This window comes from Pigmentiphaga sp. GD03639 (assembly GCF_029845405.1).
In the GTDB taxonomy this organism is placed as follows: Bacteria; Pseudomonadota; Gammaproteobacteria; order Burkholderiales; family Burkholderiaceae_B; genus Pigmentiphaga; species Pigmentiphaga daeguensis.
In genome coordinates this window covers 1-55,117 of sequence record NZ_JAOCLR010000012.1, presented here as the reverse complement: position 1 = coordinate 55,117, position 55,117 = coordinate 1, and the positions used below count along the sequence as shown (strand labels likewise).

Annotated in this window: 53 protein-coding genes and 1 pseudogene (1 of these 54 cut by a window edge); 24 read left to right on the top strand and 30 right to left on the bottom strand. The window is 68.6% G+C overall.

Annotated elements, in window-relative coordinates:
* The 5 genes from N5K27_RS14765 to N5K27_RS14745 all read right to left on the bottom strand — a co-directional run.
* Positions 1-2,390, bottom strand: the 5' portion of a protein-coding gene (locus N5K27_RS14765; protein WP_279817303.1) for a penicillin acylase family protein. It extends 52 nt beyond the left edge of the window; 2,390 of the gene's 2,442 nt are visible here — the first part of the coding sequence; it begins with the start codon at positions 2,388-2,390; its stop codon lies off the left edge, out of view.
* Positions 2,391-2,569: 179 nt separating this feature from the next.
* Entirely contained in the window at positions 2,570-3,274 is a 705-nt protein-coding gene (locus N5K27_RS14760; RefSeq protein ID WP_132980094.1) for a 2OG-Fe(II) oxygenase, read from the bottom strand.
* Positions 3,275-3,315: 41 nt separating this feature from the next.
* Entirely contained in the window at positions 3,316-4,038 is a 723-nt protein-coding gene (locus N5K27_RS14755) for a 2OG-Fe(II) oxygenase (protein WP_132980095.1), read from the bottom strand.
* Complete coding sequence (locus N5K27_RS14750; RefSeq protein ID WP_279817299.1) at positions 4,035-4,616, bottom strand: methylated-DNA--[protein]-cysteine S-methyltransferase; 582 nt, start codon at positions 4,614-4,616, stop codon at positions 4,035-4,037. Before N5K27_RS14750 ends, N5K27_RS14755 begins: the two co-directional genes overlap by 4 nt.
* Before the next feature lie 161 nt (positions 4,617-4,777).
* Complete coding sequence (locus N5K27_RS14745; protein ID WP_279817297.1) at positions 4,778-6,214, bottom strand: catalase; 1,437 nt, start codon at positions 6,212-6,214, stop codon at positions 4,778-4,780.
* 187 nt (positions 6,215-6,401) lie between these two features.
* On the opposite strand from N5K27_RS14745, the gene N5K27_RS14740 reads away from it, so the two are divergent.
* The 3 genes from N5K27_RS14740 to N5K27_RS14730 all read left to right on the top strand — a co-directional run bounded on the left by N5K27_RS14740 (position 6,402) and on the right by N5K27_RS14730 (position 10,695).
* Positions 6,402-7,574, top strand: coding sequence for a BMP family ABC transporter substrate-binding protein (locus N5K27_RS14740; RefSeq protein WP_279817295.1), 1,173 nt, complete (start codon positions 6,402-6,404; stop codon positions 7,572-7,574).
* Positions 7,575-7,714: 140 nt separating this feature from the next.
* Positions 7,715-10,243, top strand: a complete 2,529-nt coding sequence (locus N5K27_RS14735; protein ID WP_279817294.1) for an FtsX-like permease family protein — start codon at positions 7,715-7,717, stop codon at positions 10,241-10,243.
* 20 nt (positions 10,244-10,263) lie between these two features.
* Positions 10,264-10,695, top strand: a complete 432-nt coding sequence (locus tag N5K27_RS14730; RefSeq protein WP_132980096.1) for a group II truncated hemoglobin — start codon at positions 10,264-10,266, stop codon at positions 10,693-10,695.
* A gap of 7 nt (positions 10,696-10,702) precedes the next feature.
* Here the strand turns inward: N5K27_RS14730 and N5K27_RS14725 are convergent, their stop codons facing one another.
* On the bottom strand, positions 10,703-11,614 hold the full coding sequence (locus N5K27_RS14725) for a LysR family transcriptional regulator (RefSeq protein ID WP_087841326.1): 912 nt from the start codon (positions 11,612-11,614) through the stop codon (positions 10,703-10,705).
* A 100-nt stretch (positions 11,615-11,714) separates the two neighbouring features.
* Here N5K27_RS14725 and N5K27_RS14720 point away from each other — a divergent pair, with 100 nt between their 5' ends.
* The 10 genes from N5K27_RS14720 (at position 11,715) to N5K27_RS14675 (ending at position 22,571) form a co-directional block, all read left to right on the top strand.
* Entirely contained in the window at positions 11,715-13,073 is a 1,359-nt protein-coding gene (locus tag N5K27_RS14720; RefSeq protein ID WP_087841325.1) for an FAD-dependent oxidoreductase, read from the top strand.
* A 46-nt stretch (positions 13,074-13,119) separates the two neighbouring features.
* A complete protein-coding gene (locus tag N5K27_RS14715; RefSeq protein WP_254914683.1) occupies positions 13,120-14,082 on the top strand; it encodes a tripartite tricarboxylate transporter substrate binding protein in 963 nt (320 codons plus the stop codon).
* Positions 14,083-14,152: 70 nt separating this feature from the next.
* Positions 14,153-15,634, top strand: a complete 1,482-nt coding sequence (rmuC, locus tag N5K27_RS14710) for a DNA recombination protein RmuC (RefSeq protein WP_087841324.1) — start codon at positions 14,153-14,155, stop codon at positions 15,632-15,634.
* 33 nt (positions 15,635-15,667) lie between these two features.
* Positions 15,668-16,057 (top strand): MAPEG family protein, encoded by a 390-nt coding sequence (locus tag N5K27_RS14705; RefSeq protein WP_087841323.1) that lies wholly within the window; start codon positions 15,668-15,670, stop codon positions 16,055-16,057.
* Between the two features lie 84 nt (positions 16,058-16,141).
* The gene (locus N5K27_RS14700) at positions 16,142-16,660 is read left to right on the top strand and encodes an SRPBCC family protein (RefSeq protein WP_279817290.1); all 519 of its coding nucleotides are present in this window, start codon (positions 16,142-16,144) and stop codon (positions 16,658-16,660) included.
* Positions 16,644-16,973, top strand: a complete 330-nt coding sequence (locus tag N5K27_RS14695) for a metalloregulator ArsR/SmtB family transcription factor (RefSeq protein ID WP_087841321.1) — start codon at positions 16,644-16,646, stop codon at positions 16,971-16,973. Before N5K27_RS14700 ends, N5K27_RS14695 begins: the two co-directional genes overlap by 17 nt.
* Positions 16,974-17,112: 139 nt before the next feature.
* Positions 17,113-17,574 (top strand): (2Fe-2S)-binding protein, encoded by a 462-nt coding sequence (locus tag N5K27_RS14690; RefSeq protein WP_087841320.1) that lies wholly within the window; start codon positions 17,113-17,115, stop codon positions 17,572-17,574.
* Positions 17,575-17,587: 13 nt separating this feature from the next.
* On the top strand, positions 17,588-19,831 hold the full coding sequence (locus N5K27_RS14685) for a xanthine dehydrogenase family protein molybdopterin-binding subunit (protein WP_132980098.1): 2,244 nt from the start codon (positions 17,588-17,590) through the stop codon (positions 19,829-19,831).
* Positions 19,832-19,874: 43 nt separating this feature from the next.
* Positions 19,875-20,840, top strand: a complete 966-nt coding sequence (locus N5K27_RS14680) for an AraC family transcriptional regulator (protein ID WP_087841511.1) — start codon at positions 19,875-19,877, stop codon at positions 20,838-20,840.
* A gap of 66 nt (positions 20,841-20,906) precedes the next feature.
* A complete protein-coding gene (locus N5K27_RS14675; protein ID WP_279817286.1) occupies positions 20,907-22,571 on the top strand; it encodes an isovaleryl-CoA dehydrogenase in 1,665 nt (554 codons plus the stop codon).
* A gap of 6 nt (positions 22,572-22,577) precedes the next feature.
* On the opposite strand, the gene N5K27_RS14670 is transcribed toward N5K27_RS14675, so the two are convergent.
* Both N5K27_RS14670 and gltS read right to left on the bottom strand, forming a co-directional pair.
* On the bottom strand, positions 22,578-24,056 hold the full coding sequence (locus tag N5K27_RS14670; protein ID WP_279817284.1) for a TAXI family TRAP transporter solute-binding subunit: 1,479 nt from the start codon (positions 24,054-24,056) through the stop codon (positions 22,578-22,580).
* Positions 24,057-24,070: 14 nt separating this feature from the next.
* Positions 24,071-25,285 (bottom strand): sodium/glutamate symporter, encoded by a 1,215-nt coding sequence (gene gltS / locus N5K27_RS14665; protein WP_254914681.1) that lies wholly within the window; start codon positions 25,283-25,285, stop codon positions 24,071-24,073.
* A gap of 116 nt (positions 25,286-25,401) precedes the next feature.
* On the opposite strand from gltS, the gene rpiA reads away from it, so the two are divergent.
* Together rpiA and phoU are read left to right on the top strand one after the other, a co-directional pair.
* Positions 25,402-26,088, top strand: a complete 687-nt coding sequence (gene rpiA, locus N5K27_RS14660) for a ribose-5-phosphate isomerase RpiA (RefSeq protein WP_279817281.1) — start codon at positions 25,402-25,404, stop codon at positions 26,086-26,088.
* A 130-nt stretch (positions 26,089-26,218) separates the two neighbouring features.
* Complete coding sequence (gene phoU / locus N5K27_RS14655; protein ID WP_124690040.1) at positions 26,219-26,920, top strand: phosphate signaling complex protein PhoU; 702 nt, start codon at positions 26,219-26,221, stop codon at positions 26,918-26,920.
* Positions 26,921-27,207: 287 nt separating this feature from the next.
* Here phoU and N5K27_RS14650 read toward each other — a convergent pair whose 3' ends face one another.
* Complete coding sequence (locus N5K27_RS14650; RefSeq protein ID WP_087841315.1) at positions 27,208-27,477, bottom strand: oxidative damage protection protein; 270 nt, start codon at positions 27,475-27,477, stop codon at positions 27,208-27,210.
* A gap of 59 nt (positions 27,478-27,536) precedes the next feature.
* A complete protein-coding gene (locus N5K27_RS14645; protein ID WP_132980100.1) occupies positions 27,537-28,253 on the bottom strand; it encodes a GntR family transcriptional regulator in 717 nt (238 codons plus the stop codon).
* Positions 28,254-28,413: 160 nt separating this feature from the next.
* On the opposite strand from N5K27_RS14645, the gene N5K27_RS14640 reads away from it, so the two are divergent.
* On the top strand, positions 28,414-29,571 hold the full coding sequence (locus N5K27_RS14640; protein WP_087841313.1) for a hypothetical protein: 1,158 nt from the start codon (positions 28,414-28,416) through the stop codon (positions 29,569-29,571).
* A gap of 36 nt (positions 29,572-29,607) precedes the next feature.
* Positions 29,608-30,600 carry a tripartite tricarboxylate transporter substrate binding protein gene (locus N5K27_RS14635; RefSeq protein ID WP_087841312.1) on the top strand — a complete coding sequence of 331 codons (993 nt, stop codon included), beginning with the start codon at positions 29,608-29,610 and terminating at the stop codon, positions 30,598-30,600.
* A gap of 76 nt (positions 30,601-30,676) precedes the next feature.
* Here the strand turns inward: N5K27_RS14635 and N5K27_RS14630 are convergent, their stop codons facing one another.
* Together N5K27_RS14630 and N5K27_RS14625 are read right to left on the bottom strand one after the other, a co-directional pair.
* Entirely contained in the window at positions 30,677-31,231 is a 555-nt protein-coding gene (locus N5K27_RS14630) for a hypothetical protein (RefSeq protein WP_087841311.1), read from the bottom strand.
* Positions 31,231-33,006: a hypothetical protein gene (locus N5K27_RS14625; RefSeq protein ID WP_132980102.1), complete on the bottom strand. Its 1,776-nt coding sequence runs from the start codon at positions 33,004-33,006 to the stop codon at positions 31,231-31,233. Before N5K27_RS14625 ends, N5K27_RS14630 begins: the two co-directional genes overlap by 1 nt.
* 103 nt (positions 33,007-33,109) lie before the next feature.
* Between N5K27_RS14625 and N5K27_RS14620 the strand changes: the two genes are divergently transcribed.
* Positions 33,110-33,424, top strand: a complete 315-nt coding sequence (locus tag N5K27_RS14620; protein ID WP_087841309.1) for a DUF962 domain-containing protein — start codon at positions 33,110-33,112, stop codon at positions 33,422-33,424.
* Positions 33,425-33,452: 28 nt separating this feature from the next.
* Here N5K27_RS14620 and N5K27_RS14615 read toward each other — a convergent pair whose 3' ends face one another.
* From N5K27_RS14615 to N5K27_RS14595, 5 genes are read right to left on the bottom strand one after another with little or no spacing between them, the layout of a single operon-like run.
* Complete coding sequence (locus N5K27_RS14615) at positions 33,453-34,811, bottom strand: amidase family protein (protein WP_087841308.1); 1,359 nt, start codon at positions 34,809-34,811, stop codon at positions 33,453-33,455.
* Positions 34,804-35,742: an alpha/beta fold hydrolase gene (locus N5K27_RS14610; RefSeq protein WP_132980105.1), complete on the bottom strand. Its 939-nt coding sequence runs from the start codon at positions 35,740-35,742 to the stop codon at positions 34,804-34,806. Before N5K27_RS14610 ends, N5K27_RS14615 begins: the two co-directional genes overlap by 8 nt.
* A 19-nt stretch (positions 35,743-35,761) precedes the next feature.
* Entirely contained in the window at positions 35,762-37,066 is a 1,305-nt protein-coding gene (locus tag N5K27_RS14605) for a TRAP transporter large permease (RefSeq protein ID WP_087841306.1), read from the bottom strand.
* Positions 37,067-37,079: 13 nt separating this feature from the next.
* A complete protein-coding gene (locus N5K27_RS14600) occupies positions 37,080-37,571 on the bottom strand; it encodes a TRAP transporter small permease (protein ID WP_217896334.1) in 492 nt (163 codons plus the stop codon).
* Positions 37,572-37,590: 19 nt separating this feature from the next.
* Complete coding sequence (locus N5K27_RS14595) at positions 37,591-38,625, bottom strand: TRAP transporter substrate-binding protein (protein WP_207958666.1); 1,035 nt, start codon at positions 38,623-38,625, stop codon at positions 37,591-37,593.
* A 176-nt stretch (positions 38,626-38,801) separates the two neighbouring features.
* On the opposite strand from N5K27_RS14595, the gene N5K27_RS14590 reads away from it, so the two are divergent.
* Entirely contained in the window at positions 38,802-39,611 is an 810-nt protein-coding gene (locus N5K27_RS14590; protein ID WP_207958667.1) for an IclR family transcriptional regulator, read from the top strand.
* Positions 39,608-40,417: an aspartate dehydrogenase gene (locus N5K27_RS14585; RefSeq protein WP_087841304.1), complete on the top strand. Its 810-nt coding sequence runs from the start codon at positions 39,608-39,610 to the stop codon at positions 40,415-40,417. The genes N5K27_RS14590 and N5K27_RS14585 overlap by 4 nt, the downstream gene beginning before the upstream one ends.
* Before the next feature lie 55 nt (positions 40,418-40,472).
* Here the strand turns inward: N5K27_RS14585 and N5K27_RS14580 are convergent, their stop codons facing one another.
* From N5K27_RS14580 to N5K27_RS14560, 5 genes are read right to left on the bottom strand one after another with little or no spacing between them, the layout of a single operon-like run.
* A complete protein-coding gene (locus N5K27_RS14580; RefSeq protein ID WP_087841303.1) occupies positions 40,473-40,865 on the bottom strand; it encodes a RidA family protein in 393 nt (130 codons plus the stop codon).
* 31 nt (positions 40,866-40,896) lie between these two features.
* Entirely contained in the window at positions 40,897-41,436 is a 540-nt protein-coding gene (locus tag N5K27_RS14575) for a hypothetical protein (RefSeq protein ID WP_279817269.1), read from the bottom strand.
* Between the two features lie 13 nt (positions 41,437-41,449).
* Positions 41,450-42,697 (bottom strand): aconitase family protein, encoded by a 1,248-nt coding sequence (locus N5K27_RS14570; RefSeq protein ID WP_165963231.1) that lies wholly within the window; start codon positions 42,695-42,697, stop codon positions 41,450-41,452.
* 32 nt (positions 42,698-42,729) lie between these two features.
* A complete protein-coding gene (locus tag N5K27_RS14565) occupies positions 42,730-43,344 on the bottom strand; it encodes an RraA family protein (RefSeq protein WP_165963232.1) in 615 nt (204 codons plus the stop codon).
* A gap of 14 nt (positions 43,345-43,358) precedes the next feature.
* Complete coding sequence (locus N5K27_RS14560) at positions 43,359-44,339, bottom strand: tripartite tricarboxylate transporter substrate binding protein (protein ID WP_279817266.1); 981 nt, start codon at positions 44,337-44,339, stop codon at positions 43,359-43,361.
* Positions 44,340-44,536: 197 nt separating this feature from the next.
* Between N5K27_RS14560 and N5K27_RS14555 the strand changes: the two genes are divergently transcribed.
* Complete coding sequence (locus N5K27_RS14555) at positions 44,537-45,244, top strand: GntR family transcriptional regulator (RefSeq protein ID WP_176400844.1); 708 nt, start codon at positions 44,537-44,539, stop codon at positions 45,242-45,244.
* On the opposite strand, the gene N5K27_RS14550 is transcribed toward N5K27_RS14555, so the two are convergent.
* Entirely contained in the window at positions 45,236-45,454 is a 219-nt protein-coding gene (locus tag N5K27_RS14550) for a DUF3820 family protein (protein WP_087841297.1), read from the bottom strand. The two genes, N5K27_RS14555 and N5K27_RS14550, sit on opposite strands and share 9 nt — an antisense overlap.
* 151 nt (positions 45,455-45,605) lie before the next feature.
* Here N5K27_RS14550 and N5K27_RS14545 point away from each other — a divergent pair, with 151 nt between their 5' ends.
* Positions 45,606-47,306 carry an amidohydrolase gene (locus N5K27_RS14545; RefSeq protein WP_279817263.1) on the top strand — a complete coding sequence of 567 codons (1,701 nt, stop codon included), beginning with the start codon at positions 45,606-45,608 and terminating at the stop codon, positions 47,304-47,306.
* Between the two features lie 10 nt (positions 47,307-47,316).
* Here the strand turns inward: N5K27_RS14545 and N5K27_RS14540 are convergent, their stop codons facing one another.
* Positions 47,317-48,486, bottom strand: a complete 1,170-nt coding sequence (locus N5K27_RS14540; RefSeq protein WP_087841296.1) for a zinc-dependent alcohol dehydrogenase — start codon at positions 48,484-48,486, stop codon at positions 47,317-47,319.
* Positions 48,487-48,575: 89 nt separating this feature from the next.
* Here N5K27_RS14540 and N5K27_RS14535 point away from each other — a divergent pair, with 89 nt between their 5' ends.
* Positions 48,576-49,580, top strand: a complete 1,005-nt coding sequence (locus tag N5K27_RS14535) for a GlxA family transcriptional regulator (protein WP_087841295.1) — start codon at positions 48,576-48,578, stop codon at positions 49,578-49,580.
* On the opposite strand, the gene N5K27_RS14530 is transcribed toward N5K27_RS14535, so the two are convergent.
* Genes N5K27_RS14530 through N5K27_RS14520 form a run of 3 tightly spaced genes read right to left on the bottom strand, consistent with a single transcriptional unit; the run spans position 49,577 to position 51,952 of the window.
* Positions 49,577-50,752: a 4-hydroxybenzoate 3-monooxygenase gene (locus tag N5K27_RS14530; protein ID WP_087841294.1), complete on the bottom strand. Its 1,176-nt coding sequence runs from the start codon at positions 50,750-50,752 to the stop codon at positions 49,577-49,579. The genes N5K27_RS14535 and N5K27_RS14530 overlap by 4 nt on opposite strands.
* Positions 50,749-51,588, bottom strand: a complete 840-nt coding sequence (locus tag N5K27_RS14525; protein ID WP_087841293.1) for a class III extradiol dioxygenase family protein — start codon at positions 51,586-51,588, stop codon at positions 50,749-50,751. The genes N5K27_RS14530 and N5K27_RS14525 overlap by 4 nt, the downstream gene beginning before the upstream one ends.
* 1 nt (position 51,589) lies before the next feature.
* Complete coding sequence (locus N5K27_RS14520) at positions 51,590-51,952, bottom strand: protocatechuate 3,4-dioxygenase (RefSeq protein WP_279817260.1); 363 nt, start codon at positions 51,950-51,952, stop codon at positions 51,590-51,592.
* Between the two features lie 143 nt (positions 51,953-52,095).
* On the opposite strand from N5K27_RS14520, the gene N5K27_RS14515 reads away from it, so the two are divergent.
* Entirely contained in the window at positions 52,096-52,635 is a 540-nt protein-coding gene (locus N5K27_RS14515; protein WP_087841291.1) for a MarR family transcriptional regulator, read from the top strand.
* A 23-nt stretch (positions 52,636-52,658) separates the two neighbouring features.
* On the opposite strand, the gene N5K27_RS14510 is transcribed toward N5K27_RS14515, so the two are convergent.
* The 3 genes and pseudogenes from N5K27_RS14510 to N5K27_RS14500 all read right to left on the bottom strand — a co-directional run.
* Positions 52,659-53,663, bottom strand: coding sequence for a tripartite tricarboxylate transporter substrate binding protein (locus N5K27_RS14510; RefSeq protein WP_087841290.1), 1,005 nt, complete (start codon positions 53,661-53,663; stop codon positions 52,659-52,661).
* Positions 53,664-53,717: 54 nt separating this feature from the next.
* On the bottom strand, positions 53,718-54,773 hold the full coding sequence (locus N5K27_RS14505; protein ID WP_176400843.1) for an aromatic ring-hydroxylating dioxygenase subunit alpha: 1,056 nt from the start codon (positions 54,771-54,773) through the stop codon (positions 53,718-53,720).
* Between the two features lie 139 nt (positions 54,774-54,912).
* Positions 54,913-55,117: pseudogene (locus tag N5K27_RS14500) on the bottom strand (S-(hydroxymethyl)glutathione dehydrogenase); the annotation flags it as partial.

The following is a 55,117-nucleotide window of genomic DNA, read 5'->3' as shown; positions in this document are numbered from 1 at the left end:
GGCAGGAAGGGCGTGGCCTTGCCATCCGTCCATGCCGAGTGGCCGGCCAGGAAAAAGGGCGACAGCGGATGGCCCGAGGCGCCGCCCGGCATTTCCATCAGTCCGTGTTCCTCATGTCCCGGCGACACCACGAAACGCTCGGACGCGCCGAACGACGGGCCCTGGATGCGCGGCATGTGGATGTCGCCCGGCATGGGGCGGGCAGGCGCCGACAGCCAGGGCCTGACGGCCGCCGGCAGCACCCGGGCCAGGGGATGCTCCATGGCGAGGCGGTTGCGGTCGCCCCAGCGGATCTCGTCCAGGGGGCGGCCGTCGGCGCTGACCGAGGCGATGGCCGTGTCGATGCGTTCGAGCATGAAGGCGTGCCAATCCGCGGCATAGGCCGGTTTCCAGGCACGGGCACGCACCAGGCTTTCCATGGTGGCCAGCACGCGCGACGAGGCGCGGCGCATCGACAGTCCACCGTCGATGGCGGCCAGTCGCTCGTCCAACGCGCCGAACCACGCGTCGTACAACGCGTCGTGGTAGGCGCGCAGCAGCGCGTAGGCGGCACTGCCGGTGTCGGCGCGTCCGCTCCAGGATTGCACGATGCGCCGGAAGGCGGCCCGCCGCGGATGGCTGGCGACGGCGGCGTCGTCCAACTCGGCCAGGGCCTGCTCGCGCAGGAATGCGATCCACGAGGCCCGGTCGTCCAGCTGGATGGCGAGCAGGTCGCGCTCGCTGAAGCGTTCGCCGACGAACAGCGCATCGCGTATCTGAGTTCCGCGGGCACCGACATCGGCGCCGCCGTCCCCGATCCTGCGTTGCGTGGCTTCGTTCGCGAGCTGGGTGCTGTTGGCCGTCCAGAGCCGCCCGTAGGCCGGGGCGACGATCGCGGGATAGTCCGCCGGAGCGAGGCGGGCGAGTGCTGCCGCGGCATGGTCCGCCTCGACCGGAAAGCCCAGCGGATCGAGCGTGGCGGTGGGCAAGGGACCGGCCAGCGTCCAGCCTATGTCGCCGCGGCGATCCGCCACCACCAGATTCTGCGTGGGAATCCCGGCCGTCTGCGCGACGTGCATCGCCTGTTCGACGTCGTGCGCCTCTTCCATGTCGGCCAGCCCCACGTTGGCGGCATCCGGCAGGTAGGCGATCCAGCGTATCGCGTAGACCTTGCCGTTGGCCTGCCGCAGCGGACCCCATGGGGTCTCGCGCACGGGCAGCATGACGGGCCCGGCCCCTTTCACGTCGATGCGCTCCATCGTTTCCGGCGCGGTTTCCCACGTGCCGGCCGGGCCCCGGTAGCGCGACGGATCGGCCGCATCGGGCTCCAGCCGCACCAGGTCGATGAAATGGCCGTAGCTGTTGGTGAAACCCCAGGCGACGTCGCCGTTGCTGCCCGCCACCACGATGGGGGCGCCGGGCAGGCTGACGCCGCTGATACGCCGTGGGCCCGAGGCCGAGGGAAACTCCAGCGTCAGCCGATACCAGACGTTGGGCAGGCGCAGGCCCAGGTGCATGTCGTTGGCCACCAGCGCGCGGCCGCCGGCGCCATGGCGCGCGTCCACGGCCCAGCCGTTGCTGCCCAGCGCCGACGAAGTGGTACCGGCATCCACCATCAGTTCGGCGGGAATCGCCCCGCGCGTGCGTGGCGCGCGGGGCGCGTCGATCCAGTCGGGATGCGCATCCACCAGCGCGGTGTCCGGCGCGGCCGGCTGCGCGGGGAAAGGGGGGCGGTCCAGCGGCGCGTCCCAGTGGCTGCGCGTGGGCAGCAGCGCCGCGAGCAGCGGAGCGGGCAGGAGGTCGCGCAGCGCCTCGCGCGAGCGCACCCGCAGCAGTTCGCCGCCTTGCAGGTCCAGGTACATCGCATAGATGGCCAGCAGCGTGTCCACGGGCCGCCAGGGTTGTGGCGGCGCGCCCAGCAAAAAGTATTCGAACGGCCGTGCGCCGAGCGCGGCCAGGCCGGCATTGACGCCATCCGCGTAGCGTTCCAGCAAGGCGCGGTGGGCGGGCGGGAGCGCGGCGTAGGCCCGCTCCGCGCGGGCGCGGAAACGGTGCACGCGCACGCGCCGGTCCAGCGGCACGGCGGCCTCGCCCACCAGCGCGGCCAGTTCGCCGGCGGCCGAGCGCCGTACCAGGTCCATCTGGAAATAGCGGTCCTGCGCATGGGCGAAGCCGGTGGCGTAGGCGGCGTCGGCGCGGTTGGCCGCACGGATGGTGACGCTGCCCTGGGCATCGCGCGCGATCGTGGCGGGCTGGGCCGTGCCGGATGCGCCGAGTTCTCCGTCGACCCGGGGCAGGCTGGCGCGCAGGGTGAGCCAGGCGGCCGCGATGGTGGCGATGCCCAGGACGAGCACCGCCGCCACCGTGAGCAGGGCAAGATGGGCGGGGCGTTGGGGGCTACTGAATTTCATGGTGCGCGGATTGCCGTCCAATGTGTTTGCCGGGCACATTGTGCCCGTTCTGTTTCAAACGCACGACATTCCGGGCTGTCGATGAAAAATTCTTGGTTGTCCGCGGACATGGACAGTGGCGCGTTCATGAACGGGTCTTCTTCCAGGCCGAGGTGGGCCTGTGCCGTTCATCCGCAGCGTCAGGCTGCATCGTGGAACAGCAGTTCCAAGCCGATGCGTTCGCCCTTGCGGACACGGCTGATGGCGTGTTTGAGGTTGACCCGGTAATAGCCCTGGCTTCCCTTGACGGGGCGTTCCGCCGTGGCTATGACGGCCACGTCTCCAAGCTTGAGCGGCAACACCGCCGGCCGCGACTGCATGCGCGGGCGTTGCTCGGTCATCACGAATTCGCCTCCCTGGAAATCGACGCCCGGCTCGGACAGCACGGCGACGATCTGCATGGGGAAGACCTGCTCGCCGTCATTGCGCTGGTGCAGCGATACATGGCCTTCGCCGCCGAGCCGGCTCAGATGGGACTGCGCCCGCGTCTGGCCTGCCTCCCGGTTGCGCCGCAAGAAGTCCCCCAGTTCCGCCGGATAGCGAAGAGCGACGCCCAGGGTTTCGTTCCAGCGATTGGCGATGGCGACAAGGCGGCGATAAAGCGCCGTGCGCCACAGTTCCAGAGGTGCCGGCATACCGGCGTCGAAGTAGAACAACTCACCGCGCCCAAGATTACCGGCTTCCAAAGCCACTCGGCGGGCGCCTGCCGCCGTGGCCTGTTGGGCCAGATCGCGCGCCACGTCCACACCCAACAGACCGGGCAGCACGACATAGCCCTCGGCATCGAGCTGCAGGCCGATGTCCGTCCAGTTCAGGCGATCGAGGGGCGCGTCAAGCGAGGTCATGAGAACTCCTCCCATCCTTTAAGGTTCGAGCGTTTCCATGGTCACTTCGCGTCGTGGAAGATCAGGCCCACGGTATGGCGGTGACCGCTTCGGATGCGACTGACGCCATGCCGCATGGCCACCTTGCGGGTGCCGCGCCGACCCATTGCCGGTCGCTGGTTGACAGTGAACACCACCGCGTCGCCCTTGCGCAGCGCGACGACATCCGCGCGGTGGCCCTTGTTCGACAGCTCTGTCATGATGAACTCGCCGCCGGTGAAGTCCCTGCCGGGTTCCGACAGCAGGATGGCAACCTGCAAAGGAAAGACGTGATCGCCGTAGAGATCCCGGTGCAGGCAGTTGTAGTCGCCCTCGCCGTACTGGAGGATCAGCGGCGTCGGCCGGGTCTGGCCGGCCTCATGGCACCGGCGCAGATAGGCGTCCAGGTCATGAGGGTACTGCGCGCCGATCTTCAGCTGTCGATTCCAACGATTGGCGATCGGCGCCAGCCGGGGATACAGCGCGTGGCGCAACTGGTCGAGCAGCGGTGGCAAGGGGTAGGCGAAGTATTTGTACTCGCCTCGCCCGAAGCCGTGGCGAGCCATGACGATCCGCGCGCGATAGCCTTCTTCTCGCGCATAGAGCGCTGCGAGGCCATCGCATTGCCCCGCCGTCAGCAGGTTGGGCAGCACGGCATGTCCCTGTGCATCGAGCGACTGTTCGATGCCCGGCCAGTCGTACGTCTCGGGCGCCATGGCAAGTCCCTGGCTTGCCACGGCGTTCATGCCGCGAACCCTGCAGCCACCTTGCCGGCTTCCTTGGCCAGCAGCGTGCGCTTGCGCTCGACGCCCCAGCGATAGCCGGAGATCGAGCCATCCCTGCGCACCACGCGATGACAGGGAATGGCGATGGCCAGGACGTTGGCCGCGCAGGCACCCGCTACGGCACGGACGGCTTCCGGTACGCCGAGATCACGCGCGACGTCGCTGTAGCTGCGGATCTTGCCTGCCGGGATGCCGCACAATACCTGCCAGACCTTCTGCTGGAACGCGGTGCCGCCGATGTCGAGATTGATAACGCCCTGGGACGCGTCTTGGTCGATGAAGCCAATGATTTGTCCCAGCTCGTGTCGCAGAGAAGGCTGATCAGGCTGCAACTCGATATTCGGAAAGGCAGCCGTGAGCTGGTCGCTCAATGCCCGCGCCTCCTCGCCAAGGAAGATGGCGCAGATGCCGCGCCGGCTTCGGGCGACAAGCACTTCGCACAGCGCTGCTTGACCGACGGCGAAGCGAATAGGGCCTTCCACCTGGCTGCCAGGGGCGCGAAAGTCGTACTTGAACATAGAAACGGAACGGGGCTTCATGGCAATGTTCCTCGGTGGTGACAAGGTGGGATCAGTCTAGGCGTCCATTCCCTTCTTGAAACTCCGCTCTTTGCGGTTGAATTCTTTTTCCCGCCTCGCCATTCAAGAAGTCGCATCTTGCCGTCGATCCCCCTTAGCACCGTGGTGCCGGTGAAGGGCCTCTAGGCGGCCAGTCCCAACCCCTTCGCCACGCCTTCCCCATACCGCGGATCCGCCTTGGCGAAGTGCGCGATCTGGCGTTCCTGGATCTCGCGCGGCACCGTCTTCATCGCGTTGACGATGTTCTCGATCAACAGGGCCTGCTGGCCGGCGCTCATGAGGCGGAACAGGTCGCCGGCCTGCGTGTAGTCGTCATTGCCGGCGCGATGGTCGTAGCGGTCGGCATCGCCCGAGAGCGGCAGCGGCGGTTCGCGGTGCGCCGCATCCTGGCGGGGCGCGTCGGCCACGCTGTTGGGCTCGTAGTTGGCGGCGCCGCCGAAGTTGCCATCGAAGCGCATGGCGCCGTCGCGCTGGTAGGTCCGCACCGGCGCATGGGGCCGGTTGACCGGCAGCGCCTGGTAGTTCGTGCCGACGCGGTACAGGTGCGCGTCATGGTAGGCGAACAGGCGGGCCTGCAGCATCCTGTCGGGGCTGAAGCCCAGTCCACGCACGATCGCCGACGGCGAGAACGCGGCCTGCTCGACCTCGGCGAAATAGTTCTCCGGATTGCGGTTCAGCGTGATGACGCCCACGTCGATGAGCGGGAAGTCCGCGTGGGGCCAGACCTTGGTCAGGTCGAAGGGATCGTAGGGCGTGGCGCGCGCCTGATCCTCGGTCATGACCTGGATGCAGAAGCGCCACTTGGGGTAGTCGCCCCGCTCGATCGCCTCGAACAGGTCGCGCTGGGCGTAGTCGGGATCCTCGCCGGCAAGCCGGGCGGCGTCGCGCGGATGCAGGTTGCGTATGCCCTGCAGGCTGAGTACGTGGTACTTGACCCAGACGCGCCGGCCCTGGGCATCGAGCATGCTGAACGTGTGGCTGCCGAATCCGTGCATGGCGCGATAGCCGTCGGGCGTGCCGCGGTCGGAGAACAGCGTGGTGACCTGGTGCAGCGATTCGGGCGACAGCGACCAGAAGTCCCACATCGCGGTGGGGTTCTTCATGTTGGTGCGCGGGTCTCGCTTCTGGGTGTGGATGAAGTCGGGGAACTTGATGCCGTCGCGGATGAAGAAGACCGGCGTGTTGTTGCCCACCAGGTCCCAGTTGCCTTCGTTGGTGTAGAACTTGATGGCGAAGCCGCGCGGGTCGCGCTCGGTGTCGGCCGAGCCCTTCTCGCCGCCCACGGTGGAGAAGCGGATGAAGACGTCGGTCTTGCGGCCTACTTGCGCGAACAGGTCGGCGCAGGTGTAGCGGGTGATGTCGTTGGTCACCTCGAAGACGCCGTAGGCGCCCGAGCCCTTGGCATGCACCACGCGCTCGGGGATGCGTTCGCGGTTGAAGTGCTGCAGCTTCTCGACCAGGTGGAAATCCTCGATCAGGACGGGGCCGCGCGGGCCGGCGGTCTTCGAGTTCTGGTTGTCGGCGACAGGCGCGCCCGTTGCGGTGGTGAGAGTCGTCATGCCTAGCTCCGAATTGTCGAGGCCCCACGATAGGCCGCCCTGGGTTATTGGTAAATTGAATTGAATAAATCATCGCAATAGGCCGATTCAATGAATGATAAAATGGCGCGTTCGTTCGTGTCCGCCCCGGCGCAGCTTCCCGCCGGCCGGATCTTTTTCCGGGAAGCCGTGTTCGAGGAGAACCAGCGTGAAAAACCTCGTTTCGGTGCCGCTTGCGCACCGTGAACAACCTTGTCCCCACGAAATGGAAACCATGGCCGGCCTTGCCAGCGCGGGGCGCCGCCGCGTCCTGGGCTGGCTGGCGGCGGGCGCGCCCATCGCCGGCGCGGCCCTGGGCATGCCGCGCCTGGCCCGGGCGGCCGATCCGCTGTCCGTGGGGTTCGTGTACATGTCGCCCATCACCGATGCGGGCTGGACGCGCCAGCACGAGGATGGCCGCCTGGCCATGGTCGCCGCGCTGGGGTCGCGGGTGGCCACCCGGGTCGTCGAGAACGTGCCCGAGAACGCCGACGCCGAGCGGGTGATACGCGATCTCGCGCGCCAGGGCTGCAAGCTCGTCTTCACCACGTCCTTCGGCTACATGGACGCGGTGATGCGGGTTGCCCGCGAGTTCCCGGGCGTGGTGTTCGACCAGGCCTCGGGCTACCGCCTCGCGCGCAACCTGGGCGCCTACAACATCCGCTTCTACGAGGGCCGCTATCTGGCCGGACTGGTGGCGGGGGCGATGACGCGCAGCCACGTCCTGGGCTATGTCGCGGCCCTGCCTATCCCGGAGGTGATCCAGGGCATCAACGCCTTCACGCTGGCAGCACGCAGCGTCAACCCCAAGGTCCAGGTGCGGGTGGTCTGGACGCAGAACTGGTTCGATCCCCCGCGCGAGCGCGACGCGGCCCAGGCTGTGCTGCGCCAGGGCGCCGACGTGCTGACCAACCACTCGGGGTCGTCCGCGGTGGCGCAGGCAGCCGAGGCGGCGGGGGCGTGGATGCTGGGCTATACGTCCGACATGAGCCGCTATGCGCCGACGCGCCAGCTCGGCGCCGTCGTGCATCGCTGGGGCGACCATTACATCCAGGCCGCGCGCGAAGTGCTGGACGGCACCTGGACCTCGCGGGCCATCATGGGCGGCCTCAAGGACGGGATGATCGCGCTCGAGGCGCTGTCGCCCAAGGTGCCCCAGGCGGTGCGCGCGTCGGTGGACGAGGCGCGCGGCAAGATCGCGGCGGGCGCGCTCCATCCCTTCGGCGGCCGGCTGGTGGACAACCAGGGCAAGGTGCGCCAGCAATCCGGCGTGCCGAGCCAGAAGGACGTCGACCACATGGACTGGTTCGTCGAGGGCGTGGTGGGCAAGGCAGTGGCCTGACGGCGCTCCGGTAAAGTAGCGGGGCCGCGTGAACCGCGGGCGGCCGGCGTGGTCCTATCGGGGCTGCCCGGCACGCCACGCGTAGCGCGGCATGCATCGCCCGGGCGTTCGCCTTCGATCCACTTCCTTTCCCGCCGGCCATGACCACCGACATCCGTTCGTTCTCACCGCTGTCCCTCCTGGCCCAGGCCTGGCGCATGACCGTGCGCGACTGGCGCGCCGGGGAACTCAGGCTGCTGGCGATGGCGCTGGTCATTGCCGTGGCCTCGGTTTCCAGCGTGGGCTTCCTGGCCGACCGCATCCGCCAGGCGCTGGAACGGGATGCCGCCCAATTGCTGGGCGGCGACGTGGTGCTGATTTCCGATAACCCGATCGACCAGGGGCCGCGCGAAGAGGCGCGCCGGCTGGGGCTGACGGTGACCCAGAACCTGCAGTTTCCCTCCATGGCCAGCGTCGGGACGGGCGATGCCGCGCGTTCGCAACTGGCGGCCTTGAAGGCGGTGCGGCCGGGCTATCCGCTGCGCGGCAGCCTGCGCGTGGCCGAAGGCCCCACCGCGCCCGACCAACCGACGCGCGAGATCCCCGCGCCCGGGACCGCCTGGGTGGACCCGCAACTGCTGTCGCTGCTGGAGGTGCGCGTGGGAGACGACCTGCAACTGGGCGACCGGCATTTCCGCATCGCACGCGTGATCACGGTGGAACCCGATCGCGGCATGAATTTCATCAACGTCGCGCCGCGGGTCATGATCCGCGAGGACGACCTGGCGTCCACCGGCTTGGTGACCTTCGGCAGCCGTATCACCTACCGCCTGCTCGCCGCCGGACAACCGGCGGCGGCACGCGAGTACGCGGCCTGGCTGCAGGCCCATCCGCAGCGCGGGCAGCGCGTGGAGACGCTGGATTCGGGCCGGCCCGAGATGCGGCGGACCATCGACCGGGCGCAGCAGTTCCTGTCTCTGGTGGCCCTGCTGGCGGCCCTGATCGCGGCGGTGGCCGTGGCGCTGGCCGCACGGCGCTTCACGCTGCGCCATTTCGACAGCGTGGCGGTGATGCGCTGCCTGGGCGCGACGCAGACCACGCTGACCTGGCTGTTCGCCGCCGAGTTCCTGATCATCGCCCTGGGGGCGGCCGCCGTCGGCAGCGCGCTCGGCTATGCCGCGCACGAAGGCCTGATCGCCGCGCTGGGCGGCCTGATCACGGCCGATCTGCCGCGTGCCGGGCCGCTGCCCGCGATACAGGGTTTTCTTGCCGGCGTCTGGCTGCTGATGGGCTTCGCGTTGCCGCCGCTGGCCCAGTTGCGCCATGTCGCGCCCGCCCGGGTATTGCGCCGCGACACCGGCGTCGCGCCGGCGCGCACCGCGCTCGGCTACGGCATGGGCGCGGTGGGCTTCGCGCTGCTGCTGCTATGGTTCGCGCGCGACCTGAAGCTGGGCCTGATGGTAGCCGGGGGATTCCTGGGCGGCTTCCTGCTGTTTTCCGGCATCTCGTGGCTGGGGCTGCGTTGGCTGGAGCCGCTGCGGCAATGGCAGCGCGGGCCGGTGGCCCTGCGTTTCGCGCTGGCGGGCGTGGTCCGCCGCCGTGGCGCCACGGTGGCGCAGATATGCGCCCTGGCGGTGGGGCTGATGGCGATCCTGCTGCTGTCCATCACCCGCGGCGACCTGGTCGAGGGCTGGCGCAGCGCCGCGCCGCCCGACGCGCCCAACCGTTTCCTGATCAACATCCAGCCGGACCAGCGCGAGGTGGTCACGCAGCGCCTGGCGCAGGCGGGACTGGGCCACGTGCAGCTGTACCCCATGATCCGTGGGCGCCTGGTCGAGATCAACGGCCGCGCGGTGGGGCCGGCCGACTATCAGGACGATCGCGCGCAGCGGCTGGTGGACCGGGAGTTCAACCTGTCCTACATGGACCAGTTGCCGGGCCACAACCGCGACGTGGCCGGCCGCTGGCTGGACCCGGACGCCGCCGAGGTGTCGATGGAGCAGGGCATCGCGAAGACCCTGGGCGTGAACCTGGGCGACACGCTCCGGTTCGACATCGCCGGCAACGCGGTCGACGTGAAGGTGACCGGCCTGCGGGCGGTGGACTGGGATTCCATGCAGGTGAACTTCTTCGCCATCCTGTCGCCGGCGGCGCTGCGCGACATGCCGCAGAGCTGGATCACCGCGCTGCACCTGCCGCCCGAGCAGGCCGACCTGTCCAACGCGCTGATCCGCGAGTTTCCCAACCTGACCATCTTCGATACAAGCGCCATCCTGCGACAGGTGCAGGACGTGCTGGAGCAGGTGGTGGCGGCGGTGCAGTTCCTGTTCCTGTTCACGCTGGCCGCCGGCTGCCTGGTCCTGTATGCGGCGCTGGCCTCCACCCGCGACGAGCGGGTGCGCGAGGCCGGGCTGCTGCGCGCGCTGGGGGCCACGCGCCGGCAGCTGTCGCTGGCGCAGTGGCTGGAGCTGGCCGCCATAGGCGGCGCGGCGGGCGTGCTGGCCGCGGCCGGCGCGTCGGTGATCGCGTGGTTGCTGGCCCGCCATGTGTTCAACTTCGCGCTGACGCCGAACCCGTGGGTTTGGGTGGCCGGGCTGCTGGTGGGCGTGGCGTGCGCCTGGGCGGGGGGATGGATGGGGCTGCGCGGCGTGCTGCGCCAGCCGCCGCTGGCGACCCTCAGGGAAGCCTAGCGCTTTTCGATGATACCGAGATGAACGACAAGACGATATTGATACGCGAGCCCGAGGAACCGGCTCCGGCCGGTCAGACCGTGTTCGACGTGATCGGCGGCGAAGCGCGCGTGCGCGAGCTGGTCGACCGGTTCTACGACCTGATGGACCTGGACGCGGACCTGGCGGAGCTGCGCGCCGCGCACGGCCCGTCGCTGGACCAGGCCAGGGAGAAGTTGTTCTGGTTCCTGTGCGGCTGGATGGGCGGCCCCGATTACTACATTCGCCGCTTCGGCCATCCCCGCCTGCGGGCACGCCATCTGCCGTTCTCGATCGGCACCACGGAGCGCGACCAGTGGGTGGTCTGCATGGGCCGGGCGATGCAGCAGGTCGGCGTCGAGCCGGCGCTGGCCGACAAGCTGCTGGCCTCGTTCTACAACACGGCGGACTGGATGCGGAACCGGCCGGAGTAGGCCGGACTCATGCGCCGTCGCCGGATCTCTCCCAGGGGGGCGTGCCGCCCAGGTGGTCGCGCAGCCAGGCCAGCAGCAGTTCCATGCGCGGCAAGGCGCGCTTGCGGGCCGGGATCAGGGCCTTGAGCCATACGTCCTGTAAGGGGTGGTCCTCCAGCAGCGCCACCAGGCTGCCGTCCGCGAGCGCGCGCCGCGCAACATAGGTGGGCAGGACGGCGATGCCGTTGCCGGCGCGGGCCGAGGCATAGAGCACATAGTTGTCGTTGGCGCCCAGGCGCGCGGGCACGTCGACGCTGATGGGCCCGCTCGCGCTGTTGAAGTGCCAGCTGTGGCCGGTGGGATTGAACACCAGGCAGTCGTGGTCGGCCAGGTCGCGCGGATGGCGCGGGGCGGGCCGGCGCGCCAGGTAGCCGGGCGCGGCGCAGACGACCTGGCGCAGCGGGCACAGCGGCTCGTCCACCACGCCCTCATAGCTGTCGGCGCGGCCGCTGACCGAGATGTCGAAGCCTTCCTCGGCGGGATTGGCCGACCGGTCCAGCAGCGCGACCTCCAGGGTCAGCCGTTCATGGCGCCGCTGGAAGGCCGCGAGGATGTCGGCCAGGTATAGCACCGTGAGCGAGGTCGGGGCCCGCAGCCGGATGTGGCCGTCCAGCGCATCCTGGTCGCGCTTGAGTTCCGAGGCGATGTCATCGAAATCGCTGACCAGCGCGCGCGCCCGCGCGTGGAACTTGTGGCCGGCCTCGGTCAGCGTCACGCGGCGGCTGGAGCGTTCGAACAGGCGCGCGCCCAAGGTCCATTCGAGATGGCCGACGCGCTTGGCCACGACCGAGGGCACGGTATCGAGCTGGCGCGCGGCCTCCGAGAAATTGCCGCCGCGCACCGTGGCAAGAAAGGCGCGCAGGTTGGCCAGGGTATCCATTTTCTATTCCAAAACGCGAAAACTGGTGCTTCGAATTAGACCAGATAATCCGTTTTGAAATAGATAACATGTCCGCTTCCCTGAATGACAAGGTGGAGCAATGACAACGGCACATCCGGCCAGCGTGACCGAACCCGCGCGGCAGACCCCCATCCTGGGCGAATTCGACGTGGTGGTGCTGGGCGGCGGCCCCGCCGGCATGACGGCCGCCGCCGCGGCGGCGCGCCACGGCTGCCGTACCTTGCTGATCGAGCGCTACGGATTCCTGGGCGGCATGGGCACGGCGGCCGGCGTGACCAATTTCTGCGGCCTGCACGCCAATGTATTCGGCGACAACCGGCGCGTGGTGCACGGCCTGGCGGACGAACTGCTGGCCACGCTGGAGAAGCTGGGCGGTTTGTGCGAGCCGCATCGCATGTTCCAGGACAAGATCATGGCGCAGGCCTACGACAACGCGGCCTACAAACTGGCCGCCGACGATCTGGTCGTCGCCAGCGGCAGCCAGCTTCTGTTCCACGCGCAGGCGGCCGGGGTGCTGATGCGCTCGCCGGCCGAGATTGCCGCGCTGCTGGTCGAGACCAAGTCCGGCCGTGCCGCGGTGGTCGGCAGGATCTACATCGATTGCTCGGGCGACGGCGACATGGCGGCCGCGGCGGGCGTGCCCTATGAAAAGGGCGATGGCCACGGCGGCATGCTGTATCCGTCGACCATGTTCCGCGTCAACAACGTCGATCCGGCCCGTGCCGGCAGGGCCTGGGAACACTTCGGCCGCCTGATGGAGGAGGCCGCCCGCGACGGCCGCCGGTTCGCCCGCAAGACGCCCATCGTGCGGCCGCAGAAGAATCCGGTCGAATGGCGCGCCAACGTGACCCAGCTCAGCAACCCGGACGGGACCGCGATCGACGGCACCGATGCCTGGCAACTGAGCGAGGGCGAGTTGCAGGGACGGCGCCAGGCCCGCGACTTCTTCGAGTTCCTGCGCGAGTACGCGCCGGGTTTCGATGCCTCGTACATCCTGGAGATCGCGCCGCAGGTCGGCATACGCGAGACGCGCCGCATCGTCGGCGAATACCAGTTGACCGAGGGCGACGTGCTGGGCTGCGCGAGCTTCGAGGACACCATAGGCGTGAACGGCTGGCCGGTCGAGGCCCACGTCGCCGGCGACATCGTATTCAAGTTCGTCGACGTGCCCAACGTCAGGGGCTTCAACCACCTGCCGTACCGCATGCTGCTGCCGCTGGGCGTGGACAACCTCCTGGTCGCGGGGCGCTGCGCCTCGATGACCCACATGGGCCAGTCGGCCGCGCGCGTGACCGGCCCGTGCTTCGCCATGGGCCAGGCGGCCGGCACGGCGGCGGCCCTGTCGCTGCGCGCCGGCGTGGCGCCGCGCCGACTCGACGTGGCCGCCCTGCAGCAAGTGCTGGAGCGGGACGGCGCCTACCTGGGCCGGGACATGTAGGCCTGGCGGCAGTAGGTAATTTTCTTCATCACAAGGAGACAATATCGTGATCAGACGCCTGGCTGCGGCCATGTTTTTCGCCCCTTTGCTGGCCGTTCCCGCCCATGCGCAATGGCCCGAGAGGCCGGTGCGCATCATCGCTCCCTTCGCTCCGGCTTCCACGCCGGATACCCTGGCCAGAGTGCTGTCCGAACGCCTGTCCAAGCGGCTCAAGCAGACTTTCGTCGTCGAGAACAAGGCCGGCGCCGGTGGCATGATAGGCACCGACCACGTCGCCAAGGCGGCGCCCGACGGCCTGACGCTGGGCGTAAGCATCACCGGTCCGCTGGTGAACAACAAGCTGCTCTACAAGAAGATGCCGTATGACCCGGACCGCGACCTGACGCCCATCACCATCGCCGTGATGCAGCCCAGCGTGATCGTCGCACGTGCCGGACTGCCTGCTGCCAACCTGGAGCAACTGGTCGCGCTGCTCAGGCAGTCGCCCGGCAAGTTCAACTACGCCTCCATCGGCAATGGCTCGCTGTCGCACCTGACGATGGAACTGGTCGCCTCGCGCAGCGGCACCAGCATCGTCCATGTGCCGTACGGCGGTTCGAGCCAGGCTGTGACCGCCTTGCTCGCCGGCGATGTCGACATGGCGTGCCTGCCCGCCGCCGCGGTGCAGTCCTTCGTGAAGGCCGGCAAGCTGCGCGCCATCGCCGTCACCACCGGCGCCCGCACCCGCTTCATGCCCGAGGTCCCGACCCTGGCCGAACAGGGCATGAAGGGCGTGGACACCGGTGCCTGGATGGGGATCGTCGCGCCGGCCGGCCTGGATCCGGCCTTGAAGTCCCGCATCCACGACGAGGTCGTCCGGGCGCTGGAGGAACCCGAGGCGCGCAAGGCGTTCGACAGCCAGATGATGGAAGTCGTGGCGGGTACGCCCGAGGCGTTTTCCGCCTACCTGAAGGAAGAGGCGGATCGCTGGTTTCCCATCATCCGCAAGAACGGGATCGAGCTGGATTGAGCGCGCACGGCCCCCCGGCTTGGGGCCCGCGGCGCCTGAGCCTAAAATCCCTGGTTTTGGGGGCCGAGTCTTGACCGAATACCTGTTGTGGGGCAGCGCCGTCGCTGCCGTGCTCGCGGCATTGTTCGCACTGTTGGCGCTGCTGCGCAAGCCGGGGGCGGATCCGCGCCTGGACCAGATCCTGACCGAGCAGGAGCGCCTGGAGCGCACGCTGCGGGCCGACATCACCGAGAGCCAGCGTGGCCTGCGGTCGGAACTGGCCGAGTCCACGCGCGGGCTGCGCACCGAACTGGGCCAGACGCTGGCCCAGGGCATGCAGGCGCTGGGCGGCCAGCAGGCGCAGCAGGCCCAGGTGCTGAACCAGCAGCTCGACGCTTTCGCCCAGAACCTGACCACGCTGACGGCGCAATTGCAGGAACGCTTCGAGGCGCTGCGCATTTCGCTGACCCGCGACGCCGCGGCCAACCGCGACGAGAGCGCGCAGGCCCTGCAGCGCTTCGCCGATCGTTTCTCCGAACAATTGCGCGTGCTGACCGAGGCCAACGAGCGCCGCATGGTCGAGGTCCGCACGACCGTGGAGCAGCGCCTCAAGGACATGCAGGCCGACAACTCCGTGAAGCTCGAGGAGATGCGCCGCACCGTGGACGAGAAACTGCACGCCACGCTGGAACAGCGGCTGGGCGAGTCCTTCAAGCTGGTCTCCGACCGGCTGGAGGCCGTGCACAAGGGGCTGGGCGAAATGCAATCGCTGGCGGCCGGCGTGGGCGACCTCAAGCGCGTGCTGACCAACGTGAAGACGCGCGGGACCTGGGGCGAAGTGCAGCTCGGCATGCTGATCGAGCAGACCATGACGCCGGCGCAGTATGCCCGCAACATCAAGCCGGTGCCCGGCAGCGACGAACTGGTGGAGTTCGCCATCCGCCTGCCGGGACGCGGTGACGATGCCGTACCGGTGTGGCTGCCGATCGACGCCAAGTTCCCCAAGGAGGAATACGAGCGGCTGGTGGACGCGCAGGAGCGCGCCGACCTCGATGCCGTGCGCGCCGCCGGGCAGGCCTTCGAGCGCGGCGTGGAGCTGGAGGGCCGCCGCATCGGCTCCAAGTACATCGCGCCGCCGCACACCACCGATTTCGCCATCATGTTCCTGCCCACCGAGGGGCTGTACGCCGAGGTCCTGCGGCGGGCCGGCCTGATGGACAAGCTGCATGCGCTGCGCATCAACGTGGCCGGCCCCAGCACCCTGGCCGCGCTGCTGAACAGCCTGCAGATGGGGTTCCGGACGCTGGCCATCGAGCAGCGTTCGTCCGAGGTCTGGAAGGTACTGGGCGCGGTCAAGTCGGAATTCGGCAAGTTCGGCGACGCGTTGGCCAGCGTGAAGAAGACGCTGGAAACCGCCAGCAACAAGATCGGACAGACCGAGGTGCGCACCCGCGCCATGCTGCGCAACCTGAAAACCGTCGAAGCCCTGCCGGAAGGCGAGACACGCCAGTTGCTGGGGACCGAGGACGACAACCTCGCGGCCGACGAGGCCGACGGGGAAGCGGACAACTAAGACACGCGGGGCCAGGCCCCCGGGGAGGCTGGCATGACCATCGCATTCTGGTGTGTGTTCGTCGCGGTACTGATGCCCTACGTCTGCTTCGGTATCGCCCGGAACAGGGCGCGGCCGTTGCGCGACAACCGCGATCCGCGCGATTTCCCGAACCGCATACAAGGCATCGCCAAGCGCGCCTGGAGCGCGCACCTGAACGCATTCGAGACCCTGCCGGGTTTCGCCGCGGCGGTGATCATCGCGCACCTGGCCGGTACCCCGCAGCACCTGGCGGATGGCTGGGCGCTGGCCTGGGTCGCGGCGCGGCTGCTGTTCATCGGTTGGTACCTGGGCGACAAGCCGGGCCTGCGCTCGGCCGCGCACGTCGCCAGCATGATGTGCGTGCTGGGGCTGTTCGTGTCCGCGGCCGTGGCGGCGGCATGAGGCCGTAAAAATGTGCAACAGAATGGTTGCACGTATCCCGGGCCTCGATATACTGCAACCGAAACGTTGCAGAAGGGGTCTCCCATGAAGACGTACGACCGCATCGAAAAGCAGGTCGTGTTGCGCGCGCCGGTCGAGCGCGTGTGGCACGCCCTGACCAATATCCAGGAGTTCGCGCAGTGGTTCGGTGTCAAGCTGGACCACCCCTTCGCCCCCGGCCGCGCCATCACCGGCAGCTTCGAGGGCGGCTTCGACCAGGACGAGATCGAGCGCTACCAGGCCTCGCTGGGCCTGCAGCGGGCGGCGATACGGCAGCCGCTGCCGCATGAGGTGTTCTGCACCGTCGAGCGCATGGAAGCGCCGCGTCTCTTCAGCTTCCGCTGGGTGCCGTTCGGCATCGACGCGGACTGCGATCCCGGGCAGGAGCCGACGACCCTGGTCGAGTTCCAGTTGGAACCCATCCCCGAGGGCACGCGGTTGACCATTACCGAGTCGGGCTTCGAGCGCGTGCCGGCACACCGGCGCGAACGGGCCTTCATGATGAACGATGGTGGCTGGAGTGCCCAGGCCGACAACATCCGGCGCCATGTCGAAGGTGCGTGAGCATGAACTGGCGCGGGTGTTCGCCGCGCTGGGCGATGCGACCCGGCTGGCCCTGGTCGCCCATCTGCTGGCCGGCGGAGCCCTGTCGGCCACCGCGCTGGCCGAGGGCAGGGACATTTCGCGGCAGGCCATCGTCAAGCATCTCCAGGTGCTGGAGGCGGCGGATCTCGTCGTACGCGAGCGCCATGGCCGCGAGGTGCTGTACGCCCTGGATCCGCGCCGCGTGGACGAGGCCAGGGCGTTCCTGGACGCGATCTCGGCCGGGTGGGACCGCGCCATCGGCCGCTTGAGGAAACTCGTCGAGTCGCCGTGACGCCGCTGGCCTGGCCCGGCGTTTGCAGGATCAGGCAAAACACACGCAGGAATCGGTATTGTCCCCGGGCTATCGCCTTACGTAACCTCTGTTCCGGGCCGGATAGGGATCCGGCATCTTTTCCGCAGGGGACGTGGCAATGGCGATTCAGCTCGAGATCAATGGCAAACAGACTGCGCTGGACGCGCCCGGCGAGATGCCGCTGCTATGGGCCCTGCGCGATCTGGCAAACCTGACCGGCACGAAATACGGGTGCGGGATGGCGCTGTGCGGCGCCTGTACGGTGCATGTGGGCGGCGAGCCGGTGCGTGCCTGCGTGACGCCGGTGTCGTCCATCGAAGGCAAGCCCGTCACGACCATCGAAGGCGTGGGGAGCGACGCCGTGGGCCGTGCGGTGCAGGCCGCGTGGCAGGAACTGGACGTCGCGCAATGCGGGTACTGCCAGTCGGGCCAGATCATGTCGGCCGCCGCGCTGCTGCGCACGAACCCGCGTCCCACGGACGAGGACATCGACGGAGCGATGAGCGGCAATGCCTGCCGCTGCGCGACCTATGTCCGTATCCGGGCCGCAATCCATCGCGCCGCCCAGGCGCTGGCTTGAGGGGGAAGGCATCATGGCATTCACCCTCGACAACCATGCGGACCGCCATCAAGCCTCCCTGGTCAACGTCAGCCGCCGCCGGTTCGTGCAAGGCGCGGGCGTGCTCGTGCTGGGCTGGCAGCTGCCCGGCGTCCTGGCGGCGCAACCGGCGGACAAGGCGGACCCCTTCGTTCCCAATGCCTTTCTGTCCATCGATACCCAGGGCCGCGTGACGGTGTACGCCAAGCACGTGGAGATGGGGCAGGGGGCCTATACGGGCCTGGCGACCCTGGTGGCCGATGAGCTGGACGCGGACTGGGCGCAGGTACGGGTCGAAGGCGCGCCCGCCGACACGGCGCGCTACAAGAACCTGGCCATGGGCATACAAGGTACCGGCGGCAGCACGGCCATGGCCAACTCCTTCAAGCAGATGCGCGAGGCGGGCGCCGCCGCGCGCGCGATGCTGGTCGGGGCGGCGGCGCAGGCGTGGAAGGTCGACCCGGCCACGATCACGGTGCGCGAAGGCGTCGTCCGCCACGCCGCGTCGGGCCGGCAGGCCGGGTTCGGCGAACTGGCCGCGGCCGCCGCGGCGCAGCCTGTGCCCGCCAGGCCCAGGCTGAAGTCGCCCAAGGATTTCCGCCTGATCGGCAAGGCGTCGCTGCGGCGAACGGATTCGGCCGACAAGGTGCACGGCCGTGCCCGTTTCACGCAGGACGTCAAGCTGCCTGGCATGCTGGTCGCCATCGCGGCCCACGCGCCGCGTTTCGGTGCGACCGTGGCCGGCTACGACGCCAGCGCCGCCCTGGCCGTCCCCGGCGTGGTGGCGGCGATTCCTTTCGAGGGTTCGGCGCATCGCTCGGCCGGCGTCGCGGTGCTGGCGCGCAATACCTGGGCCGCACGCACCGGGCGCGATGCCCTGAAGGTGCGGTGGGATGAAAGCCGCGCCTACACCGAGGGCAGCGACGAACTCCTGGCCCGGTATCGCCAGGCCGCGTCGCGCCCGGGCTTGCCCGCCGCCACGCGCGGCAACGTCGAGACCGCGTTCGCCAAGGCCGCCAAGGTGATCGAGGCGGACTACGAGTTCCCGTTCCTGGCCCATGCCAGCATGGAGCCGCTGAACTGCGTCGTGCAACTGGGCGACGGCCGGTGCGAGATCTGGAACGGCGAGCAGTTCCAGACCATGGACCAGAAGGCCGTGGCCGACTATCTCGGCATCGCGCCCGAGCACGTCACGATCAATCAGCTGTATGCCGGCGGCAGCTTCGGCCGGCGTGCCAGCCCGCACGCCGACTACGTGGTCGAGGCCGTCGCCATCGCGCAGGGTGCGCGCAAGGCGGGATTCGACGTTCCGGTCAAGATGGTGTGGACGCGCGAGGATGACATGCGAGGCGGCTACTACCGGCCCGCCTACCTGCACCGCGCCAGGCTCGCGCTGGACGAGCGGGGCAGGCTGCAGGGATGGCAGGTGCGGGTGGTCGGGCAATCGCTGATCAAGGGTTCCGTGTTCGAGGAATTCATGGTCAAGAACGGCATCGACGCGACCTCGGTCGAGGGCCTGTCCGACCTGCCTTACGGCATCCCCAACCTGAGCGTGGAGCTGCATACTCCCGACGACGTGCGGGTACCCGTGCAGTGGTACCGGTCGGTCGGGCATACGCACACCGCGTTCACCGCCGAGACGCTGGTCGACGAGGCGGCGCATGCCGCGCGCCGCGATCCGGTGGCTTTGCGGCGCGAGCTGCTCAAGGGCCATCCGCGCCACCTGGCGGCGCTGGAGACGGCGGTGCGCGCCGCGCAATGGGACCGTCCGCTGGCGGCGGGGAAAAGCGGCGTGCGCCGGGGCCGGGGCGTGGCGGTGCACGAGTCCTTCAACAGCGTGGTCGCGCAGGTGGTCGAGGTGAGCGTGGATGCCGGGGGCGAACTGAAGGTGGATCGCGTCGTGTGTGCCGTGGCGTGCGGGCTGGCGATCAATCCGGACGTGGTCAAGGCGCAGATGGAGGGCGGCATAGGCTTCGCGCTGTCGACGGCCCTGCATGGCGCCATCACGCTCGACAAGGGAGCCGTGGTGCAGAGCAACTTCCACGATTATCCCGTGCTGCGCATCAACGAGATGCCGCGTGTCGAGGTGCACATCGTGCCGTCCCAGGACGACCCCACCGGCGTGGGCGAGCCCGGCGTACCGCCGCTGGCGCCGGCCCTGGCCAATGCGATCTTCGAGGCGACCGGGGAACGCGTGCGTACCCTGCCGATCCGCACGCCTTTGCGCAAGGCGGTCTGAGCATGGCAATATCGTCGCTCCGCGCCTGCTTCCCGCGATGACCATGTCCCAGCCGGCTCTTCCCCTCGATACCGTTGCATCGGACGAAGCCCCAGGGCGGCTGGCCGCCGCGCGGCGCGAGCTGGCCAGCTGCATCGCGCGGCACGCGCCGGTCGACGGGACGCATCCCAGCGCGTATCCGGGGCTGTCGTTCGTGCGCTTCTCCGGTCCCTCGGGATCGAACTGCGGCTTCTATCGTCCTTCGCTCACGATCGCCGCGCAGGGCGCCAAGCGCGTCGAACTGGGCGAAGCCGTCTACGAGTACGACGAGCGCCACTTCCTGCTGTCCTCGTTCGACCTGCCGGTGCAGGCCCGCATCACCTGCGCGTCGCGGGCCGAACCGTATCTGTGCGTGGCGCTGGACATCGACCCGCAGCGCCTGGGCGAACTGGTGGGCGAGCACGGCCTGCCATCTGCTCCCGAGGCTCCCGGCATGCGTGGGCTGGCGGTCGGGACGACGCCGCTGGCCCTGATCGAGCCCATGCTGCGCCTGGTGCGCCTGCTGGATACGCCCGAGCACCTGCCGGTGCTCGGGCCGCTGGCCGAGCGCGAGATCCTGTACCGGGTGCTGACCGGCGAACTGGGGCGGCGGCTGCGCCAGGCGGCCCTGTCGGCCGGGGCTTCCAGCCAGATCGCCCGCGCCATTGCCTGGATCAAGGAAAACTACACCGAGCCGCTGCGCATCGAGGCGCTCGCCCAGGCGGTGAACATGAGCCCGTCCTCGCTGCATCATCATTTCAAGGCCGTCACGGCCATGAGCCCGCTGCAGTTCCAGAAGCAGCTGCGCCTGCGCGAGGCCCGCATGCTGATGCTGTCCGAGTTGCTGGACGCCGGCAGCGCGGCGCGCCGGGTCGGCTATGAAAGTGCTTCCCAGTTCAGCCGCGAATACAGCCGCCTGTTCGGCTCGCCGCCCCTGCGCGACGTGGCCAGGCTGCGCGACGGCGATCCGGCCGAGACCGTGGCGGCCTGAGTCCGCGGCGGTCGGCGCTACACTGCGGGCATGGCGGCCAAGCCGCCGCGACGGCGGGGAGCGATCATGACGGACAGCGACCGGGACGACGCGTTCAACGTGGTGGAGCCGCGCAGCGGCTACAACCTGTACGACACCGACCCCGCGCTGCGGGAAGCGGTCCGGCGCGAAGGGGCCGGCCATGCCGAGGCATCCCTGCGCGAGCAGGGCCGCTGGCTGGGCAGCCGCGAGGCCATGGACGCCGGGCGCGACGCCAACGAGCACCCGCCGCGCTTCGTGCCCCTGGATCCGGTCGGGCGCCGCATCGACGAGGTGCGCTTCCATCCCGCCTGGCATGTCCTGATGACAGACATCGTCGCGCGCGGCCTGCATTCCGCGCCATGGGCGGCGCCCGCGCCGGGCGCCATGGTCGAGCGCGCGGCAGGCTACCTCATGCAGGGCCAGGTCGAGGCAGGCACGCTCTGCCCGACCACCATGACCTTCGGCGCGATTCCCGTGCTGGCGGGCGAACCGGCCGGAGAGGTCGACTTCGCCCGCGACTGGCTGCCGCGCCTTCATGCCCGCCACTACGACGCGTCGGATGCCCCGGTGGCCGGTAAGCGCGGCGTGCTGATCGGCATGGGGATGACCGAGAAGCAGGGCGGTTCGGACGTGCGGACCAATACGACACGGGCCGTGCCATGCGGAGCTTCCGGCCGGGGGCGGGGCTATCTGCTCGAGGGCCACAAGTGGTTCTATTCGGTGCCCCAGTCCGACGCCCACCTGGTGCTGGCCCAGGCCGATGAAGGGCTGTCGTGCTTCTTCGTGCCGCGCTACGCGCCCGACGGCCGCCGCAACGGCGTGCGCATCCAGCGCCTGAAGGACAAGCTGGGCAATCGCAGCAACGCCAGCGCCGAGGTCGAATTCCACGGCGCATGGGGCGCCATGCTGGGCGAGCCGGGGCGTGGCGTGGCCACCATCGTGCAGATGGCGACCTACACGCGGCTGGACTGCGTGCTGGGCAGTGCCGCGCTGCTGCGGCAGGCCACGGTCCAGGCGCTGCACTTCTGTTCGCGGCGCCGGGCGTTCGGCCGGCCGCTGCGCGACCAGCCCCTGATGCGCCACGTCCTGGCCGATCTCGCCCTGGAAAGCGAGGCCGCGACCGCGCTGGGCCTGCGGCTGGCGCGCGCCTTCGAGTCCGATGCGCCGCTGGAGCGGGCCATACGGCGCATCGTCACGCCGGCGGCCAAGTACTGGGTCTGCAAACGCGCCGTGTCGGCCATTGCCGAATGCATGGAGGCATGCGGCGGCAATGGCTACGTCGAAGACGGCCCGATGCCCCGGCTCTACCGCGAGGCGCCCGTCAACGCGATCTGGGAGGGGTCGGGCAACGTCATGTGCCTGGACGTGCTGCGCGCGATCCGGCGCGATCCGCAGGCGTTCGAGGCGCTGGGCGAACACCTGCGCGAGCGGGGCGGCGGCAGTCCGGAGTTCCGCTCGGCCTGGCAGACCTGGATGGACCTGTGCGCGGGCGACGGCCAGGCCGAGTTCAAGGCGCGCCGCATCGCCGGCCTGCTGACCGGGCTGATGCAGGCGGCGCTGCTGCTGGAGGCGCCGGGCGGCCTGGTGGGAGAAGCCTTCGTGGCGGCCCGGCTGGCGCAGGCCAGCTGGCTGTACGGCGACAGCGACACCGGCCACGGCGACGCCGTGTGCGCGGAGCTGCTGGCCCGCGCGTGGCCGCCGGGGGGTTGACGCGATCTAGCGCGGCGCCGGGGCCGCCTGGAAATAGCGGTCGGCGGCCTCGTGCATGGGGATGGTCACGCCTTCGCGGGCGGTCGCGCGCGTGATCTGTCCGCCGGCCGGGCTGCCAGCCGCCACGAAGTCGGCCTGTTCGAACACCGCCTGCAATACGCTGCGCACTTCGTCCGCGGGCGTGTCGGCGCCGGTGACCAGCAACGCGGTGACGCCCACCGTGGCGATGGGCGCGCCCTGGCCCGGATAGGTGCCGGGCGCGAGCACGAGGCGCACGAAGGCGGGATCGTCCCGCGCGAGCTGCGCGATCGCGGGCGGGGACAATGGCAGGATGCGCACCCGGTGGTCGGCGGCCAGGCGCTGCAGTTGCCGCGCGGGCGCATGGATCACGCTGGCGATCGCGTCGACGCGCCTGTCGAGCAGGGCTTGCACCGCCTGGTCGAAGTCGGCGCTGGCGACGAGTTCCACGCTGTTTTCCGGCACTCCGTGCGCGGCCAGTACCTGCAGCGTCGAGGCGCGGCTGCCGGACGCGGCCAGGCCGGCATCGAGCCGTCGTCCACGCAGATCGGCGATGGACTGGACCGGGCCGTCGGCCAGCACGGCGATGTGGAAGGCTTCCGGGTACAGGCTGGCGATGGCGCGCAGGCTGGGGTTGTGGGCCGTGCCGCCGAAGGCGTCCTGTCCCAGGTAGGCCTGCCTGGCGATGTCGCCCTGCGCGAGCGCGATGTTGGCCGCGCCTCGCTGGAGCAACTGGAGGTTCTCGATGCTGCCCTGGGTGGACGAGCCGCTGGCGCTGAAACCTTGCGCCGTCAGGCGCGCCGCGATGGTGCGGGCGATCAGGTCGTACTCGCCGGCTTGCGGTCCGCCCGCGACCACGAAGGCGCGGCGCAGCCGGTCCAGGCGACGCGTGATCTGCCGGTCGGCCGCCGCCAGTTCCTCGGTGATGATGGCGCGGGCGCGCGGGCTGTTGGGGGGCAGCGTGTTGAACAGGTTCTGGATGCGTTCGATGGTGGCACGGGCCGGCGAACCGGCGGCGGCCTGGCTGGCCGTGGCCTGCGGTGGCGGCACGAAATCCACCGGCTGCCATCCGTCGGGCCCTTCGCGGAACGTGACCGAACCGCGCACCAGCAGGATGTCGCCGGCGCGGTTGCCGTCGCGCGCGATACCTTCGACGCCGCGTTCGGTCGCGCCCAGCAGCGTGGCCAGCGCGGCCGGATTGAGCGATTGCCAGTCGCCGAAGGCATAGTCGCGGGCCAGGCGGAAGCGTCCGTTGAAATAGACGATGCGGCGGGCCGCGCCATCGGGCGCATCGGCCAGCGGGCCGCTGCCCAGGCGCCGCAGGGATTCCACGTCCAGCACCGGTTTGGCGAAGACCGCCTGCAGGCGGTTCTCCACGGCGGCCCGGACCTCGGACTGGTCGGGCCCGCGGCTGCAGCCCGACAGCAGCAGGGCGGCCAGGACGAGAAGAAGCAATCGTCGGATCATGGTTGCGCTCGCTGTCAGAAGCCGAAAAGAGGCAGGCCGAGATAACCCTGGATGACCAGCGCGTTGGTGATGTCGATCAGGAATGCGCCGACGATGGGCAGGATCAGGAAGGCCTGGGGCGAGGGGCCGTACTTGTTCGTGACCGCCTGCATGTTGGCGATGGCGGTGGGCGTGGCGCCCAGGCCGATGCCGCAGGCGCCGGCGGCCAGCACCGCCGCGTCGTAGTTGGCGCCCATGATGCGGAAGGTGACCAGACTGGTATAGGCCGCGACGAAGGCCGTCTGCACCGCCAGGATCGCCAGGATGGGCAGCGCCAGCGACACGAGCTCCCACAGCCGCAGCGAGATCAGCGCCATGGTCAGGAACAGCGACAGCGCCACGCCGCCGAACAGTTGCACCGCGTCGTCGTCGACTTCGCGGATGCGGGCCAGCCCCAGTACGTTACGCAGCACGACGCCGGTGAACAGGGTCCAGACGAAGGGAGGCAGGGTCAGCAGCCTGCCTTTCATGAGCTCCCCCAGCGTGCTGCCGACCACCACGCACGCCACGATCAGCAGCAGGGTCTCGAGAAAGAGCGGCAGGGTCAGCGGCCGGGGCGCCTGGGAAGGCGCGTCGGCGCCGGCCTGGCCGGATGGCGCCGAGCTGCCGTCGCCCGGCGTCAGGCCGTGGCGCGTGATGAGGCGCTGGGCCACGGGTCCGCCTATGATGCCGCCCAGCACCAGGCCGAACGTCGCGCAGGCCATGGCCAGCTCCATGGCGCCCTGCAGGTTGTCGACGTCGGAGAACTGGGTGGCATAGGCCGCGCCGGTCCCGTGGCCGCCCAGCATCGTGATCGAGCCGGCCAGCAGCCCGTTCAGGGGATGAAGGTCCATGCTGAAGGCGCCGGCCAGGCCGATGGCGTTCTGCAGCACGAGCATGATGGCGATGGCGATCAGGAACAGGACCACCCCCCGGCCGCCGCGCACCAGCGTCCTGACGTCGGCGCCCAGGCCCACCGTGGCGAAGAAGGCCAGCATGAAGGGCGTCTGCAGCGCCATGTCGAACGACAGCTCGGTGCTGGCGGCGACCTTGGCGATCGTGATGGCGATGGCCGCCAGCATCCCGCCCACCACCGGCTCGGGGATGTTGTAGCGTTGCAGCGGGGGGATGCGGCCGATCAGCCAGCGCCCGATCAACAGCACCACGATGGCGACCAGGAGTGTGGTGGTGACGTCTATTTCTATCAGCATAATGCCCCTTCACTGCGCGCGTGCCCGCGCGTCGGCCGGAACGCCGGTGGCGTTCGCGCGTCCAAGTGCTAAAGTGTCTGCTGGCAACCCTTAGCACCGTCTTTGCACCACCTATTATGCTTTCTCAACAGGAACTGAAACAGCAGGCGGCCGACGCGGCGCTTGCCTTCGTCGCCGAAGTGGCGGCGCCCGACGTGGTCATCGGAGTCGGCACGGGGTCGACGGCCGACCTGTTCATCGACGGACTGGCCGCCTACAAGGGGCGCATCCGCGGCACGGTCGCCAGTTCCGATCGCAGCGCGGCGCGCCTGGCCGGCCACGGGCTGCCGGTATTCGACCTGAACGACGTGGCGTTCATGCCCATCTACGTCGACGGCGCGGACGAGATCGACGACCACCTGCACATGATCAAGGGCGGCGGCGGCGCGCTGACCCGCGAGAAGATCGTCGCCTCGGTGGCCGAGCGCTTCATCTGCATCGCCGACGAGTCCAAGCTGGTCGGGCAACTGGGGGCCTTTCCGCTTCCGGTCGAGGTGATACCTATGGCCCGCGAGGCGGTAGCCCGGGCGCTGCGCCTGCTGGGCGGGCAGCCCCGGCTGCGCGAAGGGTTCGTCACCGACAACGGCAACGTCATCCTGGACGTGCACGGCATGCAGATCGCCGAGGCCCAGGGCATGGAAAAGGTGATCAACGACCTGCCTGGCGTGGTGACCTGCGGCCTGTTCGCGCTGCGCGGCGCGGACGTGGCCCTGCTGGCCACGCAGTCCGGCGTGCGCCGGCTGGACAAGCCGCGCCACGCCTAGCCTACATTGACCGCGTGGCCGACTTCGGAGACATATTCCTGTCACATGACGTTCATAAACTGCGCGGTGCATTGCCCATGCGGCCGGGGCACAAACGGCCAGGCCCATTGTTCTTCCGCTGGGAGCCGGCATGACTGAACATACCCACAAACAATACGACGCCGAACTCGAGGAGGTCCGGTCGCGCTTCCTGCAGATGGGAGGCCTGGTCGAATCCCAGATCACCGGCGCCATCGATGGCCTGGCCAACGGCGATCTCGCCGCGCTGGAGCGCGTGATCGTGCGCGATACCGAGGTCAACCGCTTCGAGGTGGACCTGGACGAGGCGTGCAGCCACATCCTGGCCCGCCGCCAGCCCACCGCGGGCGACCTGCGCATGATCATCACGGTCATCAAGATGATCACCGACATGGAGCGCGCCGGCGACGAGGCCGAGAAGATCGCCCGCATGGCCAAGCTCATCCACGAGGCCGGCCGCGTCAACATGCCCGCCGTCGAGCTCTGGCACATGGCCAACACCGTCGTCACGATGCTGCGCAAGGCCCTGGACGCCTTCGCCCGCCTGGACGCCCAGGCCGCGGCCCAGGTCGTCCGCCAGGACAAGTCGGTGGACTCGGAGTGGCAGGGGGTGATCCGCCAGTTGATCACCTACATGATCGAAGACCCGCGCAAGATCTCGCGTTCCATCGAACTGCTGTTCATCGCCAAGGCGCTCGAGCGCATCGGCGACCACGCCAAGAACATGTGCGAGCTCGTGGTCTACATGGTCAAGGGCCGCGACGTGCGCCACACGGGCGTGGACAACGTCGAGCGGGAAGCCGCGGCGGGGTAGTGGACCCCCCCTACGCCCTTCGGGCGCCCCCCAGGGGGCGATTCGGGTGGACCGGCGGAGCCGGATCCACCGCATCCTGGGGTAACAACGGGCTGGCGGGGACTGGCGATACTGCCTGGCAGCTGGTTCGGTTGAAAATGAAAACGGCCTTGCGTACAAGCAAGGCCGTCTTTCTTCCGTGAGCGTCCCCAGACCCAGGGCGCAGCGGATCCGGCTTTGCCGGTCCGCCAGCGCCGCCCCCTGGGGGGCGCCCGAAGGGCGTAGGGGGGGGCCTAGTACGGGGGGGCTTAATTCGGCGGGACGTAGCCTTGTGCTTCGACGTTGCCGTCTTCGAATAGATAGCGCTGCATCTGCTGTTGCAGGTACTTGCGGGCGCGGGCGTCGGCGAGGTTCAGGCGGTTTTCGTTGACGAGGCGGGTCTGGGTCTGGACCCATTCCTGCCAGGCCTGCTTGGAAATGTTCTGCCAGATCTTGGTGCCGAGTTCGCCCGGGTAGGGAGGGAAGTCCAGACCTTCGGCTTCTTTCTTGAGCTTGACGCAATAAATCATGCGAGCCATGTGACCACCTGTTCCGCGATAGTTTGCAATGGCCCTATTGTAGCGGCCGCGCCATGTCCTTACCTGGCCGGACGGCGCAGGGCATCGATGCGGAGCTGGTAGATGCGGCGCTTGTTGTCGCGGCTGCGGCGCACGTGTTCGCGCATCAGGTTTTCGGCGCGTGCGCCTTCGCCCAGTTCGATGGCCGCGACGATGTCGTCGTGGTCCTGCTGGGCGCGATGGATGTAGGCGTATTCGGGTTGCGGCATGGTGTCGTCCAGGCCCAGGCCCAGCACGGCCGCGCCCACCAGCGGGATCTGCGAGACGTGCGCCAGCGCGCTGGCCAGCGGCGGGTTGCCCGCGGCCTGGATCAGCACGGCATGGAATTTCTCGTTCATGGCGGACCAGCGAGGCGTTTCCACGCGATAGCCGTTGCCGGCCGCATCCTCGAGCAGGCTCCAGCCTTCCTCCACGCAATCGCGCAGGGCCTGCGTCACCTCCGGCCGCGCGCCTTGCTCGGCCACCAGCCGCGCCGCCATGCCTTCCAGCGTGCCGCGTACGTCCAGGGCGTTGGCAAGGTCGTCCAGGTCCACCGCCTTGACCCGGAAGCCACGGGTCGGTAGCCGCTCCAGCAGGCCTTCCTTGACCAGTTCCTCGAACGCGAGGCGGATGGGCGTGCGCGAGACGCCCAGGTCCGCCGCGAGCTGCAGTTCGACCAGCCGTTCGCCGGGCGGATAGGTGCCGGACATGATGCGTCGGCGCAGTTCGCCTGCGACGGTGTGTATTTGAGTGGCCATCTGCCGGGGACGAGCGTCGTAGTCCTTGGTGCGGGGGATAGTAACCGCTATGTCGGGATCATACTGATTTGCATGCAAAATTAGATTGATATTGAATAAAAAAGAAAATTACCCAATAATTTGCATGCAATTTAATTATAGATCTAAGAAAGAGGAAGCCATGATCCCATCTTCCGCCTTCGTGGGCCTGCCGCCTGCGCTGGCCGACTCCGTCGTGCAGACCAAGCACTTCTTCCAGGCGCTGGACAACTTCGCCAAGGTGTTCGCCATCCGGCCGGGCGAGCGCGTGTTGATGCTGACCGATCAATTGCTCGATACCCGGGTGGTCGATGCGGTGGTGGGGCTGGCCAAGGCGCGCGGCGCGCAGGTGCGCGTCTATACCGAACCCAATTCGCGCGTGACCGAGGTGCCGGAGCCCGTGAAAGGCCTGCTCGAGCAGGCGGACTTCGTGGTGTCCACCTGGTTCTGTTCGATCGAGGACCCGTTCTGCATCGCGATGCGCAAGCAGGGGCAGCGCTGGGTGAAGATCACCTACTTCCGCAATCTCGACCTGCTGCACACGCCGCAGGCGCGCTTTCCGAGCGAGATCGTGGGGGCGCTGTGCCGGGCCACGGCCGGCCGCTATCCCAAGGGAGAGGATTTCGACCTGCATTTCACCGACGCGCGCGGGACCGATTTCCGCATCGGCTTCACGCCGGAAACGCGCGACACGATGCTGTCGTCCAATCGTTGGCGCGGCGTGACGACGGCCGAGGAGCCCGGCTGCTACGTGCACTACCTGCCGACCCACGGTCCCAACCTCTGGGACCGGACGGCGGTGCGCAACGACCACGCCGTCAAGACACCGATGTCGGGCGTGATCTACCCGCAGTGGGCAGTGGGCTTCGCCCGGCCTTTCGAAGAACGGATCGCCGTGCGTTTCGAAGGCGAATACGTCAGCGCGGTCGAGGGCAATTCAGAGGAGGCGAAGATCCTGCGCGACATGCTGGTGGGCGGCCGCATGATCGAAGGCGGCGGCTGCGGCTTCAATCCCAAGGCGCCGCGCCACACCATCTATCCCGCCGGTTCGAACGCCCCGGGGGCGCTGCATTTCGGCATCGACCTGGCCAAGCCGAACGACTACATCCGCCGCGTGCTGCCCGACTGGGAAGAGCCGCCCGTGCACATGGACCTGGTGTGCCTGGACGCCACCGTCACGGCAGGGCGCAACACCCTGATCGACCAGGGTTTCCTGTGCGCGCTGCGCGATCCCGAGGTGGTCGCGATTGCCGCCCGCTACGGCGACCCGGTCGAGCTGCTGGAAGCCGGGGTGGATTGACCGGGACAGGTTCACAGACAAGACAAGGAGACAAGCATGCATGTGAAAAAGAACGGGAAGCCGGCCCGCATCCTCGGCACCCTGGCCCTGCTGGCCGCGATGGCGTCGGGTGCCGCCGCGGCCGGCGCCGCCGAGTGGCCCCAGCGTCCGCTGACCATGATCGTCCCTTTCGTCGCGGGCGGCGGCGGCGACACGCTGGCCAGGCTGTATGCGCGTGAAATGGAAAAGCAATTGCGCCAGCCCATCATCATCGACAACCGGGCTGGGGCTGGGGGCAACATCGGCACCGCCGCCGGCGCCCGCGCCGCCCCGGACGGACAGACGGTGGTGTTCGGCACGAACGGCACGATGGCGACCAACCACTGGTTGTACAAGGCGGTGGGCTACGCGCCGGACGATTTCGAGCCGGTCGCGCGTTTTTCGGTCATCTCGATGGTGATGTTCGTCAGTCCCGACTCGCCGTTCAATTCCGCGCAGGAACTGATCGGCTATGCGAAGAAGCACCCGGGCGAACTGACCTGCGCCTCGGCCGGCAACGGCACGGCGTCGCACATGGCCTGTGGCCTGCTCCAGCAGATGGCGAAGATCGACCTTACGCACGTGCCCTACAAGGGCGGCGCGCCGGCCTCGACCGACGTACGGTCGGGCCGCGTGTCCTTCATGATCGACGTCGCGCCCTATCTCGTGCCGCTGGCCAAGAGCAAGCAGATCAAGGTGCTGGCCGTTTCCACGCCGCAGCGCATTCCCACGCTGCCGGACGCGCCCACGCTGTCCGAAAGCGGGGTGCCGGGGTATGAGCTGTTTGCCTGGGACGGTCTGTTCGTGCCCAAGGGAACGCCGCCCGAGCGGCTGGATCGCCTGCACCAGGCGGTGAACGCCGTGCTGAGCGATCCGGCGTTCGAGCGTTCCATGGAAGAGCGTGGTTCGATCAATTCGCCGATGAGCCGCCGCGAGTTCGCCGATTTCGTCCACAAGGAGTATCGGCGCCAGGGCGAGATCGCGAAGATGATAGGCGTGCAGGTGGATTGAGCGTTGCGCGGCCGGCCGGGCATGGCGCCCGGCCGGTGCGCGGGATGGCGGCGCGGACGCGCCGCCCGGGACCGGGCTATTGCGCGGTACCGCCGGAGCGGGTTTCCTGCGCCGGCAGCACGACGAAGTCGCCCTGGTCGGGCGCGGACTGCTTGCGGTTCCGGGTGGCCGCCTGGCCGGCGTCCAGGCGCACCGAGAAGGCACTGTGCCGTCCGTTGGCCGTGACGTAGACGTTCAGGTAGTGCACCCCGGTGCCCAACACCGTGACGGGCACCTCGACGACGGCGCGCCGCTGGGCATCCAGCGGGACGACCGTGGGCGACGCCGCATCCACGCGCAGCGCGCCTTCGACGCCGTACTTCAGTTCCACCTGGGTCACCCCCGGCGATCCGCGCAGCGACAGACCAACGGAAGCGGGGCCCGTGGCCAGCGGCGCCGACGGCGCCCGGACCGAGACGGCGACGAGGTCGCCGGGCTTGCCTGGACGCGCCACGAAGGCGTTGGCGCCGGTGGCCGGAGCCGTCGCCGCGGGCGCTTGCCGGGCTTCATGGGCGCAGGCGGGAAGAATGGGAAGAGCGGCCGCCAGCAGGATGGCCAGGCGGGCGGCGGCGATGTTCAGAGGCGGGCGCATTACAGGGCTCCTGCGGAAGTACGTTCGAGACTCACCTGGTAGCAGACACGGGTGTTGGCGGGGACCGGGGCGGGGCCGGGGTCGGGGGCGGCGCTGTCCTCGTCGTCGTCGCCACCGTTGGTCAGCGCGGTATCCACCAGGAAGGCGGTGTAGGTGCCGGCTTCGAGCGTGCTTTCGACCGCGTCGTCGTCCTCCTGGATCTTCACACCCTGGCGGGACAGCCACAAGTGGGCCTTGGTTACCAAAGCCGGGGGCGAGACGAGGGTCGCGCTCAGCCGGTAGGTGCCCGCGCTGGGCACTTCGAGCCGCAGGAAGCGACCCTGGTCCAGCTTGTTGTATTCCCCGCCCAGCAGGTTGGATACGCATACCTGCTGCGTGGCCGCGGGGGCGCCGGCGGCGGGCGCATCGAAGCGGACATAGGGTTTGGCGACTTCCGGCGGCACGGTCGGAATCGTGTAGGACGCGGGGCCGCCCCAATCGTCCAGCTCGTCCAGCGTGGGCGTGCCGACCGAGGTCAGCAGCGCGTTCACCTTGCCGATCACGGTGCTGTCGGTGAGGTGTTTGGCCAGGGCGGTGCCGAACGGGAAGATGCTGGTGAAGGCCGGCGTGCGCTTCTGCTCGTTGCGGAGGATGGAGATCGTGGTCTCGAAGCCGCCGGGCTGCTGCGCGAGCTGGTAGATGAAGTACTGCATTGCCGATTCGTTGTACCAGGCGGCATCGTCGGGCGGAGCCGGCGGTGCGCTGACGTCGAGGTAGAAGCTGTCCTGCTGCTTCTTGCCCGAGGTGTCGACGTAGAAGGGATCGTTGCGCACGATGCCGGCCAGCCCGTTGCCCCAGCCTTCGCCCCAGGCCACGCGCATGTCGAGCTTGTCGCCGGCGCCGTGCGAGCCGCCCACGGAGTCCGAGCGCGAGATCCGGCCTTCGAAGTAGTGGCCCCATTCATGGACCAGCACGCCGGTGTCGTACTCGTCGGTGTCGACGTCTTCCTTGCCCAGGATGTAGAGGCCGGGAGCGGGGCCTTCGGAATTGAAGTGGCTGGTGCCGATGTCGCCGTTCTTCGGCTCGCCCTCGGCAGGCCCGTTGTTCTCGCTCCAGTAGATGTTCAGGTGGGGGAAGTTGATATCCGGCGCGATGGCCAGGAAGCGCTGCATGGCGCCGTAGGCCTGGTCCAGCACGGAGAAGGGCGCGGCCGCGCGGGCGCCGGCGTAGCTGCCCGCGGTGTTGCTGCCGCTCCAGCCCGACGCCGCGTGCAGGTCGAGGACCATGCTTTCCTGGGGCACGGACAGCGCCTTGCTTTCCATGGCATAGATGGGCGCGTTGGTGGGAACCGCCGTGTAGCCCGGCTTGGTGTTGTCGCGTATCGCCACGCTCCAGGCGCCTTCCTTGCTTTCGCGCAACAGGCGCGCCTGCACCCGGATCTTGACCTCGCGGCCCGGAGGCAGCACGAGGGAATACCTGCCCTGGGCGTCGGTCACGGTGCTGCCCAGGATCTCGGCTCCGCTGAAGGCTTCCACCACGGCGCCGCGCACCGGCAGCGCACGGGTCTTGGCGTAGTCCAGTCCCTGGGACTTGACCGCCGGCACGAAGTCGTAGGTGACCATGCCGGATACCTTGCCGGCCTCGGGAGCCGGCTTGGCGCCGCTGCCGCCACCGCAGGCGGCCAGCATGGCCGACAACAGCATCACGGCCACTGCCGCCCGGCCCCGGCGCATGCCATGATTGCCGGACCGGACCGAGGGCATGGTCGCTTGCCCCTTTTCGGCGAGTATTCTCATCGGTGTGATTCCCCCACGGGATGGATGTTTGGTTACACGATGATACACGGGGGATCGCAAGAAAGGCGCTACCCAGTCATGGGTATTTGCGGGAGGACGGGACATGCGCGAAGCCGCGCGGCGTTATCGCAATTTCGATGAGTTCTACGGGTTTTACCTGGGGGAACACGCGCATCCCGTATCCCGGCGCCTGCACGTCGCGGGTACGGGCCTGGCCCTGCTGCTGGTATTGCTGGCGGCCGGGCTGCGCCAGCCCTGGCTGCTCGTGGCCGCGCTGGCCTGCGGGTACGGCCTGGCCTGGACCGGGCATTTCTTCTTCGAGAAGAACCGCCCCGCCACGTTCACCCATCCCTGGTGGTCGCTGCGGGGCGATTTCCGGCTGCTGGCCGAGACGTTGGCCGGCCGCCGGAAGTGGTGAGGCGAGCCCCTTTGGGCGTGAACAGGTCCTAGGCCGCCAATTCGCGCTCGACGGCAAGGCCGAGCGCCAGCAGGGCTTCGTCGCGGCCGGTCGCCATCGCCAGGCTCATGCCGGCGGGCAGGCCGGCGCCGTCGGTGCCGCAGGGCAGGGCGAGCGTGGGCATGTCCAGATAGCTGCCTATCATGGTGTTGCGCAGCACGCGCGCATTGCATTGCGCGAACCAGGCCGGATCGGCCGCCAGCGCCGCGATGGGCGGGGCCGCCATGGGCACGGTGGGAAACAGCAGCGCCTCGCCGGGAGCGAGGGCCGTGGCCAAGGCCGACACCAGCAGCGGCCGGTTGTCGCGCAGGGCCTGCCGGCTTGGCGCCGGGATGGCCTGGCCCAGCCGCAGCCGCTGCACGATGCGGGCGTCGACCCGCGCGAGCGCCGCCGGATCGTCCAGCAGTTCGCGGTGTACGGCGGCCGCCTCGATGCCCACCAGCGTGCCGAACGTGGCGAACAGGTAATGGGTCAGGTCCAGCGCGGGGACCGACCGGCGTTCGACGGTGAAGCCGCGCCGGGACAGGCGCTCGGCCGCGGCCTCGAACGCGGCGGCCACGCCCGGTTCGAGCTCGCTCATGACGATGCCCGAGGGAATCACCAGCCGCGCGGCGGGGCGGTCGGCGCTCGTCCGCAGGACCGGCGCGCGGCCCAGCAGGGCATCGTCGATCAGGCAGGCATCGGCCACGGTCCGCACCAGGGGGCCGATGCTGTCGAGCGAAGGCGCCAGCGGAAAGACGTCGCGTTGATCGTAGCGGGCCGAACTGGGCTTCCAGCCGACCAGCCCGTTCAGGGCCGCCGGTACCCGGATCGAACCCGAGGTGTCGGTGCCCATGGCGCAGGGGACGACCTGGCGGGCAACGGCCACGGCCGATCCCGACGAGGAGCCGCCCGGGATGCGCGGGACCGAAGCGTCGTGCGGGTTGGGCGGCGTACCGAAATGCAGGTTGATGCCCAGTCCCGAGAAAGCGAATTCGCTCAGGTTGGTCTTGCCCACGCTGACCATGCCGGCGGCCGAGAGCGCGCGCACGGCGGGCGCATCGGCCGTGGCGGGCGCCGCCCGCCGGCGCGTGTCCGACGCGCAGGTGGTGACGGTGCCCGCCATGTCGAACAGGTCCTTCCAGGCCAGGGGCACGCCGTCCAGCGGCCCCAGGGGCCGGCCTTCGCGCCAGCGCGCCTGGCTGGCGCGGGCCTCTTCCATGGCGCGCTCTTCCAGCAGCGTGATGAAGACCGCGTCCATGCCGGGGCCGCGTGCCTGGTCCAGCGCCTGGCGCGCGACGTCCACCGGATCCAGGCTGCCCTGGGCGTAGCCCTGGGCCAGCGCGGCGATTCCCCGTGCGTCAGTCATGATGCTCCTTCGTGTTCCGGACATGTCCGGCCAGCCAGTTGGCGATGACGGCGGCCGCTTCGATCTCGTGGCCGGCGTACCAATGGTTGCCGCCCAGCACCGCGGACGAGAACGATAGCGCGGATGTCGCGTGGCTGCGCAGCAGTTCGATCGCGCCCCGGACTCCGGCGGTCCCGACGATCTCGCCTTCGGAACCGTACAGCGACAGGATCGGCGCCGTTATCGTCGAAAGATCCCGGAAGGCCTGCGGCGAGCGGCGATCGTGGAAGTCGAAGGTATCGGCGGGCCGGCCTTCCTCGAAGCGGTCCAGCAGGGTCTGCGCGGAAATGCGCTGCCGCAGCAGGCCCAGGACGCAGTCCTCTCCCATCAGCGTGCGGCCCTGGCCGGCGTCCACCCATTGCCGCGCCTGGGCCAGGAAGGCCGCGGCCTTTTCCTCGCCATGCAGGGCGAAGAAGGCGCCGCGCAGGTCGGCGGCCGAGGCCAGCACCAGCCCGCGCACGCGCGCGTCGCCGGTCGCCGCGGCATAGCGCAGGATTTTCGAGGCGCCCAGCGAATGGCCCATCAGGACGATGGGGCCGGCGTGCGACCTGGCCGCGAAGTCCATCCACGCGGCCAGGTCGGGAATGCAGTCGTCGAAATACTCGAACGCCGAGCCGGTCAGCCTGTAGACCGGTTCGGCGCCGACCCGCGACATGGCGATGTTCCCGTGGCCGCTGCATCCGATGGACAGCAGGTGGACGCCGGCCAGGTCGGGGCTTTGCAGGAAATCGAAGGTGAAACTGGTGTCGAAGTTGCCGCTCAGGCCGTGCAGGCTGATCAGCACGGGGGCGTCCGCCGCGGGGGCGGGCGCGAGGAATCCGGTCAGTTCGACCTGCTGGGTGGTGCGCACGCGCACCAGTCGGCCGCTGCGCGGCTCAGTCTTCATGGTCATGGGTACGTCTACTACGCGTTCAGCGCGCCATGTCGGGAAGGAACAGCACCAGGCTGGGGAAGGCGATCAGGAGGCCTATGCGCAGCAGGTCCACGATGATGAAGGGCGTGACACCCTTGTAGATGGTCCAGATGTCGGTGCGCTTGGACAGGCCCTTGATCACGAACACGTTCAGCCCGAAGGGCGGGGTGATGAGGCCCAGCTCCACGCACATGGTCACGATCACGCCGAACCAGATCGGATCGAAGCCCAGCTGCATCACGATGGGATAGACCAGGGGCACGATCAGGATGACCACTGCCAGGGCATCGATCAGGCAGCCCAGCACCAGCATGATGCCGATGATCACGAGCAGCGTGCCATAGCGGCCCAGGTTGGCGTCGATGAGCAGTTGCGCCGCCTTCTGCGGCGTCTCGGTCACGGCCAGGAAGTAGCCGAACAGCACGGCGCCCGCCATGATCAGCAGGATGGCCGCGCCCATGCGGACGCTTTCCGCCAGTGACGAGAACAGCGTCTTCCAGGACAGGCGCCGGCCCAGCGCGACGATGGCGATGGCGCCGGCGGCGCCCACGGCACCGGCCTCGGTGGGCGTGAACAGGCCGCCATAGATGCCGCCGATGACGAACAGGATGAGCAGCATGATGGGACCGAGCCGCGTCAGGCTGGACAGGCGTTCGCGCATCGCGGCCTGCTGGCCTGCCGGCGCATCCTGCGGGCGCACGGCCAGCCACACCTTGACCACCAGCATGTACATGGCGATGGCGATGATGCCCGGTATGACGCCGGCCATGAACAACAGGCCCACGCTTTGCTGGGTCAGCAAGCCGTAGACGGCCAGCGCGATCGAGGGCGGGATCAGCACGCCCAGCGTGCCGCCGGCCGCGATCACGCCGGTGGCCAGGCGTTCCGAATAGCCGTGCTTTTTCATCTCGGGCAGGGCGACCCGCGTCATGGTGGCGGCGGTGGCGGCCGACGAGCCGCAGATGGCGGCGAAGCCGCCGCACGAGGCCACGGTGGCCACGGCCAGGCCGCCGCGGAAGTTGCCCAGCCAGAGCTGCGCGGCGCGGAACAGTTCCCCGCTCATGCCCGAGGCCACGGCCACCGTGCCCATCAGGATGAACAGCGGCACCAGCCCCATGGTGTAGTCGGAGAAGGTGGAAATGACGGAGTGCGACAGCAGTTTGAAGGCGGGCTCGAAGCCGGTCATCAGGCCGAAGCCCAGGATGCCGGAGGCGCCCATGGCCAGGCCGATGGGGACGCGCAGCAGGCAGAGCAGCAGCAGGGAGCCGAAGCCGATGAGGATGGCGAGATTGGGGCCGATCATGGTGTGCGTCCGTTCAGACCGTGGCGTCCGGATGGCCGTCGTGGGCCTCCGGCTCGGGGGGAGCGATGACCTGCTGGAGCAGGATGAAGAAGCAGGCCAGGGTGCCGAGCCAGGCGGCGGTGTAGAAGCCCCAGACCGGCAGTTCCAGGTCCACGGTCAGCAGCCCCGCTTCGAAGACGTCGACGACCTTGGTGCCCAGGGCGTAGGAGAAGCCGCCGACGATGCACAGGCACAGCGCGGCGCCGATGCGGGTCAGTACGCGCTTGGCGCGCGGCCCCAGCGCGCTCCAGAAGATGTCGAGCTGGATGTGGTCGTCATGGCGGAAGGCCGCCGCGATGCCCCAGCACACCACCACGCTCAGGAGCAGGCGCGAGATCTCGTACTCGTCCGGAAGCGGGTAGGCGAAGAGGTAGCGCGTGGCCACCGATGCGGACGTGAGTATCGCCATGCACAGCAGCAGGACCGACGGCACGAACTCGAGGAAGGCAAGCAGACGTTGTTTCATGGCGATGCCCGTCGGACGGTCAGTAGGCGGCGTTGTATTTCTTCAGCGTGTCCTGCAGTTCGCCGAACACCTTGGCGCCGTCGACGCGGTTCTTCTTGACGCTGTTTTCCCATTCGCCGCGGACCTTGGCGGCCATGGCCTTCCATTCGCCGACCTTGGCGTCCGAGATCGTATAGACCGTGTGGCCCGGCTTCTTCAGCAGCGCGGCCCGGCCTTCCTGTTCCCAGTTGTACCAGGGCATGGGCAGGCGCTCGGCCCAGTCGGCGTTGCAGTGGTTGTCGATGACCTTCTTCTGGTCGGCCGACAGCTTGCCGTACGACGACTTGTTCATCAGGATCGCCGTGCCCAGCGAATAGAAGTTCATGTCGAGGTGATAGGTCAACGCGCGGTCCGCGCCCAGGGCCTGCAGCAGGTTCCAGGGGAACGAGATCGCGTCCACCACGCCGCGCTCGACGGCTTCGGCCGCGTCGGACGCCGACAGCTGGACGGGCGAGGCGCCGGACAGGCGGTAGAAGTTGGCCGCCATGACGTTCGGGGAACGGATCTTCAGGCCGGCCAGGTCGGTGGGGCTTTCGATGCGCTTCTTGGAATGGATGGTGCCGCCGCCGTCATAGAACATGGTGCAGACCTTGACGTCGGCCATCTCTTTCTTGGCGTAGGGCTGGTACCACTCGTACAGCGCCCGCGAACCCTTGGCGGTGTCGGACACCAGGAAGGGCATCTCGGCGGCGGTGACGATGGGGAAGCGGCCCGGCTCGATACCCACCAGGTAGAAGGCCAGGTCGGCGATGCCGTCGCGGGCCAGGTTGTAGTGGTCCTTGGCGGGGCCCAGTTGCTGCGCGGGGAATACCTGGATCGCGATGCTGCCGCCCGAGTCCTTTTCGATCGACTGCGCCCAGGGAACCAGCACGCCGTAGTGCAGGGGGTTGGTGGTGGGCAGGTTGTGCGACAGCCGCAGGCTGACTTTCTTGTCGGCGGCGTGGGCCGGACCGGCCAGGACGGCGGCTGCCATGGCGGCGGCCACGAGCGGCTTCAAAGCATGGTTCTTACGCATGGAGTTCCCCCTTGCACTGGGTCGATGAAAGGAAGCCGGCCCGGGTCCGGCAAAAAAAGTTCCGTTTTTCGGAACTAATCTATCGTTATATGGAACATAATGCAGGTTGGCACGTAATTTCGTCAAGGCGTTTTCATTGCGGGCAAAATTTCGCCTGGCTCACGTTGGGAGGAGATGTGGAAGAAGAGTCGTCGAAGAACCGGTTCCTGCTGGAACGGCAGATGCAGGTGATCGAACTGGTCGCGCGCCATCCCGCCGGGCTGGCGTTCGGCGAGATACAGGCGGCGCTGGACATGCCCAAGGGCACGCTGCACCGGATGCTGGCCGGTTTGTGCCGCGCCGGCTGCCTGGACGCCGAACCGCCGTTCGAGGCGGAGGCGGGCAACGCGCGCCGCACCTATCTCCTGGGCGGGCGCATGCGCCGGCTGCTGGGAACGGCGATTTCGCCCGACCAGATGGCGGCGGTCGCCCATACCGTGCTCTACGGCCTGGTCGAGCAGTTCCAGGAGACGGCTTTCCTGAGCATGCTGCGCGGCAATCGCATCGAGAGCATCGTCATGGCCACGCCGCCCAAGGACTGGCACGGCTACGTCAACCCGGGTCACGTCATGCCGCCCCATGCGGCGGCCTCGGCCAAGGCCATCCTGGCGTTTCGCGACGAACGGGAATGGGAGGCGCTGCTGGACGAGCCGCTGCCCGCGCTGACGGATCGCACGATCACTTCGCCGCAGCAGTTGCGGGACGAATTGCGGCGGGTTCGCAAGACCGGCATCGCCTATTGCCGGGAGGAGATCGACCGCGGGCTGGTGGCGGTGGCCGCGCCCATACCGCTTTCCCAGGTCGGCGTGATGTTCTCGGTGTCCATTGTCGGGCCTTCGCAGCGCATGCAGGGCTACGACGACGAGAAAATGAAGCGCGCCCTGCTCGATGCCGCCAGCAAGCTCGCGGCGATTTTTTCCAAACAGATGAACGCGGACCTCAAATGACCCGACCCACCATAGCCGTGATCGGACTGGGCGGGATTGCCCGCGGCCTGCTGGATGCCCTGGCCGGCGATGCCTGCGCCGACGTGCGCAATGTCGTCGTGCGCGCGGGCAAGGAAGGCGAGGCGGCGGCATCGTTGCCGCCTTCGATCGAACCGGTTGGCGACATCGCGTCGCTGGCAAGGGAAGTCGACCTGGTGATCGAGGCGGCGGGCCAGGGCGCCGTGGCGCAATACGGCGCCGACGTGCTGCGCAGCGGCCGGCATTTCGCGCTGGTCTCGGCCGGCGCGCTGGCCGACGACGGCCTGCTGCGGACGTTGAAGGAGGAAGCGGCCAGGACCGGCCGCCGGCTGCACCTGATCAGCGGCGCCATCGGCGGCCTGGACGCGCTGGCCACGGCCCGCGCCGCCGGCCCGGTCGAGGTCCGCTATACCGGTATCAAGCCGCCGCGCGCCTGGCTGGGCACCCCGGCGGAACAGGCCTGCGATCTACATGCCTTGGCCGGACCGGCCGTCGTGTTCGAAGGCAGCGCCCGCGAGGTGGCGCGGCGCTATCCGCGGAATGCCAACGTGGCGGCCACGGTCGCCCTCGCGGGAGCCGGGCTGGACGCCACCCGGGTCACGCTGGTCGCGGATCCCGCCGCCACGCGCAACAGCCACCGGATCGAGGCGCGCGGCGTGCTGGGCGAGTTCCGCTTCGATACGCAGGCCGAACCGTCCGCCGCCAATCCGAAGACCTCGGCCAGCACCGCCTGCAGCATCCTGGCCTACCTGAAGGGCGGCCCCAACGCGCTCGCGCTGCAAGGCTGAGGGCGGCTGGCCGTCCGCCTCGCGGGCCGCCAGCGCCTGGTTCGCGAACCGCGGATCAGGCCTCGCGGTAGAAGCAGAACTCGATTTCCACCGTGGCGTTCAGCGGCAGGGCCACGACGCCCATGGCGGTGCGCGCGGGCGGGGTCGTGCCTTCGGGGAAATAGCCTTCCCAGACGCGGTTGATCTCGGCGAACTGGTCGAAGCGGGTGGTGAAGATGCGCGCGATGACGAGCTGGTCCAGGGCCAGTCCGTATTCGGGCAGGGCGCCCAGCATGTTGCGCATGATCTTGTCCGTTTCCGCGGCGACGCCGCCGCTTTCCAGCTGGCCGCTCTGGGCATCGAGCGCGATCATGCCGGCCAGCTGGTAATAGGGGCCGGCCTGGATGCAGGGGGTGTAGCGGAAGCGTGGCTTGGGCAGCGTCTTGGCGTAGTGGGCTTGCAAGGGCATGGTGGCGGGCCTCGAAGGAAAGGCCCGTAGTCTACTCCGCGTAGGGCCGGCCGAGTTCGGGATGCGCGCGCAGATGGGCCTGCAGGGCGCCGCGCATGCCGCCGTTGCCGATCATGGCGCGTATCTCGGGTGCCAGCGGCGGGTAGCGGTGGACCTGGCCGGTGGCGCATCGCGTGACGGTGCCGTTGGCGTAGTCCACTTCGATCTCTTCCCCGTCGGACAGCACGTCCACGATGCCGCTGCAGGACGCGAGCGCGGGCACGGCCAGCGCCACCACGCCCTGGAAGGCGCGCACCGACATGGACTCGCACAGGATGCCCAGGCCCAGCGCCTTCATGGCGATGATGCCGGTGTTGTGCGCCTTGCCGGCCAGGAAGTTGCGGCCGGCGACGATCAGGTCGCCGGGACGGATGCGGCCGGCCAGGCCCGGATCGAGTTCGGCGAAGAGATGCGGGATCAGTTCGCCGGGATTGGCGTTGCGCGAGAGCACGATGTCGAACGCCATGACCGCGCCGTCGTGGGGAACGTCATGGCCCAGCACATGGGCGGTGCCGCGTTGTATCCAGTTCATCGATGGGAACTCCTCAATGCGCCGGGCGCGGATCGGCGATCCGGCCGGCGATGGCGGACGCCGCCACGGTAAGCGGGCTGCCCAGGTAGCAATAGGCGTCCTTCGCGCCCATGCGGCCCTGGCCATTGGTGGCTGCGGTCGAGATCGATACTTCCCCGGAAGCCAGGGGACCGCCGGCGCCGCCGGCACAGGGGCCGCAGCCGGGGGGGAGCAGGATGGCCCCGGCGTCCAGGAAGCGTTGGGTCAGGCCGTCGCGCGCCATGCGCTTGGCCGTTTCGACGGTGCCCGGCACGACGATGAAGCGCACCCCGTTCGCCACCCGGTGGCCGGCAAGCACCTCGGCGGCGGCCTGGAAGTCCTCGTACATGCCCGATCCGCAGGATCCCAGGTAGGCCTGATCGATCGCGACACCCACGGTATCCCCGACCGGGACCGCTCGATCGGGCGAGCCCGGCAGCGCCACCTGCGGCGCCAGGCGCGAGACGTCCAGCGCGAGCGTATGTTCGAAGCGGGCGTCGGCATCGCTTTCCAGCCAGCTGCCGTCGCGGGGCGCGCCCAGCGGCGACATGGGCGGAAACACGATGTTGAGCACGCCGATCTCGGTCAAGGTATTGCACAGCGCGACCCGTCCCGACAGCGGCAAGCGATCGCAGTACGAACCGCCGAACTCCACCACGCGATAGTCGAATTCGACACCCAGTTCTCCCGAGGCCAGCCGATGGGCCAGCCAGAAACCGACGTCGCGGGGATGCACGCCGGGCGGCGGCTGGCCTTCCAGCGTGACGCGCAGCGTGTGCGGCACGACGGTCCAGGTCGTGCCCGTGGCCAGCACCGATACCACGTTGGGCCCGGCGCGCATCGCGAATGCGCCGATGGCGCCGAAGTTCGTGCAGTGCATGTCGTAGGCGAAGAGGAACATGCCGGGCCTGACCAGGCCGTTTTCCATGGGAAAGAGGTGGCCGTGCCCGCCCTGGCCGGCATCGTGGAAGTGGCCGATGCGCCATTCCCCGGCAATGCGCCGATTGGAGCGACCGCGCAGGATCGAGGCCGGAGTGGTGTAGACGACCTGGTGGTCGGTGACGAAGACCACCCGCTCCGGATGCGTGACGCGGCGATAGCCGATGTCGTGCAACTGCTTGTAGGCGGTTTCGACATAGCCATCGTGCAGGATGACCAGTTCCGGCTCGGGCAGCACGATGTCGCCCGGCCGGACCGAAGTCTTGCCGCTGGCGCGGGCCAGCATCTTTTCAACGAGAGTCATGCCCATGTGGGAGCTTCCATGCTTGGGGCCGGTCACGGACGGCCGCTGACGGCCTGCGCGTACGGGATACCGGCCCGAACCCGCGCATCGGCATCGCGTTCGAAGGCCAGGCGGGCGGCCAGGCGTTCGGCGAAGATATCGAAATATTGCTGCCCGATGACGACGACACCGTCATCATCGGCGCAGACGAGATCGCCCGGGCGCACGATCTGGCCGCCGATCGCCACGGGGACCTGGAGTTCGGCCGTTCCGTCCTTGCGGCTGCTGCGCACGGTGCCGCCGCGTGCGAACACCGGGAATCGCAATGCCCGGATCTCGGCCAGGTCGCGCACGCGGCCGTTGGTGACGCAGCCGGCGATGCCCCGCATCTGCGCGGCCAGCGAACCGGTGCCGCCGAGCGCGCAAGTATCCGGATCGCCGCCGGTGTCGATGACCAGTACGGAACCGGGCGGAGCCAGGTCGAGCGCCTGGTTCGCCGATCCGCTGCGGTGCGGTGGTGCGCTCACGGTGTATGCCGGGCCGATGCAGACCGTGCCCGGCACTTGCGTGCCGATGACCGGGTCCAGGTCGCCGCGGCGGCCCAGGGCTTCATAGGCCGCGGCCGCGGAGGCGCCGGCCAGCAGGCTCGCGAGTTGTTCCACGCTCATTCCCATGGCCTTCCTCAGTCGAGTTGGATCTTCACTTCCTTGGCGACGCGCGCCCACTTGCCTCGCTCCGCATCGATGAAGCGGGCGAACTGCTCGGGCGTGTTGGCCATGGGCAGGAGCCCCTGTCCGCGCAATTGGCGCACCACGCCCGGCTCGGCAAGAATGGCCGCGATGGCCGTGTGCAGCGTGTCGATGATGGCGACAGGCGTGCCCGCGGGCGCCATGAAGCCGTTCCAGTCGAACATCTCGTAGCCCGGCAGCGTCTCGGCCACCACGGGCGTGTCGGGGAATTCCGCCACCCGTTGGTCGCTGGTGAGCGCCAGCGCCCGCAGCTTGCCGGCCTTGACCATGGGCCAGGCCGGAGGCTGTCCGCCGAACGTTAGGGTGACGGCGCCGCTGGCGACGCCGGTCAGGGCTTCGGGCGCCGTCTTGAACGGCACGTGGGTGATGGAGATGCCCGCGAGTGCCTTGAAATATTCCCCCGACATGTGCGAGGCGGTGCCGTTGCCGGCCGATGAGAACGTCAGCTTGCCGGGGTCGGCCTTGGCGGCGGCGATGACGTCGGCGATCGACTTGTAGGGCGACTCGGCGGAAACGACGACCAGCAGGGGCGTGCGGGCCGACAGCATGATGGGCGCGAAGTCCTTGACCGGGTCGTAAGGCAGCTTGCTGTAGACGTTCGGATTGATGGTGAGCGTGCCGATGTGGCCCACCGTCAGCGTGTAGCCGTCCGCGGGGGCCCGGGCGGCGGCGCCCAGGCCTATGGTCCCGCCGGCGCCGGCGCGGTTCTCGACCACGAATGGCTGCCCGAGGCGCTCGCCCAGGTGTTGCGCGACGAGGCGCGTGATGGTGTCGGGCGACGAGCCGGCGCCATGCGGAACGATGATGCGCACGGGGCGGGTCGGATAGGACTGGGCGCTGGCGCCCTGGGGGGCGCAAGCGATGGCGGCGGCCAGGGCCAGCGCCGTGGCCAGGAGCCGGGAGTGCAGCGGCATGGTGTGTCTCCTCGAGGGTTGCAAGGCTGGTTTGCCTTTTTGTATGACAAATTTTGTTATTGTTGGCGAAAATATGCCATGAAACGGGCGTTATTTTCAATAATGTAAGACAATTTAGGTGGATGGCGAGAAAAAAGCCCGGTGCGATAGGCTTGCCTTTGCGTCGCTACAATGCAGATTCCTGCCGCGACCGATCCATGGACCAAAAAATCGTTGCCTTGAACGAGACCGCCGTGCCGGCCGGCGATCCGGCCCGGCAGCAACTGGCCGACCGCCTGCGCGATGCCATCACCGAAGGGGTCTATCTCCCGGGCGACAAGCTGACCGAACGGGAGCTGTGTGAACGTTTTGCCGCCAGCCGCCCATCGATGCGCGAAGCCATCCGGCAACTCGACGGCGAAGGCTTGCTGGAAGTGGCGCCGCATCGCGGGCCTGCCGTGCGGGCGATCGACGAAGCGCAATTCCACGAGCTGCACGAAGTGCGGGTGGCCCTGCAGAAACTGGCGGCGGCATGTTTCGCGACGCGCGGCACGCCCGAGCAGATGGACGCCTTCGCCGTGCGCATCGACGAGTTCGAGCAGGCATTGGTTTCGCGCGACGTGCCGCGCATACGCGCGACCAAGCATCAATTGTTCGAAGCCTTCGTCGCGGGAGCCAGGAACGAACCGCTCGCGGCCTTCATTCGCAAGATCAATGCACGCCTGGGTTTCCTGTGGGCGTCATCGATGAATCATCCGAACCGGCCGGCGGAAAGCGTGGATGAGTTCCACCGTCTTCTGGACGCGATACGCGAACGCGACCCCGAAGCCGCGCAGGCGGCCATCGTGCTTCAGAACCAGCGTGCCCGCGCGGTTGGATTGCATGCGCTCGAGCTGTTCCAGAAGCGTCGCCGCGCATCATCGTGACCGCTGGCGCAGCGGCGCCAGCAGCGGCGACAGCCCGTTGTGATCGATTTCGTGCATCAGCGCCAGCAGGCGCCCCAGTTCGCCGGGCGGGAATCCCTTGCGGGCGAACCAGGCCAGGTAGGGACCGGGCAGGTCGGCGATCAGCCTGTCCTTGTACTTGCCGTAGGGCATGGCGACCGTTACCAGGCGTTGCAGATCTTCGGGGTTCATGAATGAGAGGGGGGGTGTCCTGGTGGACCACGCCCGCATTGTGCACGAAGCGCGGGCTCTGTGACATGCGCCGCCATGGCGGATAAGTATTTGACATTTAAAGATTATCGGGATCACACTGGCGCCTTCCGACGACGAGGGAGGGCGGGCCATGGAAGCGATGGTTGGCGGGACTTGGGGACGGGGCGTGGTCGTGGCGGCGGCGGTGGGGCTGCTGGCCGCATGCGCGGCACGCGGACCGGGCGGCGCAGCGCCGGCGGAGGCCGCGGATGCGGTCTTCGTCAACGGCAAGGTCGCCACGGTGGATGCCGGCTCTTCCATTGTCCAGGCTTTCGCCGTGCGCCAAGGGCGATTCGTCGCGGTGGGGGCGAACGAGCGCATCATGGCCTACGCGGGGCCCGCCACGCAGGTGATCGACCTGCGCGGCCGCACGGTCGTTCCGGGCCTGGCGGATTCCCATCTGCACGCCGTGGGCGGCGGTCCCGGCATCGATCTGTCCGCCACGCGTTCGATCGCCGAGCTGTGCGCCAAGGTGGCCGAGGCGGCCAAGGGCGCCAAGCCGGGCGAGGTGCTGGTGTCCAACAGCGACTGGCACGAAGCGCAACTCAAGGAGCAGCGCCTGCCTACCGCGGACGAGCTGGAGGCAGCGGCGCCCGGCGTGCCGGTGATCCTGGTGCGCGGCGGCCACAGCTATTTCCTCAACAACACGGCGCTGGCCAGGTACGGCATCACGCCCGCGACCCCGGTGCCGCCGGGCGGCGCGATTCCGCGCAACGCCGCCGGGCGGCTGACCGGCGAGCTGACCGATACGGCCAAGCGTCTCGCGCCGCTGCCGCCTCCGCCGCCGATGACGCTGGCCGTGCTCGAGGCACAGCAGAAGAAGCTGAACGAATACGGCCTGACCAGCATACGGATACCGGGCACGAACGTGGCGGCGTATCGCCAGTTCCAGCAACTGCGCGACAGCGGCAAGGCCACGGTCCGCTACAGCATTCTGTTCCGCCCGAAGGACCTGGCCGATTTCCGGTCCAGTATCGTCGGGGCCGGCATCCGGCAGGGGGAAGGCGACGAGTGGGTCAAGGTCTGGGGCATCAAGATCAGCGTGGACGGCGGATTCGAGGGCGGCTACATGACCCGGCCCTACGAAGGGGAGATGGGCAAGGGTGGCACCTACTACGGCTTGCAGACCATTCCGCAGGCGACGTTCAACGAATACGTGGCCGGCATCAACCAGGCCGGCTGGCGCGTGGCGGTGCACGCGGTGGGCGATGCCGCCGTGGACGAGGTGCTGCAAGGCTACGAACGGGCCCATGTCCAGCGCGACATCCGCGCGCAGGGCTGGACCATCGAGCACGCCTTCATCACCCGCCCCGACCAGTATCCGCGCATCCGGGCGATGAATCTCAGGATGTCGGTGCAGGACCATCTCTATCTGGCCGCGCCCGTGCTCAGGCGGTATTGGGGCATGGACCGCGCCTCGCAGGTCACGCCGCTCAAGACCTACATGGAGCAGGGCTTCATGCTGGCGGGTGGCACCGATTCGCCGGTGATTCCGGTCAATCCGTTCTGGGCCATGTACCACTTCCTGACGCGGGACACGATCTCCGACGGCGTCTACGGCGCCGACCAGGCCGTGCCTTCGCGCGACGCCGTGCTCAGGCTGATGACGATCAACAACGCGCGCCTGACCGACGAACAGGACATCAAGGGGTCGATCGAACCCGGCAAGCTGGCCGACTTCGTCGTGCTGTCGGCCGACTATCTCAGCATCCCGGCGGCCGAGGTGCAGCGGTTGAAGGCGCTGGCGACCTACGTGGGCGGCAGGCAGGTGTACCGGGCCGAGTCGTTCTGAAGCGGGGTGATCACGGTTTCAGGACCACCTTCACGCAGCCGTCCTCCTTGTCGCGGAAGATCTCGTACATGTCCGGCCCGTCCTCCAGCGCCTCGCTGTGGGTGATGACGAAAGAGGGGTCGATCCGGCCCTCGGCGATGAGTTCGAGCAGGGCCTGGCTCCAGCGCTGGACGTGGGTCTGGCCCATGCGCCAGGTCAGTCCCTTGTTCATCGAGGCGCCGAACGGAATCTTGTCGATCAGCCCGCCGTAGACGCCGGGAATGGACAGCACGCCGGCCGGGCGGCAGACGTAGATCATTTCCCGCAGCACGTGGGGGCGGTCGCTTTCCAGCATCACCGCCTGCTTGGCCCGGTCGTACATGGCGTCCAGCGACCGGGCGGCGTGCGATTCCAGGCCCACCGCGTCTATGCACTTCTCCGGCCCCTTGCCGCCGGTCAGGTCGCGCAGGCGTTCGACCACGCTTTCCTGGTCGAAGTCGATGGGGATGGCGCCGGCCTGGGCCACCATGGCCAGGCGCTCGGGCACGTGATCGATGACCACCACCTGGCGGGCGCCTTGCAGCTGGGCGCTGCGCATGGCCATCAGTCCCACCGGGCCGGCTCCCCAGATGGCGACCGTGTCGGTGGGCTGGATGTCGCACTGGGCCGCCGCCTGCCAGCCGGTGGGAAGAATGTCGCCCAGGAACAGCACCTGTTCGTCCGGCAGGCCGGCGGGCACCTTGATGTGGGTGGAATCGGCGTGCGGCACGCGCACGTATTCGGCCTGCCCGCCGGCGTAGCCGCCCGTCAGGTGGGTGTAGCCGAACAGGCCCGCCGTGGAATGGCCGAAGGCCTTGTCGGCCAGCTCCTTGTTGCGATTGGTTCGTTCACACACCGAATAGTTGCCGCGCCGGCATTGCTCGCAGGCGCCGCAGGCAATGGTGAAGGGCACGACCACGCGATCGCCCACCTTCAGGTCGTGTGTGTCCGGTCCCGCCTCGACCACTTCGCCCATGAACTCGTGTCCCATGATGTCGCCGGATTTCATGCCGGGGATGAAGCCGTCGAACAAGTGCAGGTCGGAGCCGCAGATGGCGCAGGCGGAGACCTTGACGATGGCATCGCCCGGTTGCTCGATGCGGGGATCGGGCACGGTCTCGTACCGGATGTCCTTCTTGCCATGCCAGCACAGTGCTTTCATGACGTTCTCCTTCGTCATACGCGCCGGTTGCGCGGGCCTGGGCACGCAGCAAGCGCCGTGCCGCGCGCGTCGCGCACTAAAATCCACGCATGAGCAGCCATTTCCGCGTCCGCCGCATCGATATCGTCGTCTATCCCGGGTTCAAGTCGCTGGAGGCCATCGGTCCGCTGTGCGTGTTCGACTACGCCAACGTGCACCTGCGCAAGCGCGACCTGCCGCCGGCCTATCAGGTCGAGATCGCCGCGCCGCAACCGGGGGCGGTGCAGTCGGACACGCTGATGTCGCTGCACGCCGGCAAGGGACTGGACAGCCGCGATCTGCCCGATACCGCCATCCTGGTGGGGGCGCGCAACATCCAGGAAGCCATGCGGCATTCGTCGGCCATCGTCGACTGGGCGGCGGCGGTCGCGCCCCGCATCGCGCGGTTGGCCGCCCTGTGCTCGGGCAGTTTCTTTCTTGCTGAAGCAGGCCTGCTGGACGGCCGGCGCGCCACCACGCACTGGAGCGTGTCGCGCCTGCTCCAGCAGCGCTATCCGCGTATCGACGTACAGGCCGATGCGATCTATATCCGGCAGGGCAACATCTGGACCTCTGCCGGCGTCACGGCCGGCATAGACCTGGCGCTGGCCCTGGTGGAAGAGGATTGCGGCCGCGATCTCGCCCTGGAGGTCGCGCGCGACATGGTGGTCTACCTGAAGCGCCCGGGCGGGCAATCGCAGTTCAGCATGCACCTGGATAGCCAGACCACCAGCCATCCGGGCATACGCAAGACCCAGGACTGGATCCTGTCCAACCTGCACCAGCCGCTGGCCGTGCCGGAACTGGCCGCTCATGCGGCCATGAGCGTGCGCAATTTCACGCGCGTGTTCGTGCGCGAGACCGGCACCACGCCGCAGGCCTTCGTCGAGACGGCCAGGGTGGACCTGGTACGCCGGCTGCTCGAGGACGCGGCCCTGCCGCTCAAGACCGTGGCCGCGCGGGCCGGCTTCGGCTCGGATGCCCAGTTGCGCAAGGTGTTCCAGCGCCACCTGGGCGTGACGCCCCGCGCCTATCGCGAGCGTTTCGCCAGCGCGGGCGGCAGCAGGGGCGACTAGGCCTCGATCGGCAACCCGGTGAAGTTCTCCGAGAAGGCCCGCCGGCCCGGTTCGGATCCCGTCATGTAGTCCAGGTCGGCCCGCTGCAGGCGCCGGGCGAAGTCGCTCTGCCCCGGAAAGCTGTGCACCATGGTGCACAGGCCCGCCGAGAAGCGATGCACCAGCCACATGCGCCGCAGGCAGGTTTCCGAATAGCTGTCCAGGAGCCGGGCCGAACCTTGCCGGTAATACTCGACCAAGGCGCGGCCCAGTACCCGGATGTCGGCCACGGCGGAGTTCAGCCCCTTGGCGCCGGTGGGCGGAACGATGTGCGCCGCGTCGCCGGCCAGGAACAGGGCGCCGTGGCGCAGCGGCTCGACCTGGAAACTGCGCATGGCGGTCACGCCCTTTTGCACGATGGGGCCTTCGATCAGCGGCGGCATGCCGGGAACGTCCAGGCGTTCGTGCAGCGCGCTCCAGATGCGGTCGTCGGACCAGTTGTCCGGGTCGTCGTCCGGTTCGCATTGCAGGTAGAGGCGGCTGCGCGTGGGAGAGCGGAAGCTCAGCATGGCGAAGCCGGTCTCGTGGCAGCCCCAGGTCACGTCCGGCGCGGCCGGCGGAACCTCGGCCAGGATGCCCAGCCAGCCGAAGGGGTAGACGCGGTCGTAGGTCTTCATCACCGAGGCGGGAATGGCGTCGCGGCAGATGCCGTGAAAGCCGTCGCAGCCGGCGATGAAGTCGCAGCGCACCGGCCTGCCTTCGGGGCCGGCCAGGATCGTGGGGGCGGGGCCTTCCAGGCCCCGGACGGCGGTGACCGGGGTGTCGAAGCGCAGGTCGCCGCCGGCGGCCAGCCGCGCCTCGATCAGGTCGTGGACCACCTCGTGCTGCGGATAGACCATGACCGTGCGGCCGATTTCCCGGGCGAAGTCGATGCGGTGGGAGGCCTGGGCGTAGCGGAAGTCCAGGCTGGTCTGCGGCATGCCCAGGCGCCGCATGCGCTCGCCCAGTCCGACCTGCGCCAAGAGGTCGACGGTTCCTTGTTCCAGCACGCCGGCCCGCAGGCGCCCCTGCACGTGCTCGCGGCTGCGGTTGTCGAACACGATGGACTCGATGCCTTCCCGATGCAACAGGTGGGAGAGCAGGAGTCCTGCGGGGCCGGCGCCGACGATGCCGACCTGGGTGCGTTCGATCATGCCGGCTCCTCGAGGGTGATCAGTCCCATGCCGGTGGTCATGGGAGCGTAGTAGTTGCGATGCACGCGCCGCGCCTGGTTCGACAGCGCGCCGCGCATGACCAGCCACATGATCAGCTCGATGCCTTCGGCGCCATGGCGTTCCATCAGCGTCTGGTGGGTCAGCTCGCACAGGCTGCCGGGGTCGTGTTCGATCCGGTCCAGGAAGTCCTGGTCCCAGTCCTTGTCCATCCTGCCGAAGTGCGGGCCCGTCAATTGATGGGACATGCCGCCGGTGCCCAGGATGACGACGCGCAGGTCGCCGGGATAGGACTCCACGGCCCGCCGTATGGCCTGTCCGAGCCGGTAGCATCGGCGCGCGGTGGGTAGCGGATGCTGCAGGACATTGACGGCCAGCGGCACGGCCGCCACGTTCCACCCGGGGGTGTGCTCGAAGCACAGGTGCATGGGCACCAGGAAGCCGTGCTCGACCCGCATTTCCTGGCAGACCGTCAGGTCGAATTCGTCGTAGACCAGCGATTCGCACAGGTGCTGCGAGAATTCCAGGTGGCCGTCTATGGGCGGGAGCGGGCGCACGCCGAAGCCTTCGTCGGCGATGTCGTAGCGGTCGGCCGCGCCCACGGCGAAGGTGGGATACTTGTCGAAGAAGAAATCGGCGCCGTGGTCGTTGTAGACCATGATGGCCACGTCGGGCTTGAGTTCCTCCAGCCACTCGCGCACCGGGACATAGGCGTCGAACAGGGGACGCCAGGCCGGCGTGGCCTGCTTGCCGCGGTCGTAGGCCGCGCCGATGGAGGGCACGTGAGAGGTGCCTATGCCTGCGATGATGCGTCCCATGTCAGACCGCTCCCTTGTCGTTGCGGGTGGTCAGGAAGTCCTCGTAGCTTTCCCCGCGCATCCGCGCGCCCATGACATACAGGCCGTTGCCGGTGACCACGCCCAGCTTGAGCAGGAAATAGATGTTGGCGCCGGCGTCGAGCAGGCCGGTGAAATCGCGCGCACGTATCAGCGCCTTCTGCTCGTCGGACAGGCCGAAGCGCGTCATGTACGCCTCTTCATCCGCCCGGTAGGCGTCGCGGTCGGCGGCTTCGCTGAGCGAGTTGCAAAGCTTGTTGATGCGGTATCCCTTCCATGAAAGCCGCAGGTCGAAGACGTGCGAGTCGGCGATCGGCCGTGTCCGGTCGCGTTGGGGAAGTGCCATGGGCGATGCTCCTTGGGTAGAGGGAAAACGGCCAGGGCCGCGCCGGCGCGCGGCGTTGCGGCTGCTGTGCTTTTTGTGGAGAATGACTCTAGCTTTCATGTCCTTGATTGTTCTAATCAACCGCCGTCGGCGCAGGAGCGGCCATGTCCTTCGAGCAGCCCGCCAATTGCGAGGAACTCCTGAATTACCGGATCGCCAGGCTGCTGTCGGTCAGCGGGGCGCTGGTGATCCGGTTGTGCGAGGGCCGCTACGGCATCAGCCGGCGGGAATGGCGCCTGATCGCGATGCTGGCCGACTACGGCACGATGGCGCCTTCCGAGCTGGCCGAGCGCGCGCATACCGACCGGCCCCTGGTGTCCCGCGCCATCAGCGACCTGGTCGCCAAGGGGCTGGTGTCGCGGATCGGCCGCAGCAGCGACAGGCATCGCGTCGCCATCGAACTGACCGACAAGGGCAGGGCCCTGCATGCCGAACTTTTTCCCATCACCGCCGACATCAACGGCCGTATCCTCAAGGCGCTGCCACCGGAGGCAATCCAGGCGCTCGATGGCATGCTGGACGTCCTGACCGACACGGCCACGCGGCTCAACCAGGACTATCCGCTGAAGGAAAAGGCCGACCGCCGCAACGGCGGGAGCCGCCAGTTGGCTTCGTCCAGGCCGGACCTGGCGGACATCTGGTAGGCGGATGTTCCCGCGCGCCGGCGTCAATTGTTCGACGTCGCGCCCGACGCCTTGATCAGGCGTGCCCACTTCGCGATCTCGGCCTGCTGGAAGCGGCCCAACTGCTCCGGCGACGAAGCCGAGACCGTGAGGCCGTCCTGCACGAATGCGGCCCGCGTGGCGGGCTTGCCCATGGCGCGCGCGATTTCCTGGTTCAGCTTGAGCACGATGTCGGCCGGCGTGCCCTTGGGCGCGAACACCGAGAACCACAGCACGATCTCGTAGTCGGGCACGCCGGCCTCGATCATGGTCGGCAGTTCGGGCGCGGCGGGCGAGCGTTCGCGGCTGGTCACGGCCAGCGCCCGCAGCTTGCCCGAGCGCACGATGGGCATGCCGATGGCGACCGAGTCGAACAGGATGTCGGCATGGCCGCCCATGACGTCGCTGACCGCCTGCGCCGGACCGCGCGCGGGGATGTGGACCATGTCTATGCCCGCCAGCGACTTGAACAGGTCGCCCGACATGTGCCCGGAGGTGCCGATGCCCTGGGAGACGAAGTTGAGCGAACCGGGCTTGCGCCTGGCCAGCTGTATCAGTTCCTGCACGCTGTGCGCCGGCACCGAGGGATGCACCATGAGGACATTGGGCACCGTCGCCAGCAGGCTGACGGGCTCGAAGTCGCGCACCGCGTCGTAGGGCAGGTTGGCGAGCAGGGTGACGTTGATGGCGTGGGTCGCATGGGTGCCCAGCAGGATCGTGTAGCCGTCGGCCGGCGCCTTGGCCACCAGGTCGGCGCCTATGGTGCCTCCCGCGCCGGGCTTGTTCTCGACGATGACCGGCTGCTGCCAGGCCTCCTGCAGGTCGTGCGCCACGCTGCGCGCCAGCTTGTCGGTCAGTCCGCCGGGCGTGAAGGGGACGATGAAGCGGATGGGCCGGCTGGGATAGCCGTCGGCGGCGCCGGCACAGGCCTGCGTCGCCGCCAGGGCGAGCGCCAGGCCCGCCAGCAGTGACGAGGCACGAAGGAAACGAGGGTGCGGACGGTGGGACATGGTGGCCTCCTTGGCGGCACGCAAGCGGGTGGACGGGCAGGGGATGGGCTGGCGTCAGGACGCCGTCGAAGTGGCCGGGGCGGCGGCCGCCGAGTCGGCGGCTGCCATCTTCTCGATCATGCGGCGGGCACGGCTGGGGCCCGCGTCGATGCGCAGCCACGCCAGCTGCCGCACGCCGGTGGCATCCTGTTCGCGCTGCATGGCGGACACGATGACGTTGTCTTCTTCGAAGGTGCGGCCCATGTCGCGTATCAAGCGCTGGTCGAGTTCCTTGTCGTCCACGCCGAAGTTGCGCACGTGCAGCCAGAAGAAATGCGTGGCCGCATCCGTTTCGGGCGTCAGGAACTTGTAGCTGAACGCGCGCAGGCCGCGGTCCATGTTGGCTTCCGTGTGTTCCTGGCCGGCCTGCATCGTCACCACGTCCACGCGCGAGGTGCAGGGCGGGAAGAAGTGGTAGTACTGGCAGCGATCGGCCGGTCCGCTGAAGCTGGCGTTCCTGCGGTCGAGAGGGGGCGGCTCGGCATCGAGTGTCCAGCGGTAGGTCACGATGTGGCCCTCGCTTTCCTCGATGACGGGAAGTATGTCGCTCGATGCCGGATTGCCGATGGTGCCTGGATGGACGTAGGTCGTGTGCGCGGGGTCCTGGAGGTTCTCGACGATGTTCAGGTAGTGCGAGCGATGGTATTGGGGCTCGCCCCGGATGACCGTCCAGCCCGGCGTGCCATAGCGCTCGATGACGGGGATGAGCCGGGGGTCGGCGCGTTGCGCGTCTCCCATCCAGATCCAGGCGGCGCCGTATCTTTCCGTGATGGGAAAACTGCGGACCCGCGCGGCGGGCGGCACGTTCTCCTGGCCCGGGACGTGCACGCAAGCTCCGGTGCCGTCATAGCGCAGGCCGTGATAGCCGCATTGCAGCGTGTCGTCCACCACGCTGCCCAGCGACAGGGGGACGAGGCGGTGCGCGCAGCGGTCCAGCAGGGCGGCGAGCCGGCCGTCGCGCCGGCGGAAGGCCACGACGGGTTCGTCCAGTACCCGCCGGGCGAAGGGCCCGGTGCCGATTTCTGCGGTCCAGCCCAGTACGTACCAGGCATTGCGAACGACGTGCTCCACGGACGAATCTCCTTGAACCGGACCGCCACGGCGTGGCGGCTTCGATGCGGGAGACTCTATCGGCGGGGAAGTGAATTGTTCTATACAACGACGGGCGGGGGTTTTCCCGCCCGTCGCCGCGCCGGGCCGAGGGCCTGGGTCAGTACAGCACGACCGAGCGTATCGACTGTCCGCTCTTCATGAGGTCGAATCCCTCGTTGATGCGTTCGAGGGGCAGGGTGTGGGTGATGAGCTCGTCGATCCTGATCTTGCCGTCCATGTACCAGTCGACGATGGTAGGCACGTCGGTGCGTCCGCGGGCGCCGCCGAAGGCCGAGCCTTTCCATTCCCGGCCGGTGACCAGC

Bases quoted from the DNA above. Each gene is read 5' to 3' on its own strand.
- N5K27_RS14760 (WP_132980094.1), bottom strand. From the start codon at position 3,274: ATGACCTCGCTTGACGCGCCCCTCGATCGCCTGAACTGGACGGACATC.
- N5K27_RS14755 (WP_132980095.1), bottom strand. From the start codon at position 4,038: ATGAACGCCGTGGCAAGCCAGGGACTTGCCATGGCGCCCGAGACGTAC.
- N5K27_RS14750 (WP_279817299.1), bottom strand. From the start codon at position 4,616: ATGAAGCCCCGTTCCGTTTCTATGTTCAAGTACGACTTTCGCGCCCCT.
- N5K27_RS14745 (WP_279817297.1), bottom strand. From the start codon at position 6,214: ATGACGACTCTCACCACCGCAACGGGCGCGCCTGTCGCCGACAACCAG.
- N5K27_RS14735 (WP_279817294.1), top strand. From the start codon at position 7,715: ATGACCACCGACATCCGTTCGTTCTCACCGCTGTCCCTCCTGGCCCAG.
- N5K27_RS14730 (WP_132980096.1), top strand. From the start codon at position 10,264: ATGAACGACAAGACGATATTGATACGCGAGCCCGAGGAACCGGCTCCG.
- N5K27_RS14725 (WP_087841326.1), bottom strand. From the start codon at position 11,614: ATGGATACCCTGGCCAACCTGCGCGCCTTTCTTGCCACGGTGCGCGGC.
- N5K27_RS14720 (WP_087841325.1), top strand. From the start codon at position 11,715: ATGACAACGGCACATCCGGCCAGCGTGACCGAACCCGCGCGGCAGACC.
- N5K27_RS14705 (WP_087841323.1), top strand. From the start codon at position 15,668: ATGACCATCGCATTCTGGTGTGTGTTCGTCGCGGTACTGATGCCCTAC.
- N5K27_RS14700 (WP_279817290.1), top strand. From the start codon at position 16,142: ATGAAGACGTACGACCGCATCGAAAAGCAGGTCGTGTTGCGCGCGCCG.
- N5K27_RS14695 (WP_087841321.1), top strand. From the start codon at position 16,644: ATGTCGAAGGTGCGTGAGCATGAACTGGCGCGGGTGTTCGCCGCGCTG.
- N5K27_RS14690 (WP_087841320.1), top strand. From the start codon at position 17,113: ATGGCGATTCAGCTCGAGATCAATGGCAAACAGACTGCGCTGGACGCG.
- N5K27_RS14685 (WP_132980098.1), top strand. From the start codon at position 17,588: ATGGCATTCACCCTCGACAACCATGCGGACCGCCATCAAGCCTCCCTG.
- N5K27_RS14680 (WP_087841511.1), top strand. From the start codon at position 19,875: ATGTCCCAGCCGGCTCTTCCCCTCGATACCGTTGCATCGGACGAAGCC.
- N5K27_RS14675 (WP_279817286.1), top strand. From the start codon at position 20,907: ATGACGGACAGCGACCGGGACGACGCGTTCAACGTGGTGGAGCCGCGC.
- N5K27_RS14670 (WP_279817284.1), bottom strand. From the start codon at position 24,056: ATGATCCGACGATTGCTTCTTCTCGTCCTGGCCGCCCTGCTGCTGTCG.
- gltS (WP_254914681.1), bottom strand. From the start codon at position 25,285: ATGCTGATAGAAATAGACGTCACCACCACACTCCTGGTCGCCATCGTG.
- rpiA (WP_279817281.1), top strand. From the start codon at position 25,402: ATGCTTTCTCAACAGGAACTGAAACAGCAGGCGGCCGACGCGGCGCTT.
- phoU (WP_124690040.1), top strand. From the start codon at position 26,219: ATGACTGAACATACCCACAAACAATACGACGCCGAACTCGAGGAGGTC.
- N5K27_RS14650 (WP_087841315.1), bottom strand. From the start codon at position 27,477: ATGGCTCGCATGATTTATTGCGTCAAGCTCAAGAAAGAAGCCGAAGGT.
- N5K27_RS14645 (WP_132980100.1), bottom strand. From the start codon at position 28,253: ATGGCCACTCAAATACACACCGTCGCAGGCGAACTGCGCCGACGCATC.
- N5K27_RS14640 (WP_087841313.1), top strand. From the start codon at position 28,414: ATGATCCCATCTTCCGCCTTCGTGGGCCTGCCGCCTGCGCTGGCCGAC.
- N5K27_RS14635 (WP_087841312.1), top strand. From the start codon at position 29,608: ATGCATGTGAAAAAGAACGGGAAGCCGGCCCGCATCCTCGGCACCCTG.
- N5K27_RS14630 (WP_087841311.1), bottom strand. From the start codon at position 31,231: ATGCGCCCGCCTCTGAACATCGCCGCCGCCCGCCTGGCCATCCTGCTG.
- N5K27_RS14625 (WP_132980102.1), bottom strand. From the start codon at position 33,006: ATGAGAATACTCGCCGAAAAGGGGCAAGCGACCATGCCCTCGGTCCGG.
- N5K27_RS14620 (WP_087841309.1), top strand. From the start codon at position 33,110: ATGCGCGAAGCCGCGCGGCGTTATCGCAATTTCGATGAGTTCTACGGG.
- N5K27_RS14615 (WP_087841308.1), bottom strand. From the start codon at position 34,811: ATGACTGACGCACGGGGAATCGCCGCGCTGGCCCAGGGCTACGCCCAG.
- N5K27_RS14610 (WP_132980105.1), bottom strand. From the start codon at position 35,742: ATGACCATGAAGACTGAGCCGCGCAGCGGCCGACTGGTGCGCGTGCGC.
- N5K27_RS14605 (WP_087841306.1), bottom strand. From the start codon at position 37,066: ATGATCGGCCCCAATCTCGCCATCCTCATCGGCTTCGGCTCCCTGCTG.
- N5K27_RS14600 (WP_217896334.1), bottom strand. From the start codon at position 37,571: ATGAAACAACGTCTGCTTGCCTTCCTCGAGTTCGTGCCGTCGGTCCTG.
- N5K27_RS14595 (WP_207958666.1), bottom strand. From the start codon at position 38,625: ATGCGTAAGAACCATGCTTTGAAGCCGCTCGTGGCCGCCGCCATGGCA.
- N5K27_RS14585 (WP_087841304.1), top strand. From the start codon at position 39,608: ATGACCCGACCCACCATAGCCGTGATCGGACTGGGCGGGATTGCCCGC.
- N5K27_RS14580 (WP_087841303.1), bottom strand. From the start codon at position 40,865: ATGCCCTTGCAAGCCCACTACGCCAAGACGCTGCCCAAGCCACGCTTC.
- N5K27_RS14575 (WP_279817269.1), bottom strand. From the start codon at position 41,436: ATGAACTGGATACAACGCGGCACCGCCCATGTGCTGGGCCATGACGTT.
- N5K27_RS14570 (WP_165963231.1), bottom strand. From the start codon at position 42,697: ATGACTCTCGTTGAAAAGATGCTGGCCCGCGCCAGCGGCAAGACTTCG.
- N5K27_RS14565 (WP_165963232.1), bottom strand. From the start codon at position 43,344: ATGAGCGTGGAACAACTCGCGAGCCTGCTGGCCGGCGCCTCCGCGGCC.
- N5K27_RS14560 (WP_279817266.1), bottom strand. From the start codon at position 44,339: ATGCCGCTGCACTCCCGGCTCCTGGCCACGGCGCTGGCCCTGGCCGCC.
- N5K27_RS14555 (WP_176400844.1), top strand. From the start codon at position 44,537: ATGGACCAAAAAATCGTTGCCTTGAACGAGACCGCCGTGCCGGCCGGC.
- N5K27_RS14550 (WP_087841297.1), bottom strand. From the start codon at position 45,454: ATGAACCCCGAAGATCTGCAACGCCTGGTAACGGTCGCCATGCCCTAC.
- N5K27_RS14545 (WP_279817263.1), top strand. From the start codon at position 45,606: ATGGAAGCGATGGTTGGCGGGACTTGGGGACGGGGCGTGGTCGTGGCG.
- N5K27_RS14540 (WP_087841296.1), bottom strand. From the start codon at position 48,486: ATGAAAGCACTGTGCTGGCATGGCAAGAAGGACATCCGGTACGAGACC.
- N5K27_RS14535 (WP_087841295.1), top strand. From the start codon at position 48,576: ATGAGCAGCCATTTCCGCGTCCGCCGCATCGATATCGTCGTCTATCCC.
- N5K27_RS14530 (WP_087841294.1), bottom strand. From the start codon at position 50,752: ATGATCGAACGCACCCAGGTCGGCATCGTCGGCGCCGGCCCCGCAGGA.
- N5K27_RS14525 (WP_087841293.1), bottom strand. From the start codon at position 51,588: ATGGGACGCATCATCGCAGGCATAGGCACCTCTCACGTGCCCTCCATC.
- N5K27_RS14520 (WP_279817260.1), bottom strand. From the start codon at position 51,952: ATGGCACTTCCCCAACGCGACCGGACACGGCCGATCGCCGACTCGCAC.
- N5K27_RS14515 (WP_087841291.1), top strand. From the start codon at position 52,096: ATGTCCTTCGAGCAGCCCGCCAATTGCGAGGAACTCCTGAATTACCGG.
- N5K27_RS14510 (WP_087841290.1), bottom strand. From the start codon at position 53,663: ATGTCCCACCGTCCGCACCCTCGTTTCCTTCGTGCCTCGTCACTGCTG.